The following is a 57,671-nucleotide window of genomic DNA, read 5'->3' as shown; positions in this document are numbered from 1 at the left end:
CCCAAGGGTCTTCACATCCTTGACCAGTTGGAAGTAAAACACCCGTATATCCTAAATAATCAGCTGCCGCAGCAACTTGCTTATAATAACCATATTCAGCTGCTCTTCCTCGTTTTGTCGTTCCTAAATATCGACCATCTCCATAAGCCGGAATAAACCATAATAATTCCATACCTTTACACACCCCTTATTTATTTTGAAACGTATACTAACAAATTCTATATAAATTACCCCTAATAATTTATATGTTAATTCCCAGTCTCACCTTTAAAATTATCTCGCCATCTTAAAAACTTCACTTCTAGTAAACGTACTAGAGAGTCAGAAAACTTCCCAACAAATGCAAAGATAATTATGCCGACAAATACGATATCTGTATTTGAAAATTGCCTTGCATCCATAATCATATAACCAATACCTTCTGTAGATCCCATAAGTTCTGCTACTACTAAACTCACCCATGCAACACCTAACGATAACCTTGCTCCTAGTAAAAGGTTAGGCAATGCAGATGGTAAAATTAGTTTCGTAATTAGTTTTCTTTTGCTAAACTCTAACACTCTCGCAACATCAAATAACTTTGAATCCACACCTCTAATACCTAAAAATGCGTTTACGTATAAAGGAAAAAATGCACCATCTGCAATTAATAACACTTTCGATGTTTCACCAAAACCGAACCATAATACGAAAAGCGGCGCAACAGCTAAATGAGGTACAGTTCTTAACATTTGCACAGATGGGTCTAAATATTGCTCACTTCTCGTTGAAAATCCAACAATTGTTCCTAAAATGATTCCTAAGCCCCCACCAATAAAGAAACCAGCCGCAGCCCTGAATACACTAATACTTAAATGGCCGAATAACTCTCCTGTTTTAATAAGCTCTTGGAAAGCTAGAAAAATATCTAATGGTGTTGGTAAAACTGTTTTAGAAACAAGACCGAATACGCCAGCCAACTGCCAAATTATTAATATAATAACCGGTATAGTAATCGCCCTTACTAAAACTTTTACATTAAACTTTCGTACCTTCTTTATGCCATTTTTCTTAATCGTTATACTCGCTGGTTTCATAACAGCTTTCGTATTTTCCACTTTACAAAACCTCTTTTCACTTCGCTTTCAATGCTTTTTCTACGAAAGAATTATCTACAACTTTTTCCGTCTTAATTTCTTTCTTTATAGAACCGATCTTATATTGAAAATCCGCTGTCTTTTGTTGTTCTGCTATTATTTCCTTCGTTACCGGAACTAAAATTGGTTTGTCATGATTAAACACTTCTTTTACAATCTCTGCATCTATCTTTTTTACAGAAGTGTACACTTTTATTGCTTCATCTAAGTTAGCCTCTTGCCATACACGTGCTTTCTCATAAACTTTGAGGAATTTCTCAACTAATTCTGGATGTTCTTTCGCAAATTTTGTCCTCGTAATTAAAAATTCTGGTGAAGAGACATTTAATGTTTCACCGTCTGCAATCACCTTCGCACCTTTATTTAACGTATGTAATGATATGAAAGGGTCCCAAATCGCCCATGCATCTACTGATCCTGATTCGAATGCAGGCTGCGCTTCATCTGGTTGTAATTGAATGACATTTACATCTTTTGCATCAATACCTTCTTTATCAAGCGCTCGATATAATAAATTAAAGGCACTACTTCCTTTTGCTACTGCAATTTTTTTACCTTTTAAATCTTTTACACTCGCAATCTTGCTATCTTTTTGAACGAGAATTCCAGTTCCTTTTCTCGCATAACTTGTATTGGCGATTTCGGTAAATCCAATACCTGCTGCTTGCGCTGAAATGACTGGAGAATTCCCTACTTCACCAAAGTCTAACCGGTTTGATGCGATTGCTTCAAAATAAGGAGGTCCACTTTGGAACTCTGTCCATTTCACTTTAACTCCTTCTTTTTTAAACTCCTCTTCAAACCATCCCTTTTTCTTTGCTAGTAATAGCGGGCTTAATCCTTGCTGTATACCAATTTGTATTGTTACATCTTCTTTCTTACTACTTACTGTACTTTTTTCACATCCTAATAAAAATACTGATATAGCTAAAGCAAAAGAAAGAATTTTAAATTTTTTATACATATAAAATCACCCTTTTCCTATATACTTGTTTGAATCAACCCTCCATATTCAAACTGCTGTAATACTTTCGTTCGAAGTTGTTGGAACGATTGAGAAGTTTTATTTCGCGGATAAGGCAAATTATTTTCAATCACTTTATGTATTTTCCCTGGTTTTGCACTCATAATGATGATTCGGTTTGAAAGATATATCGCTTCGTCTATATCATGTGTAACGAATATCATTGTTGTTTTCTTCTGCTCCCAAATATTTAGCAATACTTCTTGTAAATGACTTCGAGTAAAAGCATCCAGCGCTCCAAAAGGTTCATCAAGTAATAATACATTTGGATCTCTTAATAACGCTCTCGCTATCGCAACACGTTGTGACATCCCGCCTGAAATTTCTTTCGGATACGATTTTTCAAAGCCATCTAACCGAACGATTTCAACCCATTCTCTCACCTTATCTTTCACATACTTATCTTTTAACGACAAATCTGCCGCTATATTTTCTTCAACTGTTAACCATGGAAAAAGCCTATGTTCTTGAAAAATAAAACCTTGTTTCTTGCTCGTTTTTAAGATAGGCTCCCCGTCAATAACAACTTCACCTTCAAAATCATTATCTAGACCTGCAACAATTTTTAGTAATGTACTTTTTCCGCACCCACTCGGACCAATTACTGTAACAAAATCCCCTTCCTCTAATTGAAAATTAATATTCTCTAGCACTTGAACCGTACCAGTTTGTTTCAAAAAATATTTTGATACCCCATCAATTGAAACAGTCATTTCTTCCCCTCCTTAAAATGATTCATATAAATGAACAGATTCAGTATTTGTGCAATAAAAAAACCAAAGGCATTTTATCTGTTGATAAAATGCCTTTGGTTTCTCCAATCAGCAATACGTTATGGAATTAAGTACATATTATACAAATATTTCCGATAAGTCAACTAGGTTTTATTAAAACATACATATGATTTGTTTGAACATTTTACTTTTGTTTATTTAAACGATATCGTTTACTTACTATTTTTTCTGATCTTTAATCCACTGTAACCAATAAGAAAACTCACACGCTAAATGCATTTGATGGGATTTAATTAGACTATTAGGACAAAGGGCTGGGAACTCAACAACTAGACTTACTTCTATCCCTGTATTAGTATCTTTAAATTGATGTCGAACTCCACCAATAATAGTACCATCTTTCATACGTGCAACACCTGTTGATTGGTATTGATAAGATTTATCTCTCGGTGTTTTCAATCCAGTTTCATCACCAAAAACAATGAAAAATTGAACTGGAAACGGAGAATTACCAGTAGTTTCGATAACCTCTAATTCATTTTCCCCAAAGGGTCTTAGTACATAGTGATCAGGACAAGCAGATAAATTCACTTTGTTATTTTCACGTGATTGTTCAAGCATCAAACTATCAATTCCATGTATAGCTACTTCTGCTGTAATCCCGTCTAAATAAATACTAGTTTTTGAAAATTTTCGTCTATCGCCAGATAAAAGAGTACAGATACGCATACCTAATGCACTTAATCTAAGTTTTGATTTCAACTTTTCGTACATTTCATTGTATGTATATCGCAACTTTATTTCCGTTAGCTGTTTTATCATGACGTCTGTATCATTTATTTCAAGCTCTTTATGTCCTAATGTATATAATACTTTTTTTATCCGTTCTCTTTTCCATTTTATAAGTTGCTCTTGTGAGATATTATTTCCATCGATAATAATTTTCATAAACTTTCTCCTTCCTTTTGATTGTATCGTAGTGTAGTTAATACTAAATTAACCATTTCATGTTTTGTATCTAGATTCAACTTTACTTCTGAATGAGCAATACTGCTAAGACCGTATAGAATAAACCCAGAAGCTAATAATGAGTTATCAGTATAAAAAACCCCTATGTTTACTCCCTCTTCAATTACTTGTCTAATTAACGGTTGCATACGTGTGAATAATTTCTGTTCCAGTTGAAAATGTTGTTCCGTCTGAAACGAGCTCACATTTTTATAGGGTGCTAACTTTTCAATAAATGTCCAAAATATATCTAGTGAATCTTTCATCTTTTGCATGACAGACCGTTCATTTGAAACAAGTATTTCTTCAATTAACTCCATATTTTTCACAATACAGTCATTTAAAACTTCATCAACAAAATTCTCTTTAGACTTGAAGTAATAATAAAATAAGCCCGTTGCTACACCTGCATGATTCACAACATCTTTTATGCCAAATCCTTTCATACCATTTTTCATATATAGTTCAAAACCAATATCCATTAACTCTTGGCGTCTTACATCTGGTTCTTTTGATATTCTTTTCATACGTCATCTCCTACAATGTTTTTACCACGACTGAATCTGATTCAATCATAAACGACTGAACTTGATTCAGTCAATATTATTTCATAAATTTTAAATCCATTTAATAACTAAGCAACAAAATTTCTACCAAAAAAAAGTAATCTCAAGAAATATGCTACTAACCTTAGATTTATCAAAAAAGTTAGACCATATAACTTGAGACTACTCATTTCCATTCAAAATATTTATGTAATTAAATTTTAGTTCTTCTGCACCCTGGCTGTCTCCAAAACTATTTGTGGAAGCTCTTTTTGAATGATTTCTTTCAGTCCATAAAGAGCTTTCTTCACATAACCACCTTCGAAATTCCCTAATGATTCTGGTAATTCATCCTCATCTAATATGAAGTATTCTCCATTAGGAAGTACCATAATATCGATGATTAAATCTTCGAAGGAAACCACTTCGTCTTTTATTTGTGTATTTTTTACGATATTAAAATAGGAACCTAAATACTTCCCTTTTATATCTCTCCATACGTATAAATTGTACGGACGATCTTTCCAATAATATGCGATTGTATAACTTCCTTTTGGGATTGTTAACTTAGTATCTTTTGCAGTCATTGTAAATGAATACTGCACCTCGTGAAATAAAACGATACTTTGTGATTGCTTTTCAAGTAATAAACAATTGTGATCTACTATTGTTGAGTTATACCGGATTTTTCTTTCTATAATTTCACTTTTCGATGTAAGTAACTTATTCATTATTTTGTTTCCCCTTATACTAGTTCTATCCTCAATTATATTCACTTATCTAACGATAAAGAAGTATATAGTTTTTTATATAATGATTTATACAAGTACACAAGAAAAACTCCTTCTTATTTAGAAAGAGTTTTTCACTATCCATGTTTCATATTTTTTCACTTCTAACGGAAGCTTATTTGTTTTTATGTAACTAACAGCACTATTACTCATGTTTTAACTTTTCCTTAACCGCATCATAAAATTTTCGTTCTTCATCAACATTTAAGTGCACACGACTTACTGTTTTAGAAAATCCATATAACAACTGTGCTTTCACTGGCTCTTTTAATGTTATTTCAAAAGTAGCAGGTTCTTTTATGAACTCCATAACAGTTGCATCCAATACCTGTTTCCCTTCTTTTGCCGTTAGCAATTCATCACCCTTGTAGAACGCAATATTATCAATTTGTGTAAATGGTATAACAATTTTCTTTCCTAATCCAATTTGAATGATTACTTGTTCTTCTGTTACGTTAAGTGGATTTTTACGCATCGCTTGTATTTCAGCTATAAAATAAATCATCGCGTATACATTTAAAATAAGTAAAATCCATGCTATTACTGGATTCCACTGGTGTAGCAAATAATGAAAACCAATACTTTCTATTAAGGTCGCATGGATGATCATGATATATACACCTATTGCACCAGTCTTTTTGTGATATGAGTATACGTATTCACCTTCTGGTACTTTTTCACGCCACGATAAAAATGCATAATAGATTAACTTACACTCCGTTACAATGATATCTATTAATTTATTTCTTTTCATAGTAGCGTCAAACGCAGCATCAATTGCATAAGAAAATGAAGAGTACTCACTTTTATATTCTTTATATTTTTTTATTATGGTAGGAAGCTTTCTAACAATTTTATATAGAAGGAATAACTCTAAACATACAAAAGCAATTTCTCCTGCAATTATAATATAAGAAACGTATGAAAAATCTTGTAAATAGTCACTTGGAATAATAAATCTTGCAAAAATATAACCAGCTATTACAACAGGAACTATATACGTTAACGAGTACCTTTTTCGAATAATGAAGAAATACGTGATGATTGGAATGACAAACATGCAATCTAATAATGACCCAAGTACAACTTCTTTCGGCGCAGCTGGTACTATTGGAAGAGCATACAATAAATAGTTTGATAGCATAATTAAAGAGACGAGTCCAATCCAAATACCTTTTTGCCTTCGCGATAGTGTAACATTCATACGTTCACTCCTTTATTTAAAAACCTCATTTAAGTGGTCTTTATAAAATGAAATGGCACGTTCAAATTCTTTTACTTCCTCTACTTTCACGACAGTTTCAAGTAATAATTTCATCGCTGACTCGTGATCGTTTACGTTATATTTTGCTAATGATAAAAATACTTTCATCGGATCGTTCTCTGGGAATTTTTTCACCCCAGCTTCTAATACTGTAATTGCCTTTTCATATTCCCCTATACAACGATATGTACTTCCTAGACCAATATAAGCACCGCAAAGGGATTCGCCATCAAGTCCATTTGCGATTGCCTGCTCATAATACGGAACTGCTTCTGTTTCTAGCCCCATTACATCATGTATCCACGCACACTGATACAGTACTTCTGCATCCTTTGTAAAGTTTGTTAATCCTATAAGCATCTCTTTAGACTGCGCATATTTCTTTTCGTTTCTAAGTTTAATAGCTTGCTTTAATAAATGTTCCATAGAATCCACTCCTCACCAATTATTCTGTGTATAGCTCTTGATTGATATACGCTTCACATTCGTGTAAAAGTAAAATTCCCACCAATTAAAGTTTCGCTTACTTATTACTATGCGGATTCATTCTTATCTAAAAACTTAATTTTAAAAAGCAGTGACACGATTACATAATACCTCTAAGCTTTTGACAATTTCTTTCGCTGTTTCATCTTTCCCATTACACAACTTCCCTTTACCATCTTGTCCAATTACATAATGCACAGCTCCGCGCGAATATAAAGAATGTGGTGAATTCGCAATCATTACATTCGCCCTTGCTTCTTTCATTCTATTTTTCGCTCTTTCAAACAGTTCTTCTTCATTTAAATCACTTTCAAGTTTAAAACCAACAAGTACTGTTTCTGGGTCCCATTCTTTTATTTGTTTTAATACTTTTGGAGCCTTTTGAAAGTGAATAATCGGTGCTATATCACTTGAAATTTTTCCGTCCATATTAAGAACATTACCATCTTGATCACAAATTTTCTCCACAATCCAATCTGATCCAGCCGCTGCCATAATGACTGCATCAACCTTTTCATGTGTGACGATACTTTTCATTTTATCTTGTAAATCAACAATTCCTTCAAATGGATGTAATTCTAAACCTCTATGTACATCGCTAGGTTTCTCCGCAAAATAACCGTGCAAATATATAACATGTGCCCCTTTAGCTATAAGTTCTTCTGCGATTATCCTTCCGATTGTACCTTTAGCCATATTCGTATGCCCACGTACTTGATCCCATTTTTCTAGACAACCACCGCTCGTAATTAATACCTTTTTCCCCTTCATTGTAACCATCCCTTACTAATTTTTCTTACGAAACCATTCTGTTCCAAAGTCAACTATATCACGCTGTTTCATTAGACGACACGTTGCATTCCCTATCTTCCCGTTTTTTACAGTTCCTTTTCGCTCAAACTCCACACCAATTTCTACAAACTTCTCAGATTCGTAATCCATTTCAACAAACTCTTTCCACACTCTTTCACCGTTTTCTATAATAGGTGCTCCTACTTGTATTAACTCACATGCACCAGTACGCACCTCGGATAAATGAACAGACGTATTTGAATCATATCCAACACCAATTAATAATACGTACCCGTCTAAATCGTATATTTTTCTTAATGGAGATTCTTCTCCAAAGCTCATTGATAATGAATGGTTCATTGTTATTTCTACTGCATGTTTTCCCCATGCAGCAAAACTTCCTAACGGATGATTACTACGTACTACATTCGGATATGTACGAAAACATTCAACTATTTCACCCATTCCCCTTGTTGGGGTTATACGTGAATCAAATGCAGGGACGTTATCTCGGATAATTTGCCACCAGTCTTCCGGTACAGGTGGTCTTGACCAATGTTTCGGATCGGACAAATCCGAAGATTGCGTTGGCATTATTATCGTTCCTTCTTCCGTAACAACTTTCATTAATGCTTCTACTACGGCAACCGCACCACCAGATATCCATCCGATAGAACTTAGTGATGAATGAACGATAATTGTCATTCCTTTTTCGATTCCTAATGCTTTTAAATCTTTTGTTATTGTTTCGATTGTATTTGGAAATTGTGTGCTTGCTACTATTTCATTCATTTTCATATTGGTTCCCTCACTAGCCACGTAAATTTAAACTTTTATATAAATATATTATCATATTTTTCTTAATTTTTAACTTAATCATATTCATTACTACAAAAATATGTATATGGGTGTACTGAAGCCTCAAAACTCTATTAAAATCGTAGAGAATGATAAACGAGAGTTTTATTAAATGAAGAAAAATGTAAATCTTATTTTTTCAAGCTATACTCCATATGCATATTTTTATACTATTTTTCCAAATAACAATGAAATCTTTCGATTCCCATATATTTTTCTCCTAAACCTTTAACTTGAAAACCAATTCTTTTATAAAATTCTACCGCCCCATCGTCTGTCTCTGCTTCTATATAAGTCAATTGATATATCCTTACCACTTCTTTAATCATTTGCAGTGCAATTCCTTTTTGACGATAATCTGAAGCCACTGCTATATGACATACTCGTGCTTTAGTTACTCCGATTACTTCAATACCTATACAAGCTTTTTCTTCATATTTGTACAAAGTCCCTTTATTACTTTGATAAAATATTACTGCCTTCTTTAAGCTTATTTCATTTGGACCGACGGCATATTGTAGCAAATTTAATATTGAATCTTTTTCAATTTGTTCAACACGCTGTAAATTCATATTTTCATCCCTTTCTATGAAAAAAGACTAACTCTTAATAAAAAGAGCTAATCTCATTACGCCGTTATTTTTTCTTCTTTTTTTACAACGACAGCCACATAACTATGAAGTATCATTCCAATAATAACGAGACTCATACCAACCCAAGATAAAGATGACGGAATTGGTGCAGATAACCATATCAGCTCTCCTACTAGCGCAAATAAAACTTCACCAGACTGCGTCGCTTCCACTGTTGCTAGTTTTTGTGGATCATCTTTTACAAGATCTGTTGCAAAGAAAAATAATATTGTCGCGATTAACCCAGAACTAACTGCTACAATAAAACATTGAAAAACTTGGTTACTTGACGGTAATCCGCCAGTTGATACTTCGTAACCAGATAATAAAAACCAAAATGGTAAACTTGCTAATGTCATACCGAGTACTCGCTGAAATACATCTAATTCCCCTTTACAAACTTGCATCATTTTTCGATTTCCAAGAGGATACGCAAATGCTGCAATAAGTACAGGAACTACACATAAAACGGTTTCACGAATACCTAATGAAGAAGCATGTTCTACTTGCATGAGAACAACACCGAATAAAATAATGCCCGACATAACTAATTCCTTCATCGGAAGTTTTTTATGTAGTGGATCCACCGCAAAAAATGGTGTTAACAAAATCCCTGCAACGATTGTAATTTGCCATGTTGATGCAACGAGCCAACCTGGTCCGAACGCTCCAGCAAAACTAAGCGGTGCATAAAAGAGACCAAATCCAACGATACTCCATACTAACCATTCTTTCGGATTGTTTTTCATATATTGAAAGAGTTGCTTTAAGTTCCCTCTATACATAACAATAAGTAATAGCATTGGAACCATAAAATAATACCGTAATGATGCACTCCAAATCCAGCTTCCACCTTCTAAGTCCATTGCCCGGTTTAAAACAAAGGTAAAGGCAAAGAAAAATGATGCCAGTATCCCTATAACAATTGCTTTCATTGTAAAACCCCTTGTATTTAATTTTTAATCTTTATAACATATATTTTAGTATACGCGATGAAAAATCTACATTCAAACTTACATTTCACTTTCCATTCACTTGCAATGAAAAAGATAATAATACATTCATTTATTATACTTAATATAAAAACATTAAACAGAAATAATTTTAAAAATAAGTTACTTCTATGGATGTGATAACACTGAAAATATACAGAGCCTCTATACAATCTATTTTATTTGTACTTTCTTTCGGAGTTGTTTTCCTTCTAATAAGTGTTTTATCTTTAATGGAAGAATTTGATTTACTAGGAATTATTTCAATATTTTTCTCCTTATGGCTACTAAAGTATGCCCTAACCTTATGGAAAACACGTGCAAACGATATAGGTTCCTATTGGGCTGATGAAGGAATTGTAGTAGATTTGCATGGGAATAAAGTGTATTGGTATGAAATCAAGGATATTACATACCAAAATTTTCAAGGGTCAAAATCTACCTTAATCTCGACCCATTATACTCACCATGAAAATATACGAATCCGCCATAAAAGATGGCTACCAACTATTGCACATTCAATTTACTGGTTTTCTATTGAAAAACCAAAAGATTATCATAAAAATTTAATGATAGCTTGGGAAGAAAAGCAAACAAATAAAAATAAACGCCTCCTTTAATTATTATTTAGGGGCGTTTGTTCATTCAAAAATTAAAGAATATGTAGTTTATATTCTCTATATAATTTCCTCAATCGACTTATATGTGCTTGATGATACCGATTATGATCTGCTATATGCCAAATTCCCCATCTTATAGTCGCATTTTCCCCTTTTTCATACAAAACTTCCCGCGTTAAATCAGTTTCTGTTAGTTTCATACATTCTTCATAAAACAATTTTTGCACTGCTTCATAATCTTGCATTAACTCTTGCAACGTGTATTTTCTTAAACTCGGTATTTCTCCTACTTCATTCAACATAGGACCATATTTATTTTCAAATGCTGTTGGAACATCTTCTCCCTTGAAACGATACACCCAATGTAAATCGACAACTGCTAAATGCTGAAGTAACTGCCCAATACTATTTTCATTATTTTCAGACCCTTTATAGGATAGTTCGTTCTCTTCAGTACCTTCTACTAACCTTTGCAATCTATTAAACGTATCAGCAACCGTCGCATACAAAATCGCTACTTGAGGGTCCAGATTTCTTTCTAAATGGAGATCTTTCATACAAAACTTCCTCTCTTAAAAGAACAACACCATATGTTCATCATCACTATACACACCATTCATTTTTATAGCCCTTTTTTCAATTCCGTACGTTTTAAATCCCATTGATTCATATAATCGTTTGGCTGGTTCGTTCGTTGACACAACCCCTAAATTCAATTGCTCTAGCTTCATCTCTTTTGCCCTTTCAATTGCTTTACGTATTAAATCACGTGCAAGACCACTTCTTCGATTTTCAGTATCTACATACATTGCAACGATATGCCCTTTATGCTTATATGCGTCCTTTTCTTCTGTTAATAAAGTAACAACCCCAACTAAACGATTTTCATTATTAAAAGCACCAAATGTAAAACTACTGTTGGATGAAAGATTACTAGCAACGCGTTCAAGAGGGTTTTCTTGACGTACTGCTTCTTCATAAGTCGTTACAAATGCTTCTGGATTTACTTGTAGTGCTTGTAAACGTAACTCCCAATATTGTTTTGCATCCGCTTTTGTAAGTAATCGAATCATTTTATCTTCCCCTTTTTAATTGACATAATATTTTTATAGGTTATTATTTTTTGATTCATACTCTTCTTTTAATATACTGTAACGATAGCGATGAATGAACTTTCCCTGTCTCAATCGATCATTTCTCATTAACCCTTCGCATACAAATCCGGCATTTTCATAACTCTTTTTAGCTTGTGTATTATCTTCATCTACACGTAACCAAATTTTCTCCAATTCAAACTGGGAAAAACCTATTTGTAACATGCTGTTTAGAGCTGCCATTCCAAATCCTTTACCCCAATAGTCTTTATTTCCAATCGCAATTCCTAGTTCTGCATTTTTATTTGTTTTATCAAAATTTTTAAGGTCTACCCATCCAATATGTATACCTTTCTCAGTAACGATCGCCCTTTGTTCATAACCATTTTTTCGGCTTATACAAGCTTCAATCCAGATTCTCGTATCTCCACGAGTGAACGGAGGATATTGGTCTGGTACGACTAAATGCTTTGTTACATCGCTATCTAACGACCATTGATAGCGATCTTCTACATCATCTAGTGTCAATTCTCTTAATTGAACATATGGTACATTCATTTTTCTCTCCCCTTTTTATTTACCAATAGAAAATCCTTCGAACACTCTTCCACCATACTGTTCTAACGTCATTTCTATAAAATGAATTAATTCATTTTTCTCTCCCGTTTTATAAAAATGATCAAAAGCCGCTACAAATTTGTTTGCATATTGCTCATCATATCTTCTTAGCACTCTAATAAACCATTTTGAACTCCCAAGCCACCTACCATTTACTCTTAATACATATTCATGTACTAAATCCGCTAATAAATTAGCGATAAACAATTCTTCTTCTCTTTTTGTTGCACCAATAAAGTCATCTAAAGTATCCGTAATAAAATATCGCTTCTGCTTAATCGTTTCTTCGGTCCATTTAGCTGGTCCTTTATGTAGTAAATCATTCGCTTCTTTTTTTAATTTCTCAACAATTTCCTTTTCCCCTTTTAATGCAACCCCTTCTGAAACTAATTGTGGTAACGACGGTCTCCCTCGATCACAATCCATTTTGAAAAAGGTTTTATATGTTGTAAAATTATGAACAAACACCTCAACAGGCCATCCATTACTATAGAAAGATTCTCTATAACAAGAAGTTAAACTTTGGTCAACTATTACAATATCAAGGTCAGATGTTTTCGTCGCTTCTCCTCGTGCAACGCTTCCACCGAGTAAAGCTACATCACAATTCGGAAATTGTGATGTAATTATGCTTTGTGCTGCTTCAATTGGTTTCATAGCCGTTCCTCTTTTCTTATTTCACTTTCTTTTTTTGAGCTCTTTCTCTCGCTTTTTTTATATAGCTTTCTGCATCTGGTGTTTTACATGATGTTGCACCGTGATCAACCTCTACTTTTCCAATTTCACGTGCAATTTCAATCGCTTGTCGCTCTAAGTCTTCATTACGAATTCCTATTGCGATTAAAGCACTATTCATCGCTTCTTTTTTTCTATTTTTTTCATTATGTATATTTTCTTTAATCTCTTCTAAGTATGGAGAGAAGAAATCATCATGTAACGCTTTATTTTTAATCGATATATTTGCTAATAAAGACCAGCCAGCTCTTCCAATCCATTCATCATTAGACTTTGTCCACTCTTCCATTCTTTCTATTGCAATTGGCGAAGTACATATAGATGTCATAAAAACATCCATTAAACAATAATAATCAACATCCTGAACCCAACTATTAAGCTGTTCTGCTGTTATATTCTTCGGGTCTAAAATATAAGTTGCTAATGTCATCGCGTCCATATTTTTTGTTTCCCACAATTCAACTGCTAAATCGTGATCTTTTTTTATTTTCTTTTTTAACAATTTTAAATTTGCAAAACTAACTCCGAATAGTGGCTCTTTCGCTCCGTGGTTTTTATACGTTTTACGATTTTGTTCTGTTCCATATTCCTCTAGTTGCTGCATTACTTCCTCAAGTAACATATACCCACCTCTTTATCTTTTATGTTGACTGTATATATGTATGTACGATATATTCTACATTACTTTTCGGTTTTCCTATATTTATTTTTAAAATACGGTATGTGAAATTTCTAAACTTTGCACAGCTACACCATTAAAAAACTGTACATGTTAAACATACAGTTTTTTAATGGTATCAATTTTGCGTAGAATAAGATATAAACTACGAAAGAACTTTTAATGGTCCTCTCAATCACCTATTTTTTCAACTAAATTTTTTACATCTGACCACTCTTCTATTGACCCTGCGTCCGGAAAAACTGTAACTACATTAAAATTCGCACCTTTTTCTTTCCCAATTTGTTTAGCTGCTAATAAATTCGCTGCCGCAGAAGTTCCTATTTTTATACCAGTATCTTTGTAAAAACGTGCCATTTCATACAGGGTATCTTCATATGAATAAGTCCATTGTTTTTCTATCAAATTTTCTTCCTGTTCTATGAAATGTTGTTTCCTTCCTAAGCCGAACCCACCTGATCCAGCATATTTCTTTAAATCATTTGGTGGTTGTTCCGAACCATAAGGCAATTCAGCAGGCATTACTAAATGTAGTTCAACATTTTTTGTATAATTCTTTATTGCTGTATAGACTCCCATTAGAGTTCCACCAGTACCAGCAGATGCTACCCATGCATGTATTGGTTTTCCAATCATTTGTGCAATAATTTCTCGCCCTGTACCTTCTATATGACTTACTAGATTTGCATTATTATAATGTTGGAATAAAAAGTATAATTCTGGATTTTGTTTACTAATCTCTACTGTTTTCTCAATTACTGCGTAGAACCCTTTACATTTATCAACTAAGATTACGTTAGCACCATAACGATCAAGTTCATTTAATAGAGATTTACCGGTTCCAGAACTTAAAACTAACATGCATTGAATCCCTAAATAATTACAAATACACCCAATTGACCTCGCTAAGCTTCCACCACTATACTCTAAAATATTTTGTTTTTTGTCCGCTTCTTGTAAATATTTATTAATCATTCCAAGTGCTGCCCTATCCTTAATCGATCCTGTAGGATTGTGCCATTCACATTTAGCATAGATAGAAAGGTCCTTCGTTTCTTCGCATTTTAATTTCATGAGAGGTGTATTTCCAACATGTTTAGAAAACTCTTCAAAATAGTTTACTATCATACTTTTATACCTCCTTCATAAATTATGTTTATTACATTTGTTCTCAGCCAAAATACTTTCTACATTTTAATAACTCTCTCAATAAGATCTTCTTATATAAAAATCCCTACAAACACTGTAGGGATTTATGTCTAAATCATTTTGTTACACTCTATTTCATATGAAAATAGTTTCCTTATTCAGATGCATTCATAAGCACAATTCTCCAACCATCTGGATCCTCTATTGTGGTTCCTTTCTCTATCCAATACGGGTTTTCTGGTTCCACCTCATGATAGCCCATATTACTTAATCGATTCACTATCTTTTCAATTTCATCTTTATTAGGCATATAAAAAACTAGTAAATTATCTTTTGTCGGTGCCGGACATGGACTTCCATTAACATGTGTAGTAAACTCCAAATGATACTCTTCATCTGGTAAGCCAAACATAACCCCATCATATCCTTCATGATTGTGAAATTCCCCTATACGTTTTAAACCTAATCCTGTTTCATAAAAACTTATCACTTCTTCAAATTTATCTGTTGGTCTTGCAATTCTAAATTGAACCCAATTCTTCATGCAAATCTCCTCCTTTTCATTTTCCAAAGCTTTATAGTAATTAGTATAGGTTACATATATTCCCTTTAACATCCCTCATTAGTGTGAACTTCCTAAGTTGAAAGACCTATTAGTTAATAAACAATAGGACTTTAGTATAAAATTCATATAAAATTAGTTATATAAATGTAGAGATGAATTACAAGCTATTACGTATGAAATAGTTCTCCTTGCAGGGCCTTTATATACCGATCAGCAGATCTTTGTACAGCTTTATTCGCATCTTCCACCACACCATGAAATGCATTATATAGTCGACTAAATTGGATATCTTTTACCTTCTCTGCCATATCTCTAACTGTATTCGCTGGTAATGGAATGAGATTGGGATAACTATACATAAAACTTACCCATTTTCGATCCGAAACTACTTGTATAATATCACCTGATAACAAAATACCTTTCCCTTCATTACCGTCTTTCCAATGTATAACAGTTCCACCCTTAAAATGGCCTCCTAAGCGATGCAATGTAAGTTCTTCCGATAATATCAGATGCTCCCCAGACCAAAATTTAATTTGCTTACTCGGACGAACCACCCACTCTTTATCATCTTCATGAATATAAATAGGTACATTGAATGTTTCCGCCCATTTAACTTGTGTAGAGTAATAATGTGGATGAGAAAGTGCTATTGCTTGAATACCACCTAAATCATATATACGTTTTATCGTTTTATCATCTAAATAACTAATGCAATCCCACATAACATTTAGAGTTTTACTTTGTATTAAAAATGCTGTTTGTCCAATCGCAAATTTAGGTTTAGTAGTAATGCTATACAAACCGCTTTCTTCTTTTATTATTTCGTTTTTGTATAAATTGCTATTTTGCATCGTTTCTAATGTTGTCCATGACTGCCCAATTGGATTAACATATTGTCTTTCCTCATTACAAATTTTACAGCGAGAAGGTGCTTCTTCATTTTCGGGATACTGTACTCCACATGTAGTGCAAATATAATTATCCATATTCCCACTCCTTTTTTCATGTAATTGTTTCTTTACCAATATTTTAATAAAAAGCAAAAATATTCGAATCAATAATTGGAATGAAAATGAAATGATACGAAAGTATGATTAGTCTCCTTTCGTTTTAAGACTTTAGCCTAAGTACTATATTTTTCATTTCTTCTTTCTGTGAAAGTTGCATATCGTTTTTAATAGAAATTCCAAGTAAATTAAACTTTTACCCATTAAATAAGTGAATACATCTTTTCAAAATAAATGAACCTATTCATAGATTTCGTCACACCTTTGACATAGTTGCACTAAGCGATACACATTAGAGGTATAGTATATTTAAAGTAACGATAAAAGAATATTCAATAATTTTATCTTCCTTATCGTTACTAGATTCAATTCGTAACAAATAAAGGAGAGGTTTTAATGGAAATCGTTATTATGCTCTATGATGGAATTACTGCATTAGATGCTATTGGTCCATACGAAGTATTTACTGCAGAAAGCAACAACAACATAAAATTTGTTGCTAAAACGAAGGGATTAATAAAATTAGATTCGAAAATGGGCTATTTACATGCTGATTACAATTTTAATGAAATTACTTCAGCAGATATTCTTGTTATTCCTGGATGTCGTCCGCCTAACTTTACACAACTTATGAAGGATGAAGAAACTCTTAATTGGATTCTCCAAACACATAAAACGACAAAGTGGACTACAACTGTATGTACGGGCTCCTTAATCTTAGGTGCTACTGGTCTACTAAATGGTGTTAATGCTACTAGTCATTGGAGCTGTTTTAACTTACTTCGTTCTCTCGGAGCTATTCCAACTGAAGAGAGATTCGTGCGCCATGAAAAAATTATAACAGCTGCTGGTGTATCTGCAGGTATTGATATGGCCCTTCAGTTAATAGCTTGGGAATTTGGAGATGAAAAAAGCAAAGCAGTTCAACTCATGTTAGAATACGACCCTCAGCCTCCCTTTGATACAGGTTCTCCTAAAAAAGCGCATGCATCCTTATTAGAAGATTTAAATTTGATGATTGAAAGTTTAAATAATAAAGTTTAAATTCATCCTATTTTTCAAAACTGCAATTGATATAAAATCTTGCATACTTTTGAGTAAACTTTTTTACACTTGTAAAAAAGTTTTTTTGCATTTCCCTACCTATAATTGCTAATATAGTAGAGTAGAACTTTTATAGAGAGAAGGAAAATTATGCACAATGGAATTCGAATGACAACTTTAGTAAAAAGGGCTATGTTAGTTTGTGCGGGGGTATTATTCACATACGAAGCGGCTTTGGGATCAGTACATACTGCTCTAGCTAGTACAGAGGATGAAGCAAAATCTGTTCAACTTGTAAGTGAGATTCAAACATCTCTTGCTCCGAAAGAAGCTCCTAAACATTATAACGGGCAAGTTAGAAAAGTCGCTTATTTAACATTTGATGATGGTCCTGGAAAATACACAGCTGAGCTTTTAGATATGTTAAAGAAAGAAAATGCAAAAGCAACATTCTTCCTAATTGGTTCAAACGTAAAAGCTTTCCCTGATCTTGTAAAACGCGAAGATGCTGAAGGCCACTACGTTGGGATGCACAGTATGACTCATAACTACAAGAAACTTTACACAGAAGGTCATTACGTAGATGAAATGAAGGAAGACCAAGGCTTAATCGCTGGTGTTTTAGGTAAATCACCAGTATTAACTCGTCCATCTTACGGCTCTATGCCAGGATTAAACGAAGCTCTTCGCAACAAAGTTGTAGAAAATGGCTTAAAAGTTTGGGATTGGACAATTGATTCTTTAGACTGGAAATACAACAAAATGCAAGTTGATGCTGCATCTGCTAAAATTGTAGAGAACGTGTTACATGGTGCTACAAATCCAACAGAAGTTATCCTTATGCATGATATTCATCCACAATCAGTAAAAGCAGTACCTGGAATTATTAAAGGACTGAAAGAAAAAGGATATGAATTAGAAGCATATAATGAGAACGAACATTTCCCATTAAACTTCTGGCATGATAATCGTATGTAATGAAAAGACTTGATTCCCTTTAGCTGGGAATCAAGTCTTTTTGTCGTTTTGGGAATTACTCTTCGTATATTCGACTCAAATTCCCCCTTCTCTAATATCAATAAAAATTCAAAATCACATGTTATACTAAAATTTAGTTTAAATAAGTAGGTGCCATATGATCGTATATACAGTACAAACTGAAGAAGCTTGGAAACAATTTAAGAAACTTGGTTATTTAGAAGGTAATAAAGAATTCATCGATCCAGACGATTTATATTCATATGACTGGATGGTGCGCGTTGCTAAAACAAGATTGCCTCATTACGAAGGTAACTATCCTATTTGGGTCTGGGAAGCAAATAATTATCCAAATCGAAATCATAAAGCTTGGGGTAGAACAAATTCAAAAATGGTAATTTTGACACTAGATGTACCGAAAGAATGGGTACTATGGAGCTATTTTGACTATTGGTGCTGTGCTATGACTGATGGATCAATATATTTACATACAAAAAATAAGTGTACTTTAGATGAATGGTATACATATATGGATAAAAAATACGAGATAATATTTGATTTCGATTATTTATTATCTCATCCTGATTGGTGTCTAGATAAAGAGGATTCGTTAGAAAAACAAGGTGTTATCGGCAACATTCCCCTTTCCTTCGTAAAAAAAGTAAGGCGTTTTCGCGCTAAGGAAGATACATCTATTAATGAAATCAGAAGTGATAACTGGGATAGTAGAAAAGAAAACCGTATTAAAAAGATGAATCGAAAATTAAGAAAAAGAATCGAAAAACAAAAAAGATTGCAAAAGCGACTTATACGAAATTAAAACAGATTTATCAAAATATAGTAAGAAATTATGGATTGAATATAAAATTTCAACCCTTTTTATATTATCAACACTTTAGCACATATTAACCATAAGGAGTGATATGTATATGGAGTTTCTCTCATCTGAATATTTGTCTGCCTTGCTTGCCATCATTGTAATCGATTTAGTGTTAGCCGGAGATAATGCCATCGTAATTGGATTAGCAGCAAGAAGATTACCGAAAGACCAACAAAAAAAAGTTATTATATGGGGTACTGTCGGGGCAATCGCTATTAGAGCCCTCGCTACCTTAGTTGTCGTTTGGTTATTAAAAATACCTGGTTTACTCCTAATTGGCGGTATACTTCTTATATGGATCGCTTACAAGTTGATTGCTGAGGGTAAAAATCATGATATTAAAGCCGAAGAAGGATTTTGGTCTGCTATTAAAACCATTATTATCGCTGATGCGTTAATGGGCATTGATAATGTACTCGCTGTTGCAGGAGCTGCCCATGGTAACTTTTCTTTAGTAATCATTGGTCTATTAGTTTCTATTCCTGTAGTCGTATGGGGCAGTACATTGATTTTAAAATGGGTGGATCGTTTTCCTGTCATCATTACGATTGGAGCAGCGGTTTTAGCTTATACTGCTGCAAAAATGATTGTAGATGAGAAATGGTTTGCTGGATTTTTCGAAAGTAACCCTTTCATTAAATGGGCATTTATCATTATTATCATCGTCGGTGTATTTTTCTTCGGAAAAGCAAAACAAAAAGCAACAGCTAGTTCTGTCTAATAATGATGGTATATTTACAAATAAAAAGCGCTATTCATATGAATAGCGCCTTTTATTATTTAGCTTCCCCTTCCGGAGTCGTTTTTACCTTCGTTTTGTTTTTATCACGATTGTTATAGTTATACTTCGAACGATCTACTGGAGTGAATCCTTCCGGTGTGTAGAATCGTAATAAGTCACCATTTACGACTTGGTCAGAGTATTTTAGTGAGTTTTGAACCATTTGTTCATTTTTCTTTATTTCATCTGTAAATTCTACAGGTTTTCCAGTTGTTGTATCATAGTATTTGCCGTTTAGTGCAGTAACAGTTGGGCTTACGTAGTTACCGTTACGGAACGCAACGACTTGTTTATGCTCTGGTGATAATAAATCTGAACCGAATTGAACATAGTTTTTCGTATCTGTACCTAGTAAGTGTAATAACGTAGGAAGAACGTCAATTTCACCGCCATATTGATGTTGTACGCCACCTTTCACTCCTGGTACACGAACGATTAAAGGTACACGTTGTAACTGTGCATTTTCAAATGAGTTCATTTCTTTACCCATTACTTTTGACATTGCTGCGTTATGATTATCTGAAATACCGTAATGGTCTCCGTACATAACGATAATTGAGTTATCATATAAACCAGATTGTTTCAAGTAATCGATGAAGCCTTTTACAGATTCATCTAAATAGCGTGCTGTTTGGAAGTACGTATCTACTGATGAATCACCTGTTGTTGCTGGTTCAATCGTTGCTTCTGCCTTATCAATTGGATAAGGGAAATGGTTCGATAACGTAATAAATTTCGTATAGAAAGGTTGTTTCAACGTTTGTAATAACGGAATAGATTCATTAAAGAACGGTTTATCTTTTAATCCGTAGTTTACTACGTCTTTTTCATTCATATCGTAGTATGACGCATCAAAGAATTTATTAAAACCAAATGATTTATAAATATCGTCACGGTTCCAGAATGTTTTGTAGTTACCGTGGAATACTGCTGATGTGTATCCTTGTTGTCCTAAAATAGCTGGTGCTGATTGATACGTATTATGAGATTTCGTTGTAAAGACAGAACCTTGCGGTAAACCAAACATTGAATTCTCTAACATAAACTCCGCATCAGATGTTTTCCCTTGTCCTGTTTGATGGAAGAAGTTATCAAAGTATAGTGTATTCGCATCTTTTGTAAATGAGTTTAAGAACGGTGTAACTTCTTGACCATTTAATTTGTAATCAATTAAGAAGTTTTGGAATGACTCTAAATGAATATAAATTACGTTCATTCCCTTTCCTTTACCGAAATACTCAGGATTTGGACTTGCATAAGTTGATGTTAAATAATTTCGTACTTCTGTCATATTATCGCCATCAGCTAATGCTCGTTCTGTCGATGCTTTCGCACTTTGAATTCCATCATAAATTGTGTAGTTGTATGCCCCTAAATATTTCACAATATAATTACGGTCAAACGTTCTTGTTAATAATTCAGGACGGTCAGACTCTGCAAGACCTAAGTTAACACTGAATAATAAAATACCTGCTACAAATACTAGAGATAATTTATGCTTCGCAACACGAATTGGTTTTGGATTTGCAAATTTTGTTGCGACTAACACAATTAATATAATCGTGTCTAAAAAGTATAGTGGATCATAAAGATGTAGCAACGCAAGAATACTACCACCTAAATCTCCAAAGTTATTCGTTTGTGTTAATGTCGGGAACGTAATAAAGTCACTGAAAAAGCGATAGTATACTACGTTTGCGTATAAAAGAATCGACAATAACAAGTTGATAACGATTAACCAAATATAAGATCGTTTCCCTTTTGCAAATAATGCAAGTCCTAAAAATAGAACTGCTGAACTAAGCGGGTTGAAAAACAGCAAGAATTTTTGGATTGTGTTTGAAATTCCTAAATTAAATTCCGTTACATACGCGGCATATGTTTTGAGCCAAAATAAAATAACGGCAAACAGAAAGAATCCAAAATGATTGCTTAACACACTTTTGCTCTTTAATAAGAACTGTTTCATTTCTCCACCTCTTTTAATCATCCAAGGCTTATTTTTTATAAGTCTGTCTCTCTATTCAAATTTTCTTCTTCAAATAGATTATCTTTATTTAACTATATGAAGAATATTAGTAATTATAATTTGAAGCTAGTATTTATTCAACTATTTCTTTTTAAACATTTTGACCTTGGTTTCTATTTAACAAAATAAATTTGTAACATTTCCTGTTTTCTCCCAAGATTCATCCACTAATTATGACATCCCATACTATATACCTTTATAAACTCATTCGCAAACTATTCTATCTCCAATTTTGGTACATATTTCACATGACAAAATAATGTTATTTAATTATATCGCTCATCTTACATTTCCCTACTTCAACTAAATCTTAAATTCATTACATCTCTTCCATACATGAAAAACCCTCATGTTCACTAATGTTATATTTGAATAATTATTCATTTACCCTACCAGTGGTGTTATGTTTTCTCGACAAAAAAACTCGCTCTAAAAAGAGCGAGTTTTTTCATGATATATTATTGACCTTTGTACATTGCATCTACTTGTTTTTGAAGTTCTTCATTTTCTAAGTACTCATCGTAAGTTGCCTCTTTATCGATTACACCGTTTGGTGTTACTTCGATAATGCGGTTTGCAATTGTTTGTACGAACTGATGGTCATGAGATGTGAATAACATTGTACCTTTGAAAGCAATTAAACCGTTGTTTAATGCAGTGATAGACTCAAGGTCTAAGTGGTTCGTTGGATCGTCAAGTGTAATTACGTTCGCACCACTTAACATCATTTTAGATAACATACAACGAACTTTTTCGCCTCCAGATAATACAGAAACGTTCTTCTTAACTTCTTCACCTGAGAATAACATACGGCCTAAGAAACCACGTAAGAAGCTTTCTGACTCATCTTGTGGAGAGAATTGGCGTAACCAATCAACTAAGTTATAGTCACTGTTCTCAAAGTACTTAGAGTTATCTCTTGGGAAGTAAGATTGAGATGTTGTAACACCCCATTTGAATGAACCGCTATCTGGCTCCATTTCACCCATAAGGATTTTAAATAATGTTGTCATCGCGATATCGTTACGACCGATAAATGCAACTTTATCACCTTTATTTAAAGTGAAGTACACATTATCTAACACTTTTTCGCCATCAATTGTTTTAGAAAGGCCTTCAACAGTTAATAAGTCATTTCCTATTTCACGCTCAGGTGTGAAGCCAACGAATGGGTAACGACGTGATGATGGTCTAATATCATCTAATGTAATTTTATCTAATAATTTTTTACGAGAAGTTGCTTGTTTCGCTTTAGATGCGTTTGAGCTAAAGCGTGCAATGAAGTTTTGTAACTCTTTTACTTTCTCTTCTTTTTTCTTATTAGCATCTTGTGTTAATTTTAAAGCTAATTGGCTTGACTCATACCAGAAGTCATAGTTACCAACATAAAGTTGAATTTTACCGAAATCAAGATCAGCCATGTGCGTACATACTTTATTTAAGAAGTGACGGTCATGGGATACAACGATTACTGTATTTTCAAAGTTCATTAAGAAGTTTTCTAACCATTGAATCGCTTTTAAGTCCAAGTGGTTGGTAGGCTCATCTAGTAATAGAATATCAGGTTTACCGAATAATGCTTGAGCAAGTAATACTTTTACTTTCTCTGCACCAGTCAATTCTGATAATTTTTTGTCATGAAGATCTTCACCAATACCAAGACCTTTTAGAAGGATTGCAGCTTCTGACTCAGCTTCCCAACCGTTAAGCTCAGCGAACTCACCTTCAAGTTCTGCAGCACGCATTCCATCTTCATCACTAAAGTCTTCTTTCATGTAAATAGCATTTTTCTCTTGCATTACTTTGTAAAGTTGCGTGTGACCCATAATTACTGTTTCTAATACTGGGAACTCTTCATATTCGAAGTGGTTCTGTTTTAATACTGCTAGACGCTCACCTGGCGTAATATGTATATCACCTGTTGATGGTTCAATTTCTCCAGATAAAATCTTTAGAAATGTTGATTTACCAGCACCGTTTGCTCCGATTAAACCGTAGCAGTTACCTGGCGTGAATTTTATGTTAACATCTTCAAATAATTTGCGATCCGCGAAACGCAAACTAACGTTACTTACTGTAATCATTTGTGTCCTCCTACTAATACCGCTTATTTCAGCGTTTTCTCACCGATTGTCTTAAAAAATCGCATATTACGACTCAATTATTGTAGACTATAGCTATTATATAGTAGAAGCTGGATGAATAGCAACGGTTGATTACCTTTCTATAATGAAATCGGATAGTTTTTATCCATTCCCCTAGCTATTGTATGTATATCATTGACCTCTTTCTCATATAACCATTCACTTCTCATTCTGTAATACATTGGATTCATTTTTTATTTGAAATTTTATATATAGAAAAACTGTAGAGAAATCATCCCCTACAGTCTTCACTTATTTCGTATTTATTATCTTTTCTTTATAACTCTTCAATTTACTCGTTAACCCCATTAAAGCAGGTAACAATATCGGCATCACGATTAAAGCTAATAGTAATAGTGCAACGCCAACAACTGATGCTACTTGTATAAGTGTTAATACACCTGAAGGGATTAATGCTGCAAATGTCCCTACTAAAATTAGCGCCGCTGATAATACAACTCCTCCTATATGACGAGATGCAGTTATAATTTTCGTTACCGAATCCCCTTCTACCTCGTTATAGCGCATCATTACGAAAATACTATAATCCACTCCTAAAGCGACAATCATAATGAAGCTAAAGAATGGAACATTCCAGCTTAATGACTCTACATGTAATACATGTGCACTAATTTGTTCGCTTATACCAAGCGATGCAAAGTACGCTAATAGTAATGAGCCAATAATATATATTGTATTTAATAATGAACGTGTAATTACCATTAATACAATCGCAATTCCAAATAACATAATCGTAGCTGTACGTAAGAAATCTTGCCCCGTTACTTCTTTTAAATCAACGTTTCTAGCTGTTGTTCCGCCAATTGCTGTTTTCGCATCCTTTAATTCCGTTCCCTTTACAGTGCCTTCGATTGTTTTATTGATTTCTTGAATAATCGGCATTGCTTCTTTTGAATACGGATTTACATCTAAAATGATGGTCATTTTAGCAATCTTTCTATCTTGTGACATGTACGTGTTCAATGCTTTTTGGAAATCTTCTCCCTCTAACACTTCTTTTGGAATATAAAACTTCTCAGAGCTTTTCGATTCATTGAGCTCCCCTAAATATTTCTGCGCGTCATGCAGGCCATTGCTTACTTTTCCAAGCCCTTCTGTACTTTTAGATAAACCGGATTGTAATTGCCCCATCTTTTCCTGCAGGTCTTTAAGGCCCGTTAAAAGTTGCCCTTGCCCATCGTTTATTTTCGTTAATCCAGATTGTAACTCAGCTGATTTATTCGCAATTTGTTTTGAACCTGCAGAACCTTCATTTAATCCATTTTTAAGATCCGCTGCTCCCTTTTGTAACTTATTAATTCCATTGTTCATTTCTTTTAAGCCGTTATCCACTTTCAGTAACGATTGATTCGCTTCTTTAAATGAACTCATCGCTGCTTTATGTTGCGTTGCTAATTGATTTAATTCTTTTGAAAGTACATTTAATTGTTTTTGAGCTTCTTTAGCAATCCCTATCGTTTGTTGTATGTTTGAATCATTCGCTAGTTCTGGTTTCGTTTGAACGAAATTGGTCATTAACATTTCAATTTGTTCATATCCCTTTTTCGCACCATCAATTGCTTGAGAAATGCTTCCGAAGTACTGATCGTAAGAGCTTAAACCTTTTTCTAACTGTGCATAGCCAGCATGCAGCTGCGACGTTGCATTAGATAGAACATTTATATTTTCGTTTACTGAAGCTAAGCCACTCTCAATTTGCTGTGCTCCTTGTGCACCGTCGTTTATGCCATTTGATAATTGATGTAAAGCTGTTCCTAATGCTGCTACCCCGTTTTTCGCCTCGTTCGTTCCATCAATTAATTTTTGAACATTCGCAAGACTATTTGAATCATTACTTCCCATTTTATTTTTCGCATCCGTTAATCCATCATTAATTTCCTTTATGCCACCATCGGCATCTCCTAATCCTGTATTCAATTCTCCCGCTTGCTTATTTAAATATAATTCTTTTATCTTCTCACCAGTTGGACGTGTTGGTGCATATACTTCTGATACACCTTTAACTTTCAAAATTTTATCAGTTAATTCGTCTAAAATTTGTAGAGAAGTTCCTTCATCCAGCTTTTTATCAGATTGAATGACTAATGTACTCGGTGAAGAGAAACCAGGCGGAAAATGATCCTCTATTACGTTAATACCCATCTTTGATTCATACTTATTATCTACTTCAAATAAATCATTGTAATTTAGTGTATTAGAGTATTTTAATATGAAAGGAATCGATATTACAAATACGATGATTAAAGCGACAAATGGCCTTGCTACTGAGTTTTTCGCAAAGAATCCCCATAAGCGACTATCCTCATGACCTTTAAATGTTTTAACTGGATAAAACATTCCTTTTCCTAAAAGCACCATAAAAAATGGATTTAAAGTCGTTAATACGAGTAGTAATACTAAAACACCAATTGCTACCGCTGAAGTAGATTGATATAATTTAAAATTCGCTAATGCAAGTGATGCAAAACCAATTAGCACCGCTATACCGCTATATAATACGGTTTTACCTGCCGATTTAAATGTTTCTTTCGTGGCCCAAAATGCATTTTCTTGTTTACTTAATTCTTCTTTAAACCTCGTATATAATAAAATGTTATAATCTGTTCCTACTCCAAAGAGGACGACGACTACGAACACTTGTGTAAAGTTTGAAAATGGGAAATTAAATTGATCTACAAGCTGAGCAATAATCCCCATTGAAACTAAATACGACACACCGACTGTAAGAAGAGAAACAATCGGAACAACTGGTGAACGAAATACGAGGATTAATACTACAAGAATGAAAATGATTGAAATAACTTCTGTCTTTTTCACTCCCTCTTGAGAGGATTTAAGAAAATCACCCGCTATTAAGTCACTTCCTGTTAAATACGTTTTTACTCCTTTCGTTTGCACCTTTTCATGCAGATTATTTGAAACCCTTGATATTTCACCATGTTTTTTATCTATCGATATTTGCGTTAAAATAGTCGTATTATCTTTAGAAACTAATTGTTTCTCCAAGTCTTTATTATCTAAATGCGAAACAACTTCCTTAATTCCTAATTGCTCTTTTTCATTTTGCAGGGCGTTGATCGTTTTTGTTATTTCCTTCTTTTGTTCATCTGTTAAAGCTGCCTTATTGCCACTATTAAAAACGGCTATAATTTCATACTTTTCAACCCCTTCTTTATCCATCTCTTTAATCATCTTGTCAGCAATGCTGCTTTGTTCTGTATTAGGGATTGTAATTTTCCCTTTTTCCTTCACTAATTTATCCATATTAGGCATCGTTACAACCATTGTAATAGTAATAACTATCCATAATAGAAAAGATAAACTTCTCCAACTTTTTAACTTGCTCATTTAAATCATCTCCCATTATGAAATTTACACGCGGAATGAATATTCATTCCTATTCTTTTGAAAACCCTTTCGGAATGAACGTTCATTCCTATCATTCTATTAAATTATTCATTAACTTTATTAAACTAGGTAATACGGAATGAATATTCATTCCTTTAGTTGTAAAGATTTATCATCTCCTGTTATTCTTTTTCATACCTCTCTCGGAATGAATGTTCATTCCTGTCCTTATAACGCTATAGAATCAAATGATTCTAATAGCATTCCAACAACTTTCTTCCAATTCCTTTACTAATTCATCTGTATATTCTAACTGCCCTGTTTCCATTACTTTAATTAATTTTTCAATTGGTTGATATACAATAATAATTAAAGCAATTGGTGGTAATGGACGAAGCAAACCTTTTTCGATTCCATCTTCAATCAAGTTCATGAAGAAACCCATGAAGTCCTCGAATATTTCATTGCTATGTTCATCTAGAAAATAACTATCACAGTGAGAATTTGTAAAAAGAAAAGCATCTGCATTTTGTCTCGCAAATTCAAATAAACGGTTGTATGTATGGCTAAACTGTTCACGAATATTTGCACCGACCGGGAAATCATTTTTTATTAATTCCGATAGTTGTAAAACACTTTTCGTAAATAAAGAATTAACAAGCGCTTCTTTATTTTCAAAATAACGGTAGATCGTACCTGCGCCTACTTTTGCTTTTTCAGCAATCATCGGAATTGTTGTACCATCATAACCTCGTTCTGCAAAAAGTTGTATTGCAGCATCAAAAATATCCTCTTGTTTGTTTTTAGCCATTTTTCCACCTCAATTTCCAGGAATGAAAATTCATTCCGTTTTTAATTATAAATTACATGAATTAAAAGTCAAGTGCGTGACAAAGTATAACTGTGATTTTTTATCCTCTATTTGTGAATGAAATTATATGAGTGACTTTCTGGATATATTGGCGCAACTTAAAATTATATCAGCGATTCTCATGATATATTGACTTACCGACAAAAATTCACAATATAAGAGGAAGCTATCCCGAAATTTCACTTAGGATAGCCCACCTTCATACATACAAATTAAAAGAAATCATAAATAAATGGCTTACGCACTGGTACTAGATTCTCAATTGACCGTATTGCCTCGTCACTTCCACTTATTAATTCAAGTTCATTTAGTTCTAATGGGCGTTTATAACCAAACATTATTGCCGATAGTGCATTTATATTCAGTTTTATTCCTTTTTCCGTTGTTTCTTCTACAATTGTTATTTCATGATTTGCAAGTCTCACTGTTACGTTATTCCACGGAGCAAATGCGTCTGTAATGTGAAGGATCACTTCTTGCTGTACATTGTTCCAATTCAACTCATATTGTTTTAAGAACTGCTCTACATCTACAATTCTTCCCATAAAATATGGTTTTATTTCTGTCTTCACGCGTGGCTCTTGCAATGAATATAACAACGGTTCGTTTTCACTTACTGTCATTTCAAGTTCTTTAATCATAGAATCATGCTGGCAAATAAAGTTCCACAGACCATTTCGTGCTTCATTATGTAGTGGTACAAATTCTTCTACTGTCATTTTATAGTTTTCTATTTTGTATAACATGTAACCTGCTGCCCTTTTATTTTCATCATAGTAAATCGCTAATGTTAAATCATCATAAACCGCTTGTAACCACCAGTTCTTCTCTCGAACTAGCATACCTGAAAAACGTTCTGCAAATACTTCATAGAGCTTTTCGACCTCTTCTGGATGATTTTCTTTATTAAAACGTTTCACAGTTCCATTTACTTGTTTTTTCATCACTAAATCGCTCTTAATCATATGACATGTGACTAAATTCGCACAAAGTTCCCAGCCGTATTTACGGTAAAATGAAACCGCAAATGGATGTAACATAGAGACTGTATAGCCATCTTTTTTCATCGTTTGAAGTGAATGTTGAAGTAGCTCTTTTACATACCCACTTCTTCTATACTCAGGATACGTCGCTACCCCTGCAACGCCACCCATTTTAAATTTTTCTTTACCTATGTAAATATGAAACGGAATAAGATGTAATTTTGCTGCTAAGTCTTCCCCTTCCATAATGCCGTATATTTCATGACTTTCCTTCATCTTTGTAAGTTGCTGCTGTAATCGTTCCTCATCTACTTTATATTGAAAAGCGTATTCTGATAAACGTAATGCTTCTCTGAACTTATCTTCTTTTAATTGTATGACATTCATATAATTCTCCTCCATTCCCTGTTTGAATTGTATCACAATTCTTTCTATTTTAGTTCGGTAAGTGAAATTAGAAAGACATTTTAACAAAAAAAGCAGATACATCACGTATCTGCTTTCTATCCTTATTATTTAGCTAACTTTTGAAGTTCATCAAAGAATGTAGGATATGATACACCTACTGCTTCTGCATCTTCAATAATTGTTTTTCCTTCTGCCAGGCAGCCAGCAATCGCAAGCATCATTCCGATGCGATGATCACCATAACTATTTACTGTATTGCCTTTTAGAGCTGATTTTCCGTAAATGATCATGCCGTCATCAGTTGCTTCTATGCGAGCTCCTAGTTTCGTTAACTCAGCAACGACTGTATCAATACGATTTGTTTCTTTTACTTTTAATTCGTGTGCATCTTTAATTACTGTAATTCCTTCCGCTTGCGTTGCCGCTAATGCGATTACAGGAATCTCATCGATTAATCTAGGGATAATATCTCCGCCAATTTCAATTCCTTTTAACGAAGATGTTTCAATTGTAATATTTGCAGCTGGTTCTGATGCCCCTTCGTTAATTATATCTACAGTGAACGTAGCACCCATTTTCTCTAAAACATCAATAATACCTGTACGAGTTGGATTCATTCCTACATTTTGTAATACTAGTTTACTATTTGGGATGATTGCACCTGCTACTAAGAAAAATGCTGCTGATGATACGTCACCTGGCACTTGAATGTCTGTTGCTGTTAATTTTTGTCCACCTGACAGCCTCACTGTTTTCCCTTCGCGAGTTACTTTAACACCAAATGCTTCAAGCATTCTTTCCGTATGGTCGCGTGAAATATGTGGTTCTGTAACAGCTGTTACACCTTCTGCACGAAGACCTGCAAGTAAAATAGCTGACTTTACTTGTGCACTTGCAACAGGAGAAATATATTCAATTGCTTTTAAATCTCCGCCACGTATTGTTAGCGGTGTAAATGTTCCTTCTTCTCTGCCGTCAATGTTTGCACCCATTTGTTTTAATGGGTTTGTTACACGCTTCATAGGTCTTTTTGCGATAGACTCATCACCTTGTACGCAAGAGAAAAATGGTGTGTTAGCTAATATACCTGACATTAATCGAATTGTTGTACCAGAATTACCAACATCTAATACAGCTTTCGGTTCTTGTAAACCTTCTAATCCTTTACCAACTACAGTAACTTCATCACCGTTTTGCGTAATTTCTACTCCCATTTCTTTAAAACATGAAATCGTACTTAAACAGTCTGCACCGGGCAAGAAACCTTTAATTGTTGTTTTCCCTTCTGCAATCGAACCGAACATAACAGCACGGTGTGAAATGGATTTATCACCTGGGATTGTAATATTGCCATTCAATCCGTTATTAACAGGTTGTATTGTTCTTTCTTTCACGTTTTTCACCTTCTCATTTAAATTGTTTCATAAGTTTGGTATTCTTCTTCTCCAAGCGCTAGCTTTGCTTTCATATGATCTTCTTCCCTTTGGAAACTAATACGTAATACCCCAAGCAGTCCTTCACGCGCTTCTAATATTTGCAAGTTCGTAATACTAATTTCCTCGCGCGCTAAAATACTCGTAATATGAGCCAATGCCCCCACCTTGTCTAATACATCAACGTATAAGTCGTGATAGGCAGGAATTGCACCACTCTTTCTTACTGGTAAAGAATCACGGTATTCTTTCGCATCTGCAAAATAGTTTTGAATCTCGCCTGCATCTCCGGTAGAAACTGTCTTATATAAACCTTCCATTTCAGAGATCCACTCTTTTAATAATACCATTAAATGCTCTCGATTTTGCTTTACAATATCACTCCACATTTTCGGACTACTAGATGCGATACGTGTAATGTCTTTGAAACCTCCAGCAGCGAGTTGATGAATGAGCGGATTATCTCCTGCATGTTTCTCAACTTGCTTTACTAAACCTGCTGCGATAAGATGCGGGAAATGACTAACAATCCCTGTTACATAATCATGTTCTTCTGTATTTAAAACAAGAAAATGAGATCCTGTTCCTTTTAACCATACTTTAAGGTCTTCCACTTGTTCATTTGGTATATGATTCATCGGTGTTAAAATGTAAAATGCATTTTCAAATAAATGCGCCTTTGCGCTTTCAACTCCCGTTTTATGAGAACCCGCCATCGGATGTCCCCCAATGAAAGAAACTTCCTTTGAAAATAAAGCTTCCGCTTCGTTCATAATAGACCCTTTTGTACTACCTACATCAGTCACTATAACATCTTCTCGTAAACGGAATGACGCAAGTTTGTGTAATAGTTTCTTCGTTTCTTCAACTGGAGAAGCAAAAATAATTAAATGTGCCTCTTCACATGCATGCTGTAAATCAACTGCTACTTCATCTACTACGTGTAATTCTTTTGCACGCTCTACTTGCTCTTTAAATATATCGTAACCTGTTATCGTTACATCGTGCTCTTTCTTAATCGCTAATGCGAGAGAGCCTCCGATTAAACCAGTTCCAATTAAAACTACCTTTTTACGCATTTGCCTCATCTCGAGACTTACTTTTTTTGTTTTCAAAGTGTTGTTTTAACACTGAAATCACTCCTTCATTTTGCTCCCTTGTTCCGACTGTAATACGGACACCATTCGGGAACGGACGAATAATAAATCCTGCATGTGCACAAGCTTCATAAATCTCTCCTGCATTCTCAACTGGCAAGAAGATGAAATTTGTTTGTGATGGATAAAATGGAATTTCATTTTCCTTACAAAAGCTTTCGTATTGTTGTAATCCCTCTGTATTCACACGAACTATTTCCTCAATAAACTCATCGTCACCAAAAGCAATCGTCGCTGCTTTTTGCGCTAATGAAGATACGTTAAATGGCAAACGTACGACATTTAATTTCTCAATTAGCTCTTCCTGTCCGATCGCATATCCTACGCGGAAAGAAGCTAATCCATATGCTTTAGAAAACGTTCTAAGTACAAGAATGTTTTTATGTTTTTCTAAAAGCGGTAATGTCTCAGGGAAATCTTTTGCTGTTACGTATTCATAGTACGCTTCATCAATGACAATTAACGTATTTTCACTAATGCCTTCAATAAATTGAGTTAATTTTTGCTCATTCACATATGTGCCCGTCGGGTTGTTCGGATTACAAATCCATACGATTTTCGTATTATTATTTACCGCTGACAAAATTTCGTCTAAATCGTATACACCATTATTTAAAGGAATTTCTTTCACTTCACAGCCTTCAATAATCGCATGATGACGGTATTGCGGGAATGTTGCACCTGCTGTTACAATGTTATCTCCCGCTCGTAATACGGCGCGGCTTATTATTTGAATGATTTCATCTAAACCACTACCACAAAGTACTTGTTCCATTTGCACATGCAACTTATCCGCGATTGTTTGACGGAGCGTCGTAGCACCTCCGTCAGGATATAAAGCATGTTCCAACCAAGATTTTTGCAACTCTTCTAAAACTCTCGGTGAACAACCGAATGGATTTTCATTCGATGCTAATTTCACAAACGAATGATCTCCGTACACTTCTTTCATTTGTTCTGGTGATTTACCTGGTTTATATGGTTGTAATGATGATAGTTGATCTTTTACTTGCACGTTAAACCCACCTTTTTATTAAAATTCTTTTGCGTAGTTATTGTGTTGCATAATGTTTTGTTTTAATAATTCCATACGATCTTTTCCGAATTGTTCGACTAGTGCATCTGCAAGTTCCCATGCTACAACAGATTCAGCTACTACACCCGCTGCTGGTACTGCGCAACTATCAGATCTTTCAATACTCGCTTGGAATGCTTCCTTCGTATCAATATCAACGCTTGCTAACGGTTTGTATAATGTAGGAATTGGCTTCATAACGCCTCTTACGACAATTGGCATACCTGTTGTCATACCGCCTTCTAAACCACCGGCATTATTCGTTTTTCTCGTGTATCCTTTTTCTTCATCCCACAGAATTTCATCATGCACTTTACTTCCTGGTTGTCTTGCCGCTTCAAAACCTAAGCCAATTTCAGCACCTTTAAATGCATTTATACTCATAATTGCACCAGCAAGTTTTGCATCTAATTTACGATCGTAATGAACGTAACTACCAACGCCAATTGGCATACCTTCTGCAATAACTTCCACAATACCACCGATTGAATCTCCGCTACTTTTTGCGTTGTCAATCGCATCCATCATTTCTTGCTCTACTTCTTTATCTAAACATCGAACTGGTGAGTTTTCAGTTATCGTTTGAATTTCTTCAATCGGTAAGTTTGAAATATGTTTTGCTTTTACTCCACCAATTTCAAGAACATGTCCTGCAATTTTTACGCCTAATTCGCTTAAAATTTGTTTTGCAACTGCACCAGCAGCTACACGAACTGTCGTTTCTCTTGCAGATGAGCGCTCTAATACGTTTCTTATATCACGATGACCATATTTAATTGCTCCATTTAAATCCGCATGTCCTGGACGTGGTTTTGTAATTGTACGTTTCATGTCCTTACTTTCTTTTTCAGAAATTGGCTCAGCACCCATTACTTTCGTCCAATGTTTGAAATCATCATTTTTTACGATTAACGTAATCGGTGATCCAAGTGTCATCCCGTGACGAACACCACTTACAATTTCAACTGTATCTGTTTCAATTTGCATGCGTCTTCCGCGTCCATGACCTTTTTGTCTTCTTAATAATTCTTTATTAATATGTTCCGCCGTAAGTGTCAAACCTGCTGGTACACCTTCTAAAATAACTGTTAACTGCGGTCCATGTGATTCTCCAGCTGTAATGTATCTCATTTCTCTTGCCCCTTTACTATTTTTTTGTACAAAAAAGTCCCTACTGAGCGCTCAGTAGGGACGATGTTTATCGCGGTACCACCCTAGTTGTAGACAACTGTCGTCTACCTCTCTTCTTCTTTAACGATCGTTTGACCGTCTTCCCCTCCATAAGTTGTCGAGAAAGATGCTCCAAGGCTGTAATTCATGCTTACCTTTGTACTGATTCACACCAGCCATCAGCTCTCTTTAACAGTGAGATAAGCACTACTGTTTCCTCTTCAACGCATATATGATATGGAATTAAGATAATTTATTTTTGAAACCTTTTAACTCATCCATGAATCTATGGAATTCTGGAATGTCCATTTGTTGTGCAGAATCTGACAATGCAACTGCTGGATCTGGATGAACTTCAGCCATTACTGCATCTGCGCCAATTGCAAGTGCCGCTTTCGCTGTTGGTAATAATAAATCTCTGCGTCCAGTTGAATGTGTTACATCAACGATAACTGGTAAATGTGTTTCTTTCTTTAAAATTGGTACTGCAGAAATGTCTAATGTGTTACGTGTTGCTCTTTCGTATGTGCGGATACCACGCTCACAAAGAATAATTTGATCGTTACCTTGCGCAATGATGTATTCCGCTGCATTAATGAACTCATCAATTGTTGCTGCTAATCCACGTTTTAATAATACTGGTTTGTTAACTTTACCTACAGCTCGTAATAAATCGAAGTTTTGCATGTTACGTGCGCCAACTTGAATTACATCAACGTAGTCTAATGCCATTTCAACATCGTTCGGATTTAAAATTTCACTAATAATTGCTAAGTCGAACTCGTCTGCTACTTGGCGTAAAATTTGTAGTCCTTCTACTCCTAAACCTTGGAAATCGTATGGAGATGTTCTCGGTTTGAATGCACCACCGCGCATTAATTTTAAGCCTTGGTCTTTCATCGCTTGCCCTACTTGACGAACTTGCTCTAAGCTTTCTACTGCACAAGGTCCCATGATGAACGTTTGTGTTCCGTTTCCAATCAATTCACCTTTTACATCAACGATTGTATTTTCTTGTTTCTTTTTACGTGATACTAGTAACGCTTTACGGTTATCATCTTCTTGTAACTCTAAGCTTGCTTTGAAAATCGTTTTGAAAATATGTTGAACTGTTGATGTTTCGAATGGTCCTTCGTTATGCTCTGCGATCATATCAAGTACTTCACGCTCACGTACTGGATCAAAGCGTTTCGTACCTTGTACTTGCTTTTGTTCTCCAATTTTTTGAACGATTTCACCACGTTTGTTTAAAAGGTGTAATAGTTGTAAGTTAATTTCATCTACCTGTTTACGTAATTGATCTAATTCATGATTTGCCATTTGGAAATCCTCCTCTAATGTTTTAAAAGTATAGTAAGAGAATAAAAGATTCTCTATTTTCTGAACTGGTTAATTATACAAATTTATAGTGGAATCGATACCTCTTCTTATTTTAAACTAATAATTCGTACAAAGACATGAACTACTAGTTAAAAAGCCACTTTTTTGTACAAAAAAGCCCTACTGATCCAATCAGTAGGGACGATATTTATCGCGGTACCACCCTAGTTGTAGACTTCTTTCGTCTACCTCTCTTCATTGTTAACGATCATCTGACCGTCTTTCCCTTCATAAAGACAATACTATCTTTACTACGAAAAAGATGCTCCAGGACTGTAATTCGCTCTTGTTTTTGTACTGGTTCGCACCAACCACCAGCTCTCTGTTACAGGGAAACAACAACTACTGCTTTTCCTTTCAATGCATGACTATTTTATTTTCAAGTTGGACCACTAAAATACAAAAAGTCCCTACTGAATAAATCAGTAGGGACGATATTTATCGCGGTACCACCCTAGTTGTAGACTAACTTTCTGTCTACCTCTCTTCACTGTTAACGATCAATTGACCGCTTTTTCCTCATAAAGACAAACTATCTTTATTACGAAAAAGATGCTCCAAGACTGTAATTCATGATTATCCCTGTACTGGTTCACACCAACCACCAGCTCTCTGTTACAGTAAGACTAACCACTACTGTGATCTCTTCATTGCACTTTGTTTATTCAAATGTTTTTGAAATTGAATAAGTATGATTCGTATTATAGAACGCTTTTCAAAACACTGTCAACAACTTTTTATATATTTTTTAAAATTCCACTTTCGTCCTATAATTCTTCTTGTAAATCACCCATTACAATTCCTATGCGAATTATTTCATTTTCTAGTAAATGTAAAACATATTCCTCTACTCCATACTGAACTAATAATTCTTTTATTTTTATGATTTCTTTTTCAAATAAATCGGCTTCTTGACATGTTTGTAGTAAAATAAAAAACACATTTGCAAACATTTCTTTATGCGCTTTCATACTTTCTTTCTTATGAAGCATTTCAATCAATAACTGCTTCATTTCCTCACCTGTACATTTACCATTTACACTTGAAAATGCACGAGACATAATACATAATCCTTTTTCTAATATTTCATCCATGTATAAAATAATACGTAAAAGCATTACATATTCTCTCGCTGTTATCTCACCCATTTTTGGTCGTTCTCGCAAAAATACACTGAGCCAAGCTGTCCAAAATTTTCGTTGTTCTTTTACACTTAATGTTTTGACGTAATAGCATAAAAACTGCATAAATTTAATTTTATTTTCTTCATTTTCTAATACGAGTAAAGGGTATAACCAATCTGTTTTTTGCTCCCAATATAGTACACATTTAATAAATACAAAGCTAAGCCACTTCAAGAAAGCTTCCCTCGTATGCGGATGTAATACTTCCAAATGTTCTATCGCATACTTAATAAAACGCTTCATTTCTGTAAATAAAGGTAAATTTATTTGCGTGTAACATAAACCAGCCCATGCATATTCCGTAATTTCATTTTGTTTTTTTAAATCTAAGTATGGTAACAAATATTTTCGGCACCATTGCTTTTCAATATGATATAGAAATGTAATATCTGCTATTAAACGAGCAAACATAAAGTTTGTTCGTACTGAATTAACTCTTACTTGTTCTTCAAATAAAAATAAATATTCATATACATTACGATCGTATAAATGATCATATGATAACAACTTTAATAATACAGCCGTCATTTTTCCAACAGGATGCTGAATTGATTCATTGTAAAAATCTTGTTTTCCAAGCTTAAAATCCGTATCACTCTTCATAACTTGAGGAAACACTGAAAAAGCAAAGCGTTTTACAACACGTATACTATTCTCTTCTAACTCTTCTAGTCGATTACTAATTTCATATAGAAAACTACTAATTAACCAATGAAAAGCAGTATTTCTAACAAATTTCTGCAATAACGGAATAATTTTTTGGATTTGATCATTTGTCAATCCTCTGTTATTTCGCCATTCTCTAATACAAACAAACCATACTTCATTACTTATTTCTTGCACTCCTACTAATTGATATGCGAATGAAATACTCCACTCTGTATTCAATTTACATGCTTTTGATAACATCTCTAAAAAATGGCGTTGTTCAAAAACACCATCTTGCGAAAATTGCCGAACTTGCTTCATAATTTCAACATCTTTCAGCTGCAATAATCCGTCAGCTGTTACATTACAAGTAATGCTTTGCGCTGTATCCTCTTTCTTTTGTACACTGTATCGTTCAGAATGAAAATGAGGATGCTTTTGCTTCATTAACTCATACCCATTTGCCGTAGATGGACTATTTGAATCACACTTGAATAATAAGTCTAATACGAGACATGCATCAAATACTCTCTCTTCTGTAAGACGCTTTATTACAGTTCGAGTGACTTCTTCTTTTGTTTTTTCCAAACAATGTGCATAATGACTTTTTAAAAGTTGGAAAACTTCATGTTTATAAGTGAAATCTAAAAGAAGTCCTTCCTGTAACAACCATTTCATTTTGTCATCTACACGAACAAAAATATTTTTATTCATCGCATCAATTGCAATTCGCTTTTGAAGTACACTATTCGCTTCTATCATTTCTGTAATATAATAATCCGCTTTTTTCTCATTGTTTTCACATAAATAAGTTAGACACTCTTTTACAATTTGTATTAAAAATGCAAGATCATTTTGATGAAACTCTTTTTCTACATCTTCCGTATTTCTTTTTTTCAGTGCCGTTTGTCTTAATGACAACATTCTCAATTTTTCTAATCCGATCATCATAATTGGAACAGCATAATAGGCGATATATGGCCTCATCTTTTCGTTCCAAATTTGCTCCACATGAGAAAATGTAGATACTGGTAAGCGACTCGATTCCTCGAGTTCTATTGATTCTTGCGTATCATTTCCCCATTTTCTTACACGTTTCAACTTCAGCTTTCCGTCTAAAATAAAAGTTAGTAACAATAAGGCAATTTCTTTATGCTCAGGAAAAGAACATTTTTGCAATAACTTAGAAATCTTTTCTATAGAACTACTATCTTTTTCAGCAGTTTCTAATAAAAGGAGTGTCCACCTGGCAAACAACAATGGGTCCATCTCACTCTTCGTTTCGTTTAAGTAGTTACAAATTGTTTTCCATAATAACGTTGATATTTTAGAATGATTTTTATAAATTAATTGAAATAATTCTTTCTGATGACTAAAAAGAAATTGTTCCACTAACCATTCTGCAAGTAATTCATCTACTTCATTATAGTTTGGCGTAAGCATAAACAAATTTTGTAATTTACCTTCTGCTTCTAACCATTCGACCCATTCATAATCGTGAGCAAATTCCACAAAGTAACGAACTGTTTCAATTTTTTTAATTGATTGCTTTATGTATGATAATTGTTCCTGTTCTACTGACGGGGGAACCGTTACAATATCCCGAATACGCATTCTTTTCGTAATATAATTATCACCCATTAATTCCGCCCAGCGTTTTACCGCTTTTACGAGGGATTGATGATTATTCACTTTATTCGGATACACAATCGGTCTTATCCCCAAATGTTCCCAGTGGTACGTATTTTCTCCTTGTGCGACGAAAGCAAATCGTCTTGTACTTGGTGGTAAACCAGTTGCTAAATATTTCATTACTGGGTCATTATGACTATATCCAACGAATAAAACGGTGTAATTTGAGAATAGATCGACTAAAAATCTTCTCGCCCACCCTTCCGTTAAGTAAGCCCTTCCAAAATCACCGTCTGTTAAAATTAAAGCCTCTTTCTCCTGTTCTACATTACCATGTATATAAGCAAGACCTTTAAAAGCTCTCCCAGTCGGTAAAGCTGGAGCGTAATAAACATTGATATCTCTATTTATTTCTTTAATTGCAGTTGTAAAATGTTGATCAAAATTTGTTGTTACAATGCGGATATCTGTATCTAAAGGAAATAACCTTGGAATTGCATAATGTAATGGATTCGGTTTTGATTTCTCTATATGAACAAGATCTCTTGCGACTTGATGTACATCTTTTGTTTTCGCAATTTTACCAAGATAATAATCATGTGGTTCTGTTATTTCACGCTTTTCGACATATAACGTTTTTGCAATTTCATCAACTAAATCATCAAAATTTGGTAAGTTTGATTTCCCTTTCATAGAAACTCCCGCTCCAACAAATAACACTAACTTTCCTTGCTCAATGTGATCAATTAACTCATCTGGAATTTCTACTTCTGAAGTAATCCACATCCTGGATTCCCCCTTACCTAAAAATGTCATACACTCTCATTTTACTATAACATTTTTTCGTTATTTTTATAATATTTAGACTAAATCCCGAACATGAAAAAGTTTTATGTAAATAAATCCGTTACAATGTATGAACTCCAGAATTTATTGCAAAACTATGTATAAATCGGAGGTGTAAATTTTGAATGATTTCACAGTAGTGCTTATCAAGTTTATATCGTGCATTATCGCATTTAGCATTGGGCTTGCTTTATTTTTCCCTGCAACGTTTGTTCAAATTATTTCATTCAGTCTCTTTGTTACAATCGTATCCTACATGTTCGTTGATAAAATTATTTTAAATCGAATTGGCAATACTGGTGCCATTATGTCGGATTTCTTATTAACATATTTAAGCGTATGGATTTTCGGTAATATTTTATTAGACAACTATATGCAAATTGCATGGGGCAGTATCCTTTCTGCCATCGTCTTCACTTTATCTGAAGTAATCGTTCATCGCTTCTCTAACTCTCATACAAGGCACAACAATGATAACATTCGTATTAATCGCCGCTTTGCATATGGTACGGAGTTTGCTGAAGAACAAAATATATTGGATAAAGACAAGAAAAAGTAACATTTTAATGCAGGAGCACCCTTTTTAATTATGTGGTGCTCCTTTTTTGTATATTTTTATTATGGTACGTGAAATTATATAAACGATTATTTCAAAATATCGACTTACCAACAATATTTGACGCTATTTTTCTAATAAAAAAACTGCCTCTTATTTAGAGGCAGCCACTTTCAAGTCTTTTAATGCAACAACATCCGCAAACGCTCCCAATACTGTGTTATGATGTTTCACAATATCTTCAGCACGTAACACTTCTGTATTAAATGTACTATGCGCATCACTCACTAACGTTACTTTATATCCTTCACTACATGCTCTGCGCGTTGTCGTATCTACACAATACTCTGTTTGCATTCCCGAAAGAATAACGTGTTCAATTCCTTTCTCTTGTAACACTTCGCTTAAGTTTGTCTTATGGAATGAATCTGGCGTCGTCTTTTCAACAATATCATCCCCTTCTTGCGGAGCGATTGTTGCATGGATTCGCCATCCATCCGTACCTTTTTCTAACGGATGGTCTTTAGGACCGTTATGTTGGACATAAATAACTGGAATATCATTTGAACGACATTCCCCAATAAGCTCTTGCAATGTTTGTAAAAACTTTCCCCCATTATGTACTGGCATTCCAGCTGTATACATACCGGCTTGCACATCAATTACGATTAATGCTTTTTTCATTTCACACAGCTCCCTTCGTTTATATAAGCCATTGCATATTCATTATAATTGTTTGTATTCCATCATCCAACAATCTTCTAGTTCCCCCTCATGCAGCTCATGTTCCTTTAAAATCTTTACTTTTTTAAATCCGCATTTTTCATAACACTTTATCGCTCGTTCATTATTTACTTTCGGATCCATTGCGATTGCTTCTGCTCCCATTTCACCCATAATGTATGTAATTGCTGCCTGAACGAGTTTTTGTCCAATTCCTTTTCCCCAATAGACTGGTTCACCGATAAATTGATCCATTCCCCATACATTTTGTGATTCTTTATAGCCATATATCGCTTTCCACTCTGAATCAACTGGGTACATTTGTATGTAACCAATCGGAACGGTATCAAATTCTATTAAACATCTATTTTCATTACTGTTTGGATTATGCATAAAATGATCAAGCACCTTTTCTACAGATTGCGGATTATCTCGCCCTTCGTAATACCGCAGGACTGCTGGGTCCGTTAACCATTTAGAAATGATAGCTGCATCATTTTCCATTACGTATCTAATCAATAAACCTTCTTTTTGAAAAAGCATATTATACCTCTATTATTCCTTTATATTTTTTCTTGATGTTACATCTTTCATTGCACCTACTAATGCATATGGTAGTAATGTAATCGCAAAAAATGCTGTAAATACGTTAAATTGCGGGATTGTATAGAGTGTGAACCATTCAGTGAAAAATTGAGAATTTAATATTCTATTAAAAAACTCTCCGCCTGGCCTAAAGTTTGGTGCCCACGCAGTTATTTCACACAAAATAAACAGTAACTGAACAATAAAAAATGCCCCTAGATAACGAAACCAAGTCCGTTTCCATATAGGTTGTGCATTTTTTAATATATCCCCCATCTAATCCCCTCCTTAAATATTCATCATATTAATTATACACTTTCCTCACTTTATTTGTTAAAATTTTCTATATAATTAATACCGTTGGGGGAATACATTATGTCTAAACCTATACTTACATCCACTTTAATCATTCTTAGAGGAAACTCCGCAAGTGGTAAAACAACGATTGCAAAGCAACTACAAGAATATTTCGGACAAGGTACACTTTTAGTATCACAGGATGTTGTGCGTAGAGATATGTTTAGAGTACACGACACAATGGGTAATTTATCACATGATTTACTATTTGAAATTACAAAGTACGGAAAAGGAAAATGTGAATTTGTTATTTTAGAAGGTATATTGGACAGTCGTAGGTATGGTGAGATGTTAAAAGAATTAATTCGTTATTTTGATGAAAATGCATTTACATATTATTTTGATTTATCATTAGAGGAAACTATTAGACGACATAACACAAGGGACAAACGATATGAATTTGGTGAAGATTCCCTCCAAAAATGGTATAATCCGCACGGTACAATTGAGGTTGCCAGAGAAACTATTTTTACAGATAACTTTACGCAAAAAGATATATTTGATGCGATTCTTAATGATGTTGCGATACAAAAACAAGACTAATATAATATGTTAGTCTTGTTATGTACTTTGTGTTTCCGTTTTTATAATTGAACAATCTTGACATAAATAAAAATAAATATTCATTTCCCCAAACTGGAAATCAACTACTGAAATAAGTCCGCGTTCCTCGATATCTTGTGTAATTGTAGCAACATACTTCATCTCTTTAGAACAAGTTGGACACGCCAAATGCTCTGGAAGATCCGCATATAATGGTGCCCCTAATAATCTACATACATATTCAGAACCGAACAAGTCAAAAGCTTCCCAGTAACTATCTTCATCTGTAGGTATATCTTCATTTTTCATATTTATAAGCTTTACCGTTGTTTTTGGTAATGAAACTGGTAACTTATCTTCCTCTTCCATTATCCATTCTTCTGTATTTTGCTGCTTTATGATTTGAACTGTTTTACCTCCATCACTTAACTGAAAATATTGCGGTTCCCACACCATCGCGCAGTTCAAGCATGAAACGAATGGTAAAATATTTAGTTCATTACTTTTAAGTTCAGCAAGTCTCCCATCTTTTAAATCAAAACAGAGAATTTGATGCATCTTCTCACCGCATAACTTACATACTGGCAAATTACAATCTTGACCGCCAAAGTAATGATTATATGAACCTCTTCCTTCAATTACTCTATACCCTTTCCGCTCATTACAATGTGCGCCATATAATTCTATTGTCATATTCTATCCTCGCCTTTTATAAGAATGATTCACAAAATGATAATAATTAAGACTAAAAAACATCGTCTTCCTGAATAGTTTCCATAATAAATTCTTTTAAACTCGGAGATATTTCTTCCATTTCGTCATCCGCGTGATACCAAATATATATATTTTATCATCCGTTTTTCCATTATTTATTTTAAAGCACAATTTATCCCCTGAACCATCGTCACCAATTATGATAAGATTTTCTGGTATAGACTCATCTCTCATGTCAATGTTTTGTCTAACAATATCATCCCAAGTTTTCGTTACATTTCTATTATCTTTAATCGGATATAGTATCCATTCCCCTATTTCAGCATTATTAACTAATTTAATAAGATCCCTATATTGATTTGGGAAAGCAGCACCTAGCTTTTCTTCCGTTTCTTTTATTTGCAACTCCAATACACCTTGTTTCTTTGTTTCAATATATTCTCTTACTTCTTTCATGAAATACACCTATCCTTTGAACTTAATTACACTATTATGAGTGAAAGTGTTTAGTAAACGATTTGATCCGATTTATATATTTCATTATACGTTAACCCTTCGTTTTCAACATACTATTCTTCTCTACTTCTCAATAACCTTCTGTTCTACTTCCTTACCTCATTCTTAATAGTTTTTCTAAACATGAGACAATTTTTATGTTTTATTACAGGTTTATTAATAAGTCATTTAAAAATCCTATTATACTTCTACTAAAAAAATAAAAGCCAGCCTCAATAAAGAGAACTGACTTCTATTTGGATCATTATAGTTACTATAAAATTTTTACTTTAACAGTTTTTCTTCCCCAATTCATAGCTTTACTTTTTGACCCCATTAATACATCAATACGATTACCTTTAATTGCGCTTCCAGTATCACCAGCGATAGCTTCTCCATAACCTTCTACCCATACTTTAGATCCTAATGGGATTACTTTCGGGTCAACTGCGATAATTCTCATATTCGGATTTGCCGTTAAATCATGCCCCATCGCAGTTAAAACGCGTCCACCATATGTACCATTTTCACTTGGATCAGCAGTATACGCTGTCGCTACTACCGTTAATTCACGTTTAGCAGACTGTATGTTGTTTTTTGATACTTCTTTCGCTCTCTCTTCTTCTTTAGCCTTTGCTATTTCTCTTGCTCTTTCTTCTTCCTTAGCTTTTGCTATTTCTCTTGCTTTTTCTTCTTCTTTAGCTTTAGCTTTTGCTATTTCTCTTGCTCTCTCTTCTTCTTTAGCTTTTGCTATTTCTTTTGCTTTTGCTATTTCTTTTGCTTTCTCTTCTTCTTTAGCTCTTGCTATTTCTCTTGCTTTCTCTTCTTCTTTAGCTTTTGCTATTTCTTGCGCTTTTTCTTCTTCTTTAGCTTTTACTTCTTCTTTAGCTTTTACTTCTTCTTTAGGCTTTACCATTTCTTGCGCTTTCGGTTCTTCTTTAACTTTTACTTCTTCTTTGACTTTTGCCTCTTCTTTAGGCTTTACTATTTCTTGCGCTTTCGGTTCTTCTTTAACTTTTACTTCTTCTTTGACTTTTGCCTCTTCTTTAGGCTTTACTATTTCTTGTGCTTTTACTTCTTCTTTAACTTTTACTTCTTCTTTAACTTTTGCCTCTTCTTTAGGCTTTACTATTTCTTGTGCTTTCGGTTCTTCTTTAACTTTTACTTCTTCTTTAGGCTTTACTATTTCTTGTGCTTTCGTTGTTTCTTTCGCTTTTGCTACTTTCTGCGTCTTTACTTCTTTCTTTTCTTTAACTGATTTTTGTACTTTCGCTACTTGCTTCGTTTTCTCTTCAGTTTTCTTTTCAGTTGGTGCTGTACTTGATAGGAAAGAAACGTTTGCATAAGCAATTTTTCCTTTATACTCAAATTCCAACCATCCGTCTTTTACTTGATGCGTTGATTCAATTACATCATCTTTTTTTAGTCTGCCAAGAATTTCTGAATCTGTGTTTGCTTCGGTACGTACATTTAACAAATTCGCCGTTACATGATACACATCTTTTGTAAACTCCGAACTTACAAACACTTCTTTACCGTTCAATTCAATTTTTGACCAGCCATCTTCGGTATTGATGACTTTTAACTCTTGCCCATTCTTTACTTTTTCGACCACTTTTGATTCTGTAGTCGGTTTTTCACGTACGTTAAGTACATCTGCTGTTACGATTGTTTCTGCGGTAGCAGTTGTGGTAAACGCCCCCAATCCAAAAATAGTTGCTGTTGCTGCGCCAATTACTTTTTTCATATTAGCCTCCATTATATTTTTTGAATTTTATCAAATGCCTCTGTAAAATTGTATAATTTCACATAATATCAAAACATTTGCAACAGTATATTAATACGGCTTAATATACTGTTATTAAAACTCCTCACTTCAATACTAACAAATTCTTATTTCTAATTCTATATATTATAAATCTCCTTATCTTTTATAAAAGCTTCATGCCCTTCTTCACACTAAATAGTTGTTGCAATTCCCGCCAAAAATAAACTTACGATTGCTAAAATTTGAGTAGCGACTATAGCCCCTCTTAAATGAAACTTATAATCTTTATATCCTTTCATACCTGCCGTACTAGGAATCACAACAAACCTTGGAGTAATCCAGCAAAAAATTAGCCAATCAATTATAAGTAAATCTACTAAATTGAAAATCATTAAAATACCAAAAGTGTGTAAATAAGCATCCATATACATTAATTTTTCATGCTTATGTAATATATATGTAGAAACGAAAGGACAACCGAAAAGAATAGCATTGTATACAATATTAAAGTAAATGGTTTGCTTTTTTTCATGAATCGATTTTGGAAAAACTACTTTTTGAATATCTTTCGGATAATCAGTTAACGATAGTCGAGGATTATAATATAAGGACCCTAAAATCATTACGGATAGTACAATAGACATGATGACACCAACGTACATCATTTGCTCAAATTGATTCATACGCTTCATTCACCCTTTTCTGTAATTACTATGTTAATCATTCACTTAATTACACATTGTATGTACGTACATAATCAAAAATTAACAACTAGCTTTAATAGCGAAGCAAACAGATGTAAACGTACTAAAAGCAATGATTGATCCAAATAATATCCCTTCTCGCAAAATTTTACTAAGCGTAGGTTTTACATCGGAGAAAGTTTGTGAGATTGATGGATTACCTGGGGAGATTTTGAGCACATACATATAATTACAAAAAGGCAGTGCTACTTATGTAGCACTGCCTTTTTCTTTATTGGAATAATCCTCTTCCTTTATTCATTTACTTATAAAGTATTGTCAGTTCTTCTTTATGTTCTGTATTTCCACATTATAAATATTTCACGTCAAGGAGAGATGACTGAAATGAATAATCAAAAAATTGAACTTACTGGTCGTATCGTTACACCTAATGATCCTGATTATAATTCAGCGCGTGAAGAATTCAATACATTCTTCAACAAATTTCCGTTAATCATTGTTTTTGCTCAAAATACACAGGATGTAGTAAACGCCGTTCGCTGGTCAAGGCTACATAAAGTTCCTATACGCATGCGCTCTGGACGTCATAATTATGAGGCATTATCCGTCAGTAATGCTGGTCTTGTAATTGATGTAAGTGAAATGAAACAATTAGAAATAGATCACAATAATGGAACTGTAACTATTGGGACAGGATGGAGAAATATTTCTTTAATTGAAACACTTGCAGCTGAAGGGTTAGTTGTGCCGAGTGGTGTTTGTCCTACTCCCGGGATTGCAGGTGTTACTTTAGGTGGCGGACATAGTATTCTCTCTCGTCCGTTTGGATTAACTCTCGATCATTTACTTGAATTAGAAATGGTAGACGCGAATGGTTGTATAATACGCGCTAACGCCAAGTGTAACTCTGATCTCTATTGGGCTTCGCGCGGTGCTGGCGGTGGTAACTTTGGAATATGTACTTCGTTTAAGTTTCGAACACATAAAATTAATACGGTAGGATTTGCAGAAATAAGCTGGGGGATATCAGATTTAAAACCTGTATTAACCTCTTGGCAAGAATATACGCTACCTTGCGCTAATAAACGACTTACAACTACTCTTTTTATGTCTGCAGGATTAGAACCATCATTATTAATGCAAGGTGTATTTCTCGGTTCTGTTCAAGAATTGCAGATGCAACTACAGCCATTACTAAAAGCCGGTTCACCACTGCAAGTAACTATCGAAGAAATACCATGGGCAGAAGCAGCAGCGAAAATAGCTGAGAAGCAACCTGCAACACCTTTACCATTTAAAAGTGTAGGTCCATATGTGTATGAACTACTACCAGAAGAAGGACTATCCATTATCGATCACTTTATTAATAATCTACCTCCCTTTTCCACTACCTCTGTATTTTTCCACGGATTAGGCGGTGCTGTTGCTGAGGTGCCAAATGAGGCGACTGCTTATTTTTACCGAAAAGCACTATCAAACATGTCAATATTCGCTACTTGGGAGCAACCAGAAGGTGCTGGCGGAAGTATTCGATGGGTTGAAGACTTCCGTTTGGCAATGCTTCCATTTACAAAAGGTGTCTATGTTAATACTCCTGACCTATCCATTAAAAATTGGCCAGATGCATACTTCAGTTGCAACTTTGACCGATTAATGGAAGTAAAAGCAAAATATGATCCGAAAAATGTCTTTAACTTTCCGCAAAGTATTCCGCTTTTTTAAACTATATATTCCACCTAATATATCAAAATATAAAACATCCATTTTTTAAATGGGTGTTTTATATACTAAGTTTACATAATATAATTATTAGTTACTTTTTTTGCTAAATATCTATTCAACAATCCAAAGTAACACTTTCTCAAACTCTTTTTTGGGCAACATACTTTCTTTTATATAGCCATTCTTTTAATTGTACTTCATCCAAAGTTTCGTTCCCCTCTCGTGATCTTTCACACTATATTCGCTCGTTTTTCACAAAAGGTACATTTTACATGAAAATTTATTTATTACAATAAAAATATAAGGTATATTTTTAAGAAAAGGAGGATTTCAAGAATGAATCAAGAGGATAAAATTTACGCTGAAAAAGTGTTGAAAAATCTATTCATCGGATCACAAGTTGATGGATTACAATTTGGTATTTCTCCAGCCGCTATAAAGATTCATTTCACAAACTTTCACGACTCAGTTGATTATGACGGACAATTATATATCAATATCGAATCCAAATGGTGTTTATTTAATAAACCTCAAAAAAGATACCCATTAAATGAAGATGAATTTGAAGTTTATTCTGAGGAAGAAGAATATGAAAGAATATTTAAGATAAGAAGACAAAAAGTTACCGATATACGACTCGGCTTAGAAAGCCCTCATTTAATTATTACATTAGAGCGTGGACAAATTATTTTTGTAAATGGTTTTCATGATTATTATGAATGTTGGCAATCTGGTGTTCTATGTGAGCAATGGCTTGTAGTCGCTGCACCTGGGAATGAAATCGCCACTTGGGCTCCCGATGAGTTTATCGATAAATAAACTGTCTTCACGAAGAAGAACCGAAGATATTTTATGAACTACATAACTATTTCTATTACACTTAAACGAATGACCATTTTACTTTAATAGAACTCACTTTATTAAAGCTGAAAGGATGATAATGATGGCATGTGTCCATGATTTTGGAATAATTGACGATTTTACTTCTCAAAAAAATTACGAAGATTATACACCAGAGAAATATCATTGTATTTCTGTTGATGATGATATTATCAGTAGCTTAAATCGAAATTTATCAATTATGAAAACCTACTTTCATACAGTCAAAAATCAAGAACACGGTTTAGCTCATTACGGTATTACAATTATCCCGCCTGAATCATTAGCAATTTTCTATGAAACAGTTACATCTTCAAAGTTCTTCAGAAAATATGATGAGCTGAATGAGTTAGCTTCAAAAATTGTACAAGCCGCAGCAGAACAGAAGTACATGATCCATTATGGGGTTTAAATGTAATTCAAAAAAAGCTTAGGATTTCTCCGAAGCATTTTTTGTATGTTACTAATAAATTTATTTCCTTAACCATTTAGTCCATGATTGAGCCTATGGCCCCACCTTTTACAAGTGAGGGCGCCCTTATTAATCTAAATAGGCGTCTCATTTCCAATCTTCCAGCTAAACCATTTCCCATGCCCTTCTGTTTCTCCAACCGTTTCACGATATTCGTTTCCGTTAATATAATAATCAATATGAAGGTCACGATCCCACATGTTGTTATAAAGGTGGAATACATCACGTTTTGCGCCAATTTCTTGTATTTGTTTTTCTAACTTGTGTTTTACTTGTTCTGGTATTTGATTTGCGACGTGTGTATGGAAAATACAAATAACAGCTTCTTCACTTATTTGTTCAATAATAGATGATAATAGCTCTACACCGTCTCCTTCTATGAATTGGACAGATTCATTTTTCACTAAAGATGCAGCTTGATCAAACATCTCAAGCCTTTCTTTATGTTCTGGCCAAATTAAAGCACGTAACCATAAATAATCTTCCTCATTATGTAAATCATTCACATGTAAGTCCAGTCCGATTCTTTCTACGACAGATGGGCTTTCTTTTAGAAAATGCGGTACATTCTCCCCTCTTATTTCAGAAGTTACATGCACATTTGAATTTATATTTCCGTACATTTCATCCGTCCCGTACGAATAACTATATTGGTCCCAGAACAGTTGCAACCCAGAACTTGTCCCAATTTCAATTAACGCTAACGGCTTCTTCACTTTGTTAAATATGTAGCAGAAACTTGGGTATAAGTATGCACACCGTCTTACTTCATTCGTTTGAACGAGTTTCGTTTGTAACAATGTAATGATTTCTTCTCGGTACTCTTTACAGAAATCTTTAAAATGATCAAAAGCTTTATTTAAATTTGTATCGGCATTTTCAACTAAACTACTATAATACGTTTTTAAATGATGTTCTTTCCCTGCTAACAATAAATAATGTACTGCACCTAATAGTAAGTTTGGGACTGGTTGACCTACCTGAGCAGAGGACGATAGTGTAAGTACTTCCTCATCTTCAGCAATTTTCATTGATAAATATTCATATAAATCACTTGACCCTTTACATTCCTTTATTGAAAAATTTCGAAATAAGTTTGAAATTTGTTCTTTTGTACACATTAGAGTCCCTCCTTTTTATTTTTCAGAATAATCTTACCATTATAGAAAGAATAATCCCATAAAAAGGTACTCGATTTAGTCACTTAAGGATACGTAAGCTTTTTCGAGATAATTTCAAACTGTAATTTTTTTCTATTTATCACCTTAAAAGAGCTTGTTAAATAAGATTTTTAGCGAATAAAACGTTAAATAGTTTAAAATTATCAGATAACACTAGATATTTTAGTCTATTAATTATTATAATAGAGTATGAGATGGTTATATAATTGAGACAAAAAAGGTATACACCTAGGTGGGGCCTAGGCGGTGTTTCTCTTTTACGGCTTAGACATAGAAAACACCTACACTTTTTTGCCAATATAGGGGATGGAGAGATTATCATGAGCAACATGCAGCAAAAAACAGACGTTATCTTAATTGGTGCAGGAATTATGAGTGCAACGTTAGGCTCATTACTAAAAGAATTAGCACCAGAATGGGAAATTAAAGTTTTTGAAAAACTCGCAAGTGCCGGGGAAGAAAGCTCTAACGAATGGAATAATGCAGGTACAGGGCATTCTGCGCTATGCGAACTGAACTATACTTCCGAAAAATCTGACGGATCTATAGATATTAGTAAGGCTGTAAAAGTGAATGAGCAATTCCAGCTTTCAAGACAATTTTGGGCATATCTTGTAAAGAGCAAATTAATTCGTAATCCACAAGATTTTATTATGCCACTACCTCATATGAGTTTAGTACAAGGGGAAAAAAATGTTGAATTTCTAAAAAACCGTTTTGAAGCGCTTTCAAAAAATCCACTGTTTCAAGGAATGGAATTTTCTGATGCTCCTGAAACATTAAAAAAATGGCTTCCACTCATTATGGAAGGCCGCACATCTAATGAACCGATGGCGGCAACGAAGATTGACTCTGGAACAGATGTTAACTTCGGTGCATTAACACGTATGTTGTTTGATTACTTAAAAACAAAAAATGTCGAGCTAAACTACAAGCATAGTGTCGAAAATATTAAGCGCACGAAAAATGGTTTGTGGGAAGTAAAAGTACACGATATGAATAGTGGTAAAATTGAGCATCATACTGCTAAATTCGTCTTTATTGGCGGTGGTGGCGGTAGTCTACCTCTACTTCAAAAGACTGGTATCCCTGAATCAAAGCATATCGGAGGATTCCCGGTAAGTGGACTATTTATGGTATGTAAAAACCAAAAAGTTGTAGAGCAACATCATGCGAAAGTATACGGTAAAGCTAAAGTTGGCGCTCCGCCAATGTCTGTACCTCATCTAGATACGAGATATATAGACAATAAAAAAGCTTTACTGTTTGGACCATTCGCAGGCTTCTCACCTAAATTCTTAAAAACTGGCTCAAATCTTGACTTAATCGGTTCTGTAAAACCGAATAACGTCTTAACGATGTTAGCTGCTGGTGTAAAAGAAATGGGACTTACAAAATACTTAATTCAGCAAGTTATGTTATCGCACGAAAAACGTATGGAAGAATTACGCGAATTCATTCCGAACGCGAAAAGTGAAGATTGGGATATTGTAGTTGCTGGACAACGTGTACAAGTAATTAAAGATACTGATGCTGGCGGTAAAGGAACACTTCAATTTGGTACAGAAGTAGTAAGTGCAGCTGACGGCTCAATCGCCGCATTACTAGGTGCATCACCAGGTGCTTCTACTGCTGTTCACGTCATGCTTGAAGTATTAGAAAAATGTTTCCCAAGCCGCATGGTAGAATGGGAAGAAAAAATAAAAGAAATGATTCCTTCATATGGCATTTCACTAACTGAAAATCCAAGATTGTTCCAAGATCTTCACACTTCGACTGGTCGTACACTTGGATTAAACGAAAAAGAAACTGTTCATAATTAATGAAGAAATAAAAAAAACGTCCGATATATTCGGACGTTTTTTTTGTCTACTAAAAATTATACTTATCAATATTATCTTTCGTAAATACAACTCGTTCTGGCAATACGATAATTCCGTTTCCTTCTGCCTCATAATCATATCCTTGAATGGAGTTTGGCTCTACTTTCACTTTTCCGATTCCTTTTACTTCAAAGCTATCCCCTACTTTTAACTTCTTTCCTTTTACAACAATCTCATTTGCTACATAAGTTGCCAACGCACCTTGCTGTTTGACATCCCATAATCCGAATTGTTGTACTGTTCCTCGTTTTACATAATCACGCATAACGTTCGGTGTAGAAAATCCAGTTACCACTACTTTTTTATCCATTTTTAAGTTTTCAGCTGCTTGCGCCATGGCTGGGAGTGCTGTTGCATCTGGACAAATAACTGCGTTAATATCTGGATACGTTTTTAATATGTTCTCCCCTACGGATAAAGATTTTTGTGCATTATTTTCACCGTACTGCGTCGTTACAATTTCCCAGTTCGGATATTTCTTTTTAATAATTTCTTTCGCTTTCGTTACCCATTGGTTTTGATCCGTTACTGTTGGACTAGAATAAAAGAACGCTACTTTCCCTTTATCTCCAATTTGCTTGGAAGTCATTTCAATTAATAAGTTAGCAAGTTGGTCTGGTGTCCCTTGACTTATATAAAAAGAACGGTCTTTGGGATTCACATCAGAATCCCACGTTAAGACAGTCATTCCTTTTTTCTTAGCACGTTGCAATGATTGCGATAAACCATCAACTGATGTAGAGGAAACCATAAGTGCATCATAATTTTGGTTAATAAAATTATTTATATACTTTACTTGCCCTGATACACTCGCTTCAGACGGCCCATCATATTTCACTTGTACGCCTAGCTTATCTCCCATCTCCTTTGCTCCTTCACCGCCCGATGTAAAGAAGCCAACTCCAGTTAATTTCGGGATAAATGCAAATTTCACATCATCCGCTTTTTTCTTATCTGCCGTTTGACTGGAACAAGCGATTAAACCTATTAAACAAATACATACAATCAATACAATCCCCAGTTTTCTCTTCATGACATTTCCCCCTTATGCCAACTCTGTCTTTTCCCCGCTAAAAATTGATGTAATTTGAAATGTCTCATAATAACTGAAAGAATAAGGATAATACCTATTACGACATTTGATTGTTCATTTGTTAAGCCTGTCATTTGTAGGCCATATTGCATAAGGCCTATAAAAATACTTGCAAGTACAGTACCGAAAATACTTCCTTTTCCACCTGTAATAAGTGTCCCGCCTAATACGACTGCTGTAATGATTGGTAATATTGTTTCACTTCCTATATCAGCACGTGCAGAACCGAAATATGCAGTTAAGAAAACTCCCCCTAATCCACCTCCTAACCCAGAAAGTATGTAAGCAATGATTACTACTTTCTTCGTCTTAATCCCGGTGTATTTTGCTGTATTTTCATTCGCACCTGTTAATTTTACGTAGCGTCCATATATCGTTCGGTGAAACAAAATTGTGTATACAATTGTTAATGAAATAAGTAACCATAATAAATTGGGTATTCCTATAAAACTACCATTTGCTAGTTGTACATAAGTATCAGGTAAACCGCTTATCCCTTCATATCCAGAAGCACCCGCCCCTCCTGAAATGACAAGCGCAATTCCTCCGTATAAAAACATCGTTCCGAGTGTAACGACTAGTGGTTCTACATCTGTCATTTTTATAATGAGTCCATTTAAAGCTCCTGCTAAACAACTAATTATTAGGGCGATTATGACAGCAAACAAAATAGGTATTCCGTTCATCCAAAGTACACCAATCAAGATCGAAGTGAGCCCCATTATTGATCCGACCGATACATCAATTCCTCCTGTTACAATAACGAAAGTCATTGGTATCGCCGCAATTGCGATAAATAGGAAATCATTTGTACTAAAAAGGAGATTACTAATATTTAAGAAATCACTATTTATAAAACTAAAAAGGATGAATTCTATAAGAAGTAATACAATTAGAACCCCTTCCCATCTATATAAATACTTCATAGATTCATCCTCCTTTTTGCCTTCCACTTTCTCATAACACTATCTAATATGATGATGAGTAATAATAAAAAGCCTGAAATGGCATTATTCCAAAATGCTGGTATTTTTAAAAAGACGAGTGAGCTGCTTATCACTTCTAGAAACAATGCTCCTAATGCGGCTCCAAATATAGAACCTGTTCCTCCTTTTAAATGAATTCCTCCTAGTACAGCGGCTGCGATTACTTGTAATTCTAATCCTGTACCTGTTTGATTTGGGACGAACCCGATATTCATAACAAATATGCAACCAGCGAGCGCAGCGCTTATGCCTGAAATCATAAACGCATATATCTTCACTTTATTAACAGGTATACCAATAAGCCTCGCGCCATCTTCATTATCACCTACCGCATAAAAGTATCTTCCCAATGGCACTTTTCTTAAAAAGAAGTATAGTAGTAGTAAAATAATAAAAACGAACCATACAGTTATAGGTAAACCAAGAATGATGATAGATGACAGCTGCTTAAAATCGTTTGGAATATCTTCAATCCACTTCCCGCCTGTGAAGATTAACATTGCACCTCTAACAATTCCTAGCATCCCTAATGTCATAATAATGGCTGGTACCCGAAACTTTGCAACGCCAATCCCGTTTATGAAACCGATAATAGCACCAAGCATTATCGCAGCAAGAATTGACATGAATGCATTATACCCGTTCGTTAACAACATCCCGCAAACTGCCGCGCTTAATCCCATAATTGAGCCAACTGATACGTCTATATTTTTCGTAAATAAAACGAACGATTGGCCAATTGCTAGAACGACTAAAATAACGCTTGATTTCATCAGTAAAGATAACGAGTTAAATTGAATAAAACTAGGGTTTATCATTCCTACAATAGCTATATAAATTAGTAGTAACAGTATGATAGACGTTTCATGCATTTTTAACATATGTTTCATTCCGCTACACCTCCGTATGCAAGGCGTGTAACTTCATTCACACTCAGTTGTTCTTTTTCCATATGAGAAACAAATCGCCCATTTCTCATTACATATACACGGTTTACTAATTGGACAATTTCTTCAACATCTGAAGAGATTAATAAAATTGCGAGTCCTTCCCTTTTCATTTTTTTTATCGTCTCATACACTTCAAGCCTTGCTTTCGCATCAATTCCGCGAGTCGGCTCATCAAGAATAATAATTTTAGGATTACATGCAAGATACTTCGCAAGCACGACCTTCTGCTGATTACCTCCTGATAAAGATGCCAGTTCTTTATTCATATTCTGTACAACAATTCGGAACTGTTCTATAAACGAATTAACTAAAGCGCTTTCTTTTTCTTGATTTATAAAAAAGCGATTATTTTGATATAAACTTGTTGCTGCTGCAATATTTTCTTTAACAGAAGCAATTGAGAAAATTCCATTTCTCGCCCTATCTTCCGGCACATAAACGAGCCCTTCACTTAGTCTTTTATGCAAAGAACATGTATCAATTGATTTTCCTTCTAATAAAATAGAACCTGATTTTATAGCTTTCAATCCGAATATCGCTTCCGCTAATTCCGTTCTGCCAGATCCTATAATGCCAGCAACACCAACAACCTCACCCGCATGTACAGTGAATGATATATTTTCGAATGCGTGACCATTTATATCAACCACTTCTAATATTTTTTTCGTCTTTGCTGTCTCTTGAACTACTTCTATTTTCTCTTTCTGTTTATATCCTTTTGGCAATAGTCCCTCCATCAGCATGTCATATGTATAGTCACATACATCACCTTGGCTTACAACCATTCCATCACGTAGTATTGCTACTTTGTTGGCAATTTCAAAGATTTCTGGAAAACGATGCGTAATATAAATCATCCCAATTCCTTTTTCTTGTAAACTTTTCATCAACACAAAAAGACTCTTAATTTCGTGTGTTGTTAATGTCGATGTTGGCTCATCTAGAATAAGAATCTCAGCTTCTCTTATTAATCCTCTAACGATTTCTACTAACTGTTGTTGCGCAATCGATAATGTTCCTCCTAGTTTATTAAGGGCAATATCCCATCCTAAGCTGCTAATCAATTGCTGAATCTGTACTTTTAGTTTCTTTTTCTTTTCTTTTAACCCGATACATATATTTTCTTCAATGGTCATATGCGGAAAAATGAGCGGTTCTTGTGGTATTAAATAAATCCCTTCTTGGTGTGCTTCTTTTGGATTTACAAACTGCTATCTCTTTCCTTTCACATACATTTCTCCACTATCATACGAATATAACCCCGTTAATATTTTCATTAATGTCGATTTCCCGGCGCCATTGCCACCAACTAAAGC

The 57,671-nt window shown here is 34.3% G+C and carries 53 protein-coding genes, 3 pseudogenes and 3 other annotated features (2 of these 59 cut by a window edge); of the genes and pseudogenes, 12 read left to right on the top strand and 44 right to left on the bottom strand.

Going from position 1 to position 57,671, the window contains the following annotated elements; translation table 11 throughout:
- The 13 genes from ssuD to CQ064_RS23575 all read right to left on the bottom strand — a co-directional run.
- Positions 1 to 172: the 5' end (the start) of an FMNH2-dependent alkanesulfonate monooxygenase gene (gene ssuD / locus CQ064_RS23635; protein ID WP_000422251.1), read on the bottom strand. The gene continues 941 nt to the left of window position 1, outside the view; 172 of the gene's 1,113 nt are visible here — the first part of the coding sequence; it begins with the start codon at positions 170 to 172; its stop codon lies off the left edge, out of view.
- Between the two features lie 76 nt (positions 173 to 248).
- On the bottom strand, positions 249 to 1,097 hold the full coding sequence (locus tag CQ064_RS23630; RefSeq protein ID WP_000432133.1) for an ABC transporter permease: 849 nt from the start codon (positions 1,095 to 1,097) through the stop codon (positions 249 to 251).
- A gap of 16 nt (positions 1,098 to 1,113) precedes the next feature.
- On the bottom strand, positions 1,114 to 2,100 hold the full coding sequence (locus CQ064_RS23625; protein ID WP_000276913.1) for an aliphatic sulfonate ABC transporter substrate-binding protein: 987 nt from the start codon (positions 2,098 to 2,100) through the stop codon (positions 1,114 to 1,116).
- Between the two features lie 17 nt (positions 2,101 to 2,117).
- Positions 2,118 to 2,873 (bottom strand): ABC transporter ATP-binding protein, encoded by a 756-nt coding sequence (locus CQ064_RS23620; RefSeq protein ID WP_000218576.1) that lies wholly within the window; start codon positions 2,871 to 2,873, stop codon positions 2,118 to 2,120.
- Positions 2,874 to 3,113: 240 nt separating this feature from the next.
- Complete coding sequence (locus CQ064_RS23615; RefSeq protein WP_000691335.1) at positions 3,114 to 3,842, bottom strand: hypothetical protein; 729 nt, start codon at positions 3,840 to 3,842, stop codon at positions 3,114 to 3,116.
- Entirely contained in the window at positions 3,839 to 4,429 is a 591-nt protein-coding gene (locus CQ064_RS23610) for a TetR/AcrR family transcriptional regulator (RefSeq protein WP_000822622.1), read from the bottom strand. The genes CQ064_RS23615 and CQ064_RS23610 overlap by 4 nt, the downstream gene beginning before the upstream one ends.
- 239 nt (positions 4,430 to 4,668) lie before the next feature.
- Positions 4,669 to 5,178 (bottom strand): ribonuclease FAU-1 family protein, encoded by a 510-nt coding sequence (locus CQ064_RS23605; protein ID WP_001037889.1) that lies wholly within the window; start codon positions 5,176 to 5,178, stop codon positions 4,669 to 4,671.
- A 205-nt stretch (positions 5,179 to 5,383) separates the two neighbouring features.
- Positions 5,384 to 6,442 carry a hypothetical protein gene (locus CQ064_RS23600; protein ID WP_001103383.1) on the bottom strand — a complete coding sequence of 353 codons (1,059 nt, stop codon included), beginning with the start codon at positions 6,440 to 6,442 and terminating at the stop codon, positions 5,384 to 5,386.
- Positions 6,443 to 6,454: 12 nt separating this feature from the next.
- The gene (locus CQ064_RS23595) at positions 6,455 to 6,928 is read right to left on the bottom strand and encodes a tetratricopeptide repeat protein (protein WP_000400637.1); all 474 of its coding nucleotides are present in this window, start codon (positions 6,926 to 6,928) and stop codon (positions 6,455 to 6,457) included.
- A 141-nt stretch (positions 6,929 to 7,069) separates the two neighbouring features.
- Positions 7,070 to 7,759, bottom strand: a complete 690-nt coding sequence (locus tag CQ064_RS23590) for a phosphopantothenoylcysteine decarboxylase domain-containing protein (protein WP_000676701.1) — start codon at positions 7,757 to 7,759, stop codon at positions 7,070 to 7,072.
- 15 nt (positions 7,760 to 7,774) lie between these two features.
- A complete protein-coding gene (locus tag CQ064_RS23585) occupies positions 7,775 to 8,578 on the bottom strand; it encodes an AAC(3) family N-acetyltransferase (protein WP_000783341.1) in 804 nt (267 codons plus the stop codon).
- Between the two features lie 230 nt (positions 8,579 to 8,808).
- The gene (locus CQ064_RS23580; RefSeq protein WP_001053319.1) at positions 8,809 to 9,210 is read right to left on the bottom strand and encodes a GNAT family N-acetyltransferase; all 402 of its coding nucleotides are present in this window, start codon (positions 9,208 to 9,210) and stop codon (positions 8,809 to 8,811) included.
- A gap of 56 nt (positions 9,211 to 9,266) precedes the next feature.
- The gene (locus CQ064_RS23575; RefSeq protein WP_000644593.1) at positions 9,267 to 10,205 is read right to left on the bottom strand and encodes a DMT family transporter; all 939 of its coding nucleotides are present in this window, start codon (positions 10,203 to 10,205) and stop codon (positions 9,267 to 9,269) included.
- Positions 10,206 to 10,495: 290 nt separating this feature from the next.
- On the opposite strand from CQ064_RS23575, the gene CQ064_RS23570 reads away from it, so the two are divergent.
- On the top strand, positions 10,496 to 10,882 hold the full coding sequence (locus tag CQ064_RS23570) for a hypothetical protein (protein WP_000390804.1): 387 nt from the start codon (positions 10,496 to 10,498) through the stop codon (positions 10,880 to 10,882).
- A 32-nt stretch (positions 10,883 to 10,914) separates the two neighbouring features.
- Here CQ064_RS23570 and CQ064_RS23565 read toward each other — a convergent pair whose 3' ends face one another.
- From CQ064_RS23565 to CQ064_RS23530, 8 genes are all read right to left on the bottom strand, one after another.
- Positions 10,915 to 11,439, bottom strand: a complete 525-nt coding sequence (locus tag CQ064_RS23565) for a DinB family protein (RefSeq protein WP_000653846.1) — start codon at positions 11,437 to 11,439, stop codon at positions 10,915 to 10,917.
- Positions 11,440 to 11,454: 15 nt separating this feature from the next.
- Complete coding sequence (locus CQ064_RS23560; RefSeq protein WP_000620322.1) at positions 11,455 to 11,955, bottom strand: GNAT family N-acetyltransferase; 501 nt, start codon at positions 11,953 to 11,955, stop codon at positions 11,455 to 11,457.
- Between the two features lie 33 nt (positions 11,956 to 11,988).
- Positions 11,989 to 12,534 (bottom strand): GNAT family N-acetyltransferase, encoded by a 546-nt coding sequence (locus CQ064_RS23555; RefSeq protein WP_001102507.1) that lies wholly within the window; start codon positions 12,532 to 12,534, stop codon positions 11,989 to 11,991.
- Positions 12,535 to 12,549: 15 nt separating this feature from the next.
- Positions 12,550 to 13,251 carry a nucleotidyltransferase domain-containing protein gene (locus CQ064_RS23550; protein WP_000802433.1) on the bottom strand — a complete coding sequence of 234 codons (702 nt, stop codon included), beginning with the start codon at positions 13,249 to 13,251 and terminating at the stop codon, positions 12,550 to 12,552.
- A 16-nt stretch (positions 13,252 to 13,267) separates the two neighbouring features.
- Positions 13,268 to 13,951, bottom strand: a complete 684-nt coding sequence (locus tag CQ064_RS23545; protein WP_000923451.1) for a DNA alkylation repair protein — start codon at positions 13,949 to 13,951, stop codon at positions 13,268 to 13,270.
- Positions 13,952 to 14,179: 228 nt separating this feature from the next.
- Positions 14,180 to 15,136: a PLP-dependent cysteine synthase family protein gene (locus CQ064_RS23540; RefSeq protein WP_000636848.1), complete on the bottom strand. Its 957-nt coding sequence runs from the start codon at positions 15,134 to 15,136 to the stop codon at positions 14,180 to 14,182.
- A gap of 175 nt (positions 15,137 to 15,311) precedes the next feature.
- Positions 15,312 to 15,701 carry a VOC family protein gene (locus CQ064_RS23535; RefSeq protein ID WP_000800670.1) on the bottom strand — a complete coding sequence of 130 codons (390 nt, stop codon included), beginning with the start codon at positions 15,699 to 15,701 and terminating at the stop codon, positions 15,312 to 15,314.
- 188 nt (positions 15,702 to 15,889) lie between these two features.
- Entirely contained in the window at positions 15,890 to 16,711 is an 822-nt protein-coding gene (locus CQ064_RS23530) for an MBL fold metallo-hydrolase (protein ID WP_000371019.1), read from the bottom strand.
- 417 nt (positions 16,712 to 17,128) lie between these two features.
- Between CQ064_RS23530 and CQ064_RS23525 the strand changes: the two genes are divergently transcribed.
- The 4 genes from CQ064_RS23525 (at position 17,129) to CQ064_RS23510 (ending at position 20,355) form a co-directional block, all read left to right on the top strand.
- A complete protein-coding gene (locus CQ064_RS23525; protein WP_000407026.1) occupies positions 17,129 to 17,776 on the top strand; it encodes a DJ-1/PfpI family protein in 648 nt (215 codons plus the stop codon).
- A 150-nt stretch (positions 17,777 to 17,926) separates the two neighbouring features.
- Complete coding sequence (locus tag CQ064_RS23520) at positions 17,927 to 18,754, top strand: peptidoglycan-N-acetylglucosamine deacetylase (RefSeq protein WP_000551449.1); 828 nt, start codon at positions 17,927 to 17,929, stop codon at positions 18,752 to 18,754.
- A 157-nt stretch (positions 18,755 to 18,911) separates the two neighbouring features.
- Positions 18,912 to 19,574, top strand: a complete 663-nt coding sequence (locus CQ064_RS23515) for a DUF3841 domain-containing protein (protein WP_000637700.1) — start codon at positions 18,912 to 18,914, stop codon at positions 19,572 to 19,574.
- 109 nt (positions 19,575 to 19,683) lie between these two features.
- Positions 19,684 to 20,355 carry a TerC family protein gene (locus CQ064_RS23510; RefSeq protein ID WP_000395168.1) on the top strand — a complete coding sequence of 224 codons (672 nt, stop codon included), beginning with the start codon at positions 19,684 to 19,686 and terminating at the stop codon, positions 20,353 to 20,355.
- 55 nt (positions 20,356 to 20,410) lie between these two features.
- Here the strand turns inward: CQ064_RS23510 and ltaS are convergent, their stop codons facing one another.
- From ltaS to CQ064_RS23450, 11 genes are all read right to left on the bottom strand, one after another.
- Positions 20,411 to 22,384 carry a lipoteichoic acid synthase gene (gene ltaS, locus CQ064_RS23505; protein ID WP_000808748.1) on the bottom strand — a complete coding sequence of 658 codons (1,974 nt, stop codon included), beginning with the start codon at positions 22,382 to 22,384 and terminating at the stop codon, positions 20,411 to 20,413.
- A gap of 518 nt (positions 22,385 to 22,902) precedes the next feature.
- Entirely contained in the window at positions 22,903 to 24,528 is a 1,626-nt protein-coding gene (locus CQ064_RS23500; RefSeq protein WP_000633860.1) for an ABC-F family ATP-binding cassette domain-containing protein, read from the bottom strand.
- A 312-nt stretch (positions 24,529 to 24,840) separates the two neighbouring features.
- Positions 24,841 to 27,957 (bottom strand): MMPL family transporter, encoded by a 3,117-nt coding sequence (locus CQ064_RS23495; protein WP_000040289.1) that lies wholly within the window; start codon positions 27,955 to 27,957, stop codon positions 24,841 to 24,843.
- A gap of 244 nt (positions 27,958 to 28,201) precedes the next feature.
- Entirely contained in the window at positions 28,202 to 28,768 is a 567-nt protein-coding gene (locus CQ064_RS23490; RefSeq protein WP_001107291.1) for a TetR/AcrR family transcriptional regulator, read from the bottom strand.
- A gap of 272 nt (positions 28,769 to 29,040) precedes the next feature.
- On the bottom strand, positions 29,041 to 30,198 hold the full coding sequence (locus tag CQ064_RS23485; RefSeq protein WP_001100923.1) for a GNAT family N-acetyltransferase: 1,158 nt from the start codon (positions 30,196 to 30,198) through the stop codon (positions 29,041 to 29,043).
- Positions 30,199 to 30,323: 125 nt separating this feature from the next.
- The gene (aroA, locus tag CQ064_RS23480) at positions 30,324 to 31,613 is read right to left on the bottom strand and encodes a 3-phosphoshikimate 1-carboxyvinyltransferase (protein ID WP_000664633.1); all 1,290 of its coding nucleotides are present in this window, start codon (positions 31,611 to 31,613) and stop codon (positions 30,324 to 30,326) included.
- Between the two features lie 17 nt (positions 31,614 to 31,630).
- Positions 31,631 to 32,731 carry a prephenate dehydrogenase gene (tyrA, locus tag CQ064_RS23475; RefSeq protein WP_001228132.1) on the bottom strand — a complete coding sequence of 367 codons (1,101 nt, stop codon included), beginning with the start codon at positions 32,729 to 32,731 and terminating at the stop codon, positions 31,631 to 31,633.
- Positions 32,724 to 33,824 carry a histidinol-phosphate transaminase gene (gene hisC / locus CQ064_RS23470; RefSeq protein ID WP_001197263.1) on the bottom strand — a complete coding sequence of 367 codons (1,101 nt, stop codon included), beginning with the start codon at positions 33,822 to 33,824 and terminating at the stop codon, positions 32,724 to 32,726. The genes tyrA and hisC overlap by 8 nt, the downstream gene beginning before the upstream one ends.
- Before the next feature lie 18 nt (positions 33,825 to 33,842).
- Positions 33,843 to 35,015 (bottom strand): chorismate synthase, encoded by a 1,173-nt coding sequence (aroC, locus tag CQ064_RS23465; RefSeq protein ID WP_001269430.1) that lies wholly within the window; start codon positions 35,013 to 35,015, stop codon positions 33,843 to 33,845.
- A gap of 53 nt (positions 35,016 to 35,068) precedes the next feature.
- Positions 35,069 to 35,288: a binding site (T-box leader), on the bottom strand.
- Between the two features lie 9 nt (positions 35,289 to 35,297).
- Complete coding sequence (locus CQ064_RS23455) at positions 35,298 to 36,374, bottom strand: bifunctional 3-deoxy-7-phosphoheptulonate synthase/chorismate mutase (protein WP_001273575.1); 1,077 nt, start codon at positions 36,372 to 36,374, stop codon at positions 35,298 to 35,300.
- 194 nt (positions 36,375 to 36,568) lie between these two features.
- Positions 36,569 to 36,804, bottom strand: a binding site (T-box leader).
- 54 nt (positions 36,805 to 36,858) lie between these two features.
- Positions 36,859 to 37,094: a binding site (T-box leader), on the bottom strand.
- 107 nt (positions 37,095 to 37,201) lie between these two features.
- Positions 37,202 to 40,684: a DUF4020 domain-containing protein gene (locus tag CQ064_RS23450; protein WP_000265171.1), complete on the bottom strand. Its 3,483-nt coding sequence runs from the start codon at positions 40,682 to 40,684 to the stop codon at positions 37,202 to 37,204.
- Positions 40,685 to 40,865: 181 nt separating this feature from the next.
- Between CQ064_RS23450 and CQ064_RS23445 the strand changes: the two genes are divergently transcribed.
- Positions 40,866 to 41,303, top strand: coding sequence for a YndM family protein (locus CQ064_RS23445; RefSeq protein WP_000997702.1), 438 nt, complete (start codon positions 40,866 to 40,868; stop codon positions 41,301 to 41,303).
- A 150-nt stretch (positions 41,304 to 41,453) separates the two neighbouring features.
- On the opposite strand, the gene CQ064_RS23435 is transcribed toward CQ064_RS23445, so the two are convergent.
- From CQ064_RS23435 to CQ064_RS23425, 3 genes are read right to left on the bottom strand one after another with little or no spacing between them, the layout of a single operon-like run.
- A complete protein-coding gene (locus CQ064_RS23435) occupies positions 41,454 to 41,984 on the bottom strand; it encodes a cysteine hydrolase family protein (RefSeq protein ID WP_000709534.1) in 531 nt (176 codons plus the stop codon).
- Between the two features lie 42 nt (positions 41,985 to 42,026).
- Positions 42,027 to 42,566 carry a GNAT family N-acetyltransferase gene (locus tag CQ064_RS23430; RefSeq protein WP_000898784.1) on the bottom strand — a complete coding sequence of 180 codons (540 nt, stop codon included), beginning with the start codon at positions 42,564 to 42,566 and terminating at the stop codon, positions 42,027 to 42,029.
- Positions 42,567 to 42,578: 12 nt separating this feature from the next.
- Positions 42,579 to 42,884, bottom strand: a complete 306-nt coding sequence (locus CQ064_RS23425; RefSeq protein WP_000502339.1) for a YfzA family protein — start codon at positions 42,882 to 42,884, stop codon at positions 42,579 to 42,581.
- Between the two features lie 99 nt (positions 42,885 to 42,983).
- Here CQ064_RS23425 and CQ064_RS23420 point away from each other — a divergent pair, with 99 nt between their 5' ends.
- Positions 42,984 to 43,508: a kinase gene (locus tag CQ064_RS23420; protein ID WP_000042589.1), complete on the top strand. Its 525-nt coding sequence runs from the start codon at positions 42,984 to 42,986 to the stop codon at positions 43,506 to 43,508.
- 18 nt (positions 43,509 to 43,526) lie between these two features.
- Here the strand turns inward: CQ064_RS23420 and CQ064_RS23415 are convergent, their stop codons facing one another.
- The 4 genes and pseudogenes from CQ064_RS23415 to CQ064_RS23400 form a co-directional block, all read right to left on the bottom strand.
- Positions 43,527 to 44,201, bottom strand: coding sequence for a hypothetical protein (locus tag CQ064_RS23415; protein ID WP_000151353.1), 675 nt, complete (start codon positions 44,199 to 44,201; stop codon positions 43,527 to 43,529).
- A gap of 52 nt (positions 44,202 to 44,253) precedes the next feature.
- Positions 44,254 to 44,678: pseudogene (locus tag CQ064_RS23410) on the bottom strand (SMI1/KNR4 family protein).
- Positions 44,679 to 44,991: 313 nt separating this feature from the next.
- Positions 44,992 to 46,464 carry a cell wall-binding protein EntB gene (gene entB / locus CQ064_RS23405; RefSeq protein WP_000755648.1) on the bottom strand — a complete coding sequence of 491 codons (1,473 nt, stop codon included), beginning with the start codon at positions 46,462 to 46,464 and terminating at the stop codon, positions 44,992 to 44,994.
- A gap of 212 nt (positions 46,465 to 46,676) precedes the next feature.
- On the bottom strand, positions 46,677 to 47,168 hold the full coding sequence (locus CQ064_RS23400; RefSeq protein ID WP_001071236.1) for a hypothetical protein: 492 nt from the start codon (positions 47,166 to 47,168) through the stop codon (positions 46,677 to 46,679).
- A gap of 85 nt (positions 47,169 to 47,253) precedes the next feature.
- Here CQ064_RS23400 and CQ064_RS23395 point away from each other — a divergent pair.
- The 4 genes and pseudogenes from CQ064_RS23395 to CQ064_RS23380 all read left to right on the top strand — a co-directional run.
- Positions 47,254 to 47,418: pseudogene (locus CQ064_RS23395) on the top strand (GNAT family N-acetyltransferase); the annotation flags it as partial.
- Between the two features lie 155 nt (positions 47,419 to 47,573).
- Positions 47,574 to 48,911 (top strand): FAD-binding oxidoreductase, encoded by a 1,338-nt coding sequence (locus tag CQ064_RS23390; RefSeq protein WP_001064644.1) that lies wholly within the window; start codon positions 47,574 to 47,576, stop codon positions 48,909 to 48,911.
- A gap of 336 nt (positions 48,912 to 49,247) precedes the next feature.
- Positions 49,248 to 49,730, top strand: a complete 483-nt coding sequence (locus CQ064_RS23385) for a hypothetical protein (RefSeq protein WP_001070896.1) — start codon at positions 49,248 to 49,250, stop codon at positions 49,728 to 49,730.
- 121 nt (positions 49,731 to 49,851) lie between these two features.
- Positions 49,852 to 50,202, top strand: coding sequence for a hypothetical protein (locus tag CQ064_RS23380; protein ID WP_003270899.1), 351 nt, complete (start codon positions 49,852 to 49,854; stop codon positions 50,200 to 50,202).
- Positions 50,203 to 50,336: 134 nt separating this feature from the next.
- On the opposite strand, the gene CQ064_RS23375 is transcribed toward CQ064_RS23380, so the two are convergent.
- Entirely contained in the window at positions 50,337 to 51,383 is a 1,047-nt protein-coding gene (locus CQ064_RS23375; RefSeq protein WP_000337428.1) for a DUF2332 domain-containing protein, read from the bottom strand.
- Positions 51,384 to 51,763: 380 nt separating this feature from the next.
- On the opposite strand from CQ064_RS23375, the gene CQ064_RS23370 reads away from it, so the two are divergent.
- On the top strand, positions 51,764 to 53,266 hold the full coding sequence (locus CQ064_RS23370; RefSeq protein WP_000069161.1) for a malate:quinone oxidoreductase: 1,503 nt from the start codon (positions 51,764 to 51,766) through the stop codon (positions 53,264 to 53,266).
- A gap of 49 nt (positions 53,267 to 53,315) precedes the next feature.
- On the opposite strand, the gene lsrB is transcribed toward CQ064_RS23370, so the two are convergent.
- The 4 genes and pseudogenes from lsrB to CQ064_RS23350 all read right to left on the bottom strand — a co-directional run.
- A complete protein-coding gene (gene lsrB / locus CQ064_RS23365) occupies positions 53,316 to 54,359 on the bottom strand; it encodes an autoinducer 2 ABC transporter substrate-binding protein LsrB (protein ID WP_000823652.1) in 1,044 nt (347 codons plus the stop codon).
- On the bottom strand, positions 54,356 to 55,345 hold the full coding sequence (locus CQ064_RS23360) for an ABC transporter permease (protein ID WP_000876510.1): 990 nt from the start codon (positions 55,343 to 55,345) through the stop codon (positions 54,356 to 54,358). Before CQ064_RS23360 ends, lsrB begins: the two co-directional genes overlap by 4 nt.
- Positions 55,342 to 56,295 carry an ABC transporter permease subunit gene (locus CQ064_RS23355; RefSeq protein WP_000682140.1) on the bottom strand — a complete coding sequence of 318 codons (954 nt, stop codon included), beginning with the start codon at positions 56,293 to 56,295 and terminating at the stop codon, positions 55,342 to 55,344. Before CQ064_RS23355 ends, CQ064_RS23360 begins: the two co-directional genes overlap by 4 nt.
- A pseudogene (locus CQ064_RS23350) lies at positions 56,292 to 57,671 on the bottom strand (sugar ABC transporter ATP-binding protein); it runs 105 nt beyond the window's last position. Before CQ064_RS23350 ends, CQ064_RS23355 begins: the two are co-directional and overlap by 4 nt.

The organism is Bacillus sp. MYb78, from assembly GCF_002975115.1.
GTDB classification, from domain to species: domain Bacteria; phylum Bacillota; class Bacilli; order Bacillales; family Bacillaceae_G; genus Bacillus_A; species Bacillus_A cereus.
This window is presented reverse-complemented; position numbering and strand designations above follow the sequence as displayed.

Coding starts and splice junctions, on each gene's coding strand:
- CQ064_RS23625 (WP_000276913.1), bottom strand. CDS start 2,100: ATGTATAAAAAATTTAAAATTCTTTCTTTTGCTTTAGCTATATCAGTA.
- CQ064_RS23620 (WP_000218576.1), bottom strand. CDS start 2,873: ATGACTGTTTCAATTGATGGGGTATCAAAATATTTTTTGAAACAAACT.
- CQ064_RS23615 (WP_000691335.1), bottom strand. CDS start 3,842: ATGAAAATTATTATCGATGGAAATAATATCTCACAAGAGCAACTTATA.
- CQ064_RS23610 (WP_000822622.1), bottom strand. CDS start 4,429: ATGAAAAGAATATCAAAAGAACCAGATGTAAGACGCCAAGAGTTAATG.
- CQ064_RS23605 (WP_001037889.1), bottom strand. CDS start 5,178: ATGAATAAGTTACTTACATCGAAAAGTGAAATTATAGAAAGAAAAATC.
- CQ064_RS23600 (WP_001103383.1), bottom strand. CDS start 6,442: ATGAATGTTACACTATCGCGAAGGCAAAAAGGTATTTGGATTGGACTC.
- CQ064_RS23595 (WP_000400637.1), bottom strand. CDS start 6,928: ATGGAACATTTATTAAAGCAAGCTATTAAACTTAGAAACGAAAAGAAA.
- CQ064_RS23590 (WP_000676701.1), bottom strand. CDS start 7,759: ATGAAGGGGAAAAAGGTATTAATTACGAGCGGTGGTTGTCTAGAAAAA.
- CQ064_RS23585 (WP_000783341.1), bottom strand. CDS start 8,578: ATGAAAATGAATGAAATAGTAGCAAGCACACAATTTCCAAATACAATC.
- CQ064_RS23580 (WP_001053319.1), bottom strand. CDS start 9,210: ATGAATTTACAGCGTGTTGAACAAATTGAAAAAGATTCAATATTAAAT.
- CQ064_RS23575 (WP_000644593.1), bottom strand. CDS start 10,205: ATGAAAGCAATTGTTATAGGGATACTGGCATCATTTTTCTTTGCCTTT.
- CQ064_RS23570 (WP_000390804.1), top strand. CDS start 10,496: ATGGAAGAATTTGATTTACTAGGAATTATTTCAATATTTTTCTCCTTA.
- CQ064_RS23565 (WP_000653846.1), bottom strand. CDS start 11,439: ATGAAAGATCTCCATTTAGAAAGAAATCTGGACCCTCAAGTAGCGATT.
- CQ064_RS23560 (WP_000620322.1), bottom strand. CDS start 11,955: ATGATTCGATTACTTACAAAAGCGGATGCAAAACAATATTGGGAGTTA.
- CQ064_RS23555 (WP_001102507.1), bottom strand. CDS start 12,534: ATGAATGTACCATATGTTCAATTAAGAGAATTGACACTAGATGATGTA.
- CQ064_RS23550 (WP_000802433.1), bottom strand. CDS start 13,251: ATGAAACCAATTGAAGCAGCACAAAGCATAATTACATCACAATTTCCG.
- CQ064_RS23545 (WP_000923451.1), bottom strand. CDS start 13,951: ATGTTACTTGAGGAAGTAATGCAGCAACTAGAGGAATATGGAACAGAA.
- CQ064_RS23540 (WP_000636848.1), bottom strand. CDS start 15,136: ATGATAGTAAACTATTTTGAAGAGTTTTCTAAACATGTTGGAAATACA.
- CQ064_RS23535 (WP_000800670.1), bottom strand. CDS start 15,701: ATGAAGAATTGGGTTCAATTTAGAATTGCAAGACCAACAGATAAATTT.
- CQ064_RS23530 (WP_000371019.1), bottom strand. CDS start 16,711: ATGGATAATTATATTTGCACTACATGTGGAGTACAGTATCCCGAAAAT.
- CQ064_RS23525 (WP_000407026.1), top strand. CDS start 17,129: ATGGAAATCGTTATTATGCTCTATGATGGAATTACTGCATTAGATGCT.
- CQ064_RS23520 (WP_000551449.1), top strand. CDS start 17,927: ATGCACAATGGAATTCGAATGACAACTTTAGTAAAAAGGGCTATGTTA.
- CQ064_RS23515 (WP_000637700.1), top strand. CDS start 18,912: ATGATCGTATATACAGTACAAACTGAAGAAGCTTGGAAACAATTTAAG.
- CQ064_RS23510 (WP_000395168.1), top strand. CDS start 19,684: ATGGAGTTTCTCTCATCTGAATATTTGTCTGCCTTGCTTGCCATCATT.
- ltaS (WP_000808748.1), bottom strand. CDS start 22,384: ATGAAACAGTTCTTATTAAAGAGCAAAAGTGTGTTAAGCAATCATTTT.
- CQ064_RS23500 (WP_000633860.1), bottom strand. CDS start 24,528: ATGATTACAGTAAGTAACGTTAGTTTGCGTTTCGCGGATCGCAAATTA.
- CQ064_RS23495 (WP_000040289.1), bottom strand. CDS start 27,957: ATGAGCAAGTTAAAAAGTTGGAGAAGTTTATCTTTTCTATTATGGATA.
- CQ064_RS23490 (WP_001107291.1), bottom strand. CDS start 28,768: ATGGCTAAAAACAAACAAGAGGATATTTTTGATGCTGCAATACAACTT.
- CQ064_RS23485 (WP_001100923.1), bottom strand. CDS start 30,198: ATGAATGTCATACAATTAAAAGAAGATAAGTTCAGAGAAGCATTACGT.
- tyrA (WP_001228132.1), bottom strand. CDS start 32,731: ATGCGTAAAAAGGTAGTTTTAATTGGAACTGGTTTAATCGGAGGCTCT.
- aroC (WP_001269430.1), bottom strand. CDS start 35,015: ATGAGATACATTACAGCTGGAGAATCACATGGACCGCAGTTAACAGTT.
- CQ064_RS23455 (WP_001273575.1), bottom strand. CDS start 36,374: ATGGCAAATCATGAATTAGATCAATTACGTAAACAGGTAGATGAAATT.
- CQ064_RS23450 (WP_000265171.1), bottom strand. CDS start 40,684: ATGTGGATTACTTCAGAAGTAGAAATTCCAGATGAGTTAATTGATCAC.
- CQ064_RS23435 (WP_000709534.1), bottom strand. CDS start 41,984: ATGAAAAAAGCATTAATCGTAATTGATGTGCAAGCCGGTATGTATACA.
- CQ064_RS23430 (WP_000898784.1), bottom strand. CDS start 42,566: ATGCTTTTTCAAAAAGAAGGTTTATTGATTAGATACGTAATGGAAAAT.
- CQ064_RS23425 (WP_000502339.1), bottom strand. CDS start 42,884: ATGGGGGATATATTAAAAAATGCACAACCTATATGGAAACGGACTTGG.
- CQ064_RS23420 (WP_000042589.1), top strand. CDS start 42,984: ATGTCTAAACCTATACTTACATCCACTTTAATCATTCTTAGAGGAAAC.
- CQ064_RS23415 (WP_000151353.1), bottom strand. CDS start 44,201: ATGACAATAGAATTATATGGCGCACATTGTAATGAGCGGAAAGGGTAT.
- entB (WP_000755648.1), bottom strand. CDS start 46,464: ATGAAAAAAGTAATTGGCGCAGCAACAGCAACTATTTTTGGATTGGGG.
- CQ064_RS23400 (WP_001071236.1), bottom strand. CDS start 47,168: ATGAATCAATTTGAGCAAATGATGTACGTTGGTGTCATCATGTCTATT.
- CQ064_RS23390 (WP_001064644.1), top strand. CDS start 47,574: ATGAATAATCAAAAAATTGAACTTACTGGTCGTATCGTTACACCTAAT.
- CQ064_RS23385 (WP_001070896.1), top strand. CDS start 49,248: ATGAATCAAGAGGATAAAATTTACGCTGAAAAAGTGTTGAAAAATCTA.
- CQ064_RS23380 (WP_003270899.1), top strand. CDS start 49,852: ATGATGGCATGTGTCCATGATTTTGGAATAATTGACGATTTTACTTCT.
- CQ064_RS23375 (WP_000337428.1), bottom strand. CDS start 51,383: ATGTGTACAAAAGAACAAATTTCAAACTTATTTCGAAATTTTTCAATA.
- CQ064_RS23370 (WP_000069161.1), top strand. CDS start 51,764: ATGAGCAACATGCAGCAAAAAACAGACGTTATCTTAATTGGTGCAGGA.
- lsrB (WP_000823652.1), bottom strand. CDS start 54,359: ATGAAGAGAAAACTGGGGATTGTATTGATTGTATGTATTTGTTTAATA.
- CQ064_RS23360 (WP_000876510.1), bottom strand. CDS start 55,345: ATGAAGTATTTATATAGATGGGAAGGGGTTCTAATTGTATTACTTCTT.
- CQ064_RS23355 (WP_000682140.1), bottom strand. CDS start 56,295: ATGAAACATATGTTAAAAATGCATGAAACGTCTATCATACTGTTACTA.